Source organism: Streptomyces sp. LHD-70, from assembly GCF_031157275.1.
Taxonomy (GTDB): Bacteria; Actinomycetota; Actinomycetes; order Streptomycetales; family Streptomycetaceae; genus Streptomyces.
The window spans coordinates 624224-680654 of the sequence record NZ_JAVIFW010000002.1; the positions used below are offsets into that span (position 1 = coordinate 624224).

The window sequence follows — 56431 nt, forward strand, 5'->3', positions numbered from 1 at the left end:
GGCGCTGAGGACGGCACGTCGTACGGGCATCGCACGAGCCTTTGAAGACGTGCATGCCGCCTCCCCGGGTTCGCTGTCACCCCGGTATTTACTCGGCGGTAGGGCCGAGGGAATAGGCCGAACACGACAAGTGCTCAACTTTTAGAGCGACTTCGGAGGCGTACGGACATGACGAACGACCGCACGGATGAGACCGCGTACCGCGTCGAGCACGACTCCATGGGCGAGGTGCGCGTCCCGGCCCATGCCAAGTGGCGGGCCCAGACCCAGCGTGCCGTGGAGAACTTCCCCATCTCCGGACAGCGTCTGGAGCGCGCCCACATCGAGGCCCTGGCCCACATCAAGGGCGCGGCGGCCAAGGTCAACGCCGAGCTCGGCGTGCTCGACGCGGACCGCGCGCGGGCCGTCCAGGAGGCGGCGGCCGAGGTCGCCGAGGGGCGCTGGGACGAGCACTTCCCGGTGGACGTGTTCCAGACCGGCTCCGGCACCTCGTCCAACATGAACACCAACGAGGTCATCGCCACCCTTGCCACCGAGCGCCTGGGCCAGGACGTCCACCCCAACGACCATGTGAACGCCTCCCAGTCGTCCAACGACGTCTTCCCCTCCTCCATCCACATCGCCGCGACCGCCGCCGTCACGCGGGACCTGATCCCCGCCCTCGACCACCTCGCCGCATCCCTGGAGCGCAAGTCCGCCGAGTTCGCGGAGGTCGTCAAGTCGGGCCGGACCCACCTGATGGACGCGACTCCGGTCACCCTGGGCCAGGAGTTCGGCGGATACGCGGCGCAGGTGCGGTACGGCGTGGAGCGGCTGCGGTCCGCGCTGCCGCGCCTGGCCGAACTCCCGCTCGGCGGGACGGCCGTGGGCACCGGGATCAACACCCCCGCCGGTTTCTCGGCCGCCGTGATCGCCGAGGTGGCCCGCGCCACCGGCCTCCCGCTGACCGAGGCGCGCGACCACTTCGAGGCGCAGGGGGCGCGGGACGGCCTCGTGGAGGCCAGCGGCCAACTCCGGGTCATCGCGGTGGGGTTGACGAAAATCGCCAACGATCTGCGCTGGATGGCCTCGGGCCCGCGCACGGGTCTGGCCGAGATCAACCTGCCCGACCTGCAGCCCGGTTCTTCGATCATGCCCGGCAAGGTCAACCCGGTGATCCCGGAGGCCGTCCTGATGGTCGCGGCGCAGGTCGTGGGCAACGACGCGACGGTCGCCACGGCGGGCGCCGCGGGCAACTTCGAGCTGAACGTGATGCTGCCGGTGCTCGCCAAGAACGTACTGGAGTCGATCCGGCTCCTCGCCAACGCCTCACGCCTGCTCGCCGACCGCACGGTCGACGGCATCACCGCCAACGCCGAACGCGCCCGTGAGTACGCGGAGTCGTCGCCGTCGGTGGTCACGCCGCTGAACAAGTACATCGGGTACGAGGAGGCGGCGAAGGTCGCGAAGCGGGCGCTGGCCGAGCGGCGGACGATCCGGGAAGTGGTCCTGGACGGGGGGTACGTGGACCGCGGGGACCTCACGGTCGAGCAGTTGGACGAGGCGCTCGACGTCCTGCGGATGACCAGGCCGTAGCGGAACGGGCCCGCAACACCCCTACTAACATCACTTCATGACAGACAAGACGATCAGGAGATGGGCCCCTGGCACCCCCGTCCTGTGGCGGTACCGGGACAACGCGAGCCCCCGCTTCCACATCTGCCGTCCCGTCACCGTCGTGCAGGACACCGATGAACTGCTCGCCGTCTGGCTCGCGCCGGGCACCGAGTGCGTCAGACCCGTGCTCCGGGACGGCACTCCGGTCCACGAGGAGCCGCTGGCCACCCGGTACACAAGCCCGCGCACCGTGCACCGCGACCGCTGGTTCGGCACCGGTGTGCTCAAGCTGGCCCGGCCCGGCGAGCCCTGGTCCGTCTGGCTGTTCTGGGAGCCGGGCTGGCAGTTCCGCAGCTGGTACGTCAACCTCGAGGAGCCGCGCACCCGTTGGACGGGCGGGGTCGACTCGCAGGATCACTTTTTGGACATCTCCGTGAGCCCGGACCGCAGTTGGCGCTGGCACGACGAGGATGAGTTCGCGCAGGCCCAGCGCGACGGCCTGATGAGCTCCCGACAGGCCCGTGCGGTGCGCTCCGCGGGCCGTGCGGCGGTCGAGTCGATCGAGGCGTGGGGGGCGCCGTTCGACTCCGGCTGGGAGGAATGGCGTCCCGATCCGGAGTGGAATGTGCCGTTCCTGCCGGTGGACTGGGATCGTACGCCCGCGCATGTGTCCCCATGAGACCCTTGCTGCGCCCCCATGGTCCAAACGTAGGATCGTCGTCCACAAGGGCGCGTAGTACGGCGCGGAGCGAGGGCAACTGACCAGGCCTTCGAACTTTCTGACCGTACGTCATCGAGGGGCGGCAGAGACGTGAGCGAAGGGTACGAGGGGTACGGCGGCGCCGCGCCGGACCGTACCGGGCAGGCCGAGGCCTTCGACGCCATCGGCGCGCGGTACGACGAGGCCTTCCCGCACAAGGAGGGCCAGCTCGCCGCCGGTGAGTGGCTCGCCAAGACGCTGCCGCCCGGCTCCCGGGTCCTCGACGTGGGCTGCGGCACCGGCGTCCCCACGGCACGGCAGCTCGTGGACGCCGGGCACACCGTCGTCGGCGTGGACCTGTCGGCAACAATGCTGGACCTCGCCCGCCGGAACGTGCCCGAGGGCGAGTTCCACCAGCGGGACATCGCCGGGCTGCGGGCCGAAGGGCCGGGCGGGCTCGGCACGTTCGACGGCATCACCTGCTTCTTCACGCTGCTGATGCTGCCGCGCGCGGAGATCCCGCACGCGCTCGTGAGGCTGCGCTCGCTCCTTCGCCCCGGTGGCCTGCTCTCGCTGTCGATGGTCGAGGCCGACCTCGACGACACGGCGATCCCGTTCCTCGGCCGGACGATCCGGGTATCGGGATTCCGGCGGGACGCCCTGCGCGAGGTCGTGGGCGCCGCAGGCCTGGACATCGCCGGTGAGGACGCGTACGCGTACGAACCGGCCGGACCCGACGCCCACCCCGAACACCAGCTGTTCCTCAACTGCCGACGCGCGTGAGGCACTTCGCAGGCCCCCACTCTCGGCGCGCGCCGCGCGCAGCCCCGGACGGACGGATTCAGAACGCGTGACGGAGCACCCCACCTCCCACGAGGGCAGGCAGCCGCGAGCTGCCCGGCCGAACCCCGCGGACCCTCGCGGGGCGCTGCTGCGTTCCCCGGACTCCGCCGAAGGACCGGAAGGCCCGGGCCACGGTGACGGCGCGGAGGCCTCCGGCACCCGGCCCGCCGAGCACTCCGGCACGGCCGCACCTCGGACCGCCGCCGCCTTACCGTCCCAGAACCGGACCGGCGGCGACGACGGCGAGCACCGCAAGTCCGGCCCCGCCGACACCCCCGAACCGGACGCGCACCGCCCGCGCCCCGGGCCGCTGCCCGTGCCCCCGGCCCGGATGGGCGGTACGGGCGGCGAGAGCGGCCACCCCGGCCCGTCCGCGCACCCCGCGCCCTCCGCGCACCCCGGCGCCTCCGCCGCCGTACCCTCCGACGGCCGGGCGGACGGACTGCCGCCCGCCCCGCCCGTACCGCCCGCGCCCCCGTCCGGCGACGGCGACGCGGCCCGGCACGGTGGGGACCGGCTGCGGTTCGTGGGCGCCGCGACCCGGCGGATCGCGCGCGGCATAGACCTCGACGAGATCGTGATGGGCCTGTGCCGGGCCACCGTGCCCACGTTCTCCGACGCGATCCTCGTCTACCTCCGCGACCCGCTCCCGGTCGGCGACGAGCGGCCCGTCGGCCCCGTCGTGCTGCGCCTGCGCCGCACCGACCGCATACCCGACGAGATGGACGACACCGTCTCCGAGGGCGGCAGCCTGCTCGCCCCGCTGCCGGTGCCGCCCGATGCGACGCCGAGCCTGCAGCTCCGCTGGAGCCGGGGCGAGCCCAACGCCGCCGAGCTGTGCGAGGTGCGGACCGGCGGCGCGCTCGCCGAGGTGCTGCGCGGCGTCCGTCCGGTGTTCGGCGACACCCCCGCCGCGCGCGCCGCGCTGCCCGAACTCCTCGGCGAGGACCACACGCTGCCGGAGGGCCGGCGCGCGATCCTCGCCCCGCTGCGGGGCCGGCGGCGGGTGATCGGCGCGGCCGTGTTCCTGCGCCGCCCCGAGCGCGCCGCGTTCGAGCAGGACGACCTGCTGGTGGCCGCGCAGCTCGCCACGCACACCGCGCTCGGCATCGACAAGGCTGTGCTCTACGGCCGCGAGGCGTACATCGCGGACGAGCTGCAGCGCACGATGCTGCCCGAGACGCTGCCGCAGCCCACCGGCGTCCGCCTCGCCAGCCGCTATCTCCCGGCCGCCGAGACCGCCCGCGTCGGCGGCGACTGGTACGACGCGATCCCGCTGCCCGGCAGCCGCGTCGCCCTGGTCGTCGGGGACGTCATGGGCCACTCCATGACCTCGGCCGCGATCATGGGCCAGCTGCGCACCACCGCGCAGACCCTCGCCGGGCTCGACCTGCCGCCGCAGGAGGTCCTGCACCACCTCGACGAACAGGCCCAGCGTCTCGGCAGCGACCGCATGGCGACCTGCCTGTACGCGGTCTACGACCCGGTCGCGCACCGCATCACCATCGCCAACGCCGGGCACCCGCCGCCCGTACTCCTGCACATCGGCGGGCGGGCCGAGGTCCTGCGCGTACCGGCGGGCGCGCCCATCGGGGTCGGCGGGGTCGACTTCGAGGCCGTCGAGCTGGACGCACCGGCCGGGGCGACGCTGCTGCTCTACACCGACGGCCTGGTCGAGTCCCGGCTGCGCGACGTGTGGACCGGCATCGAGCAGCTCCGCGAACGGCTCGCCGCCACCGCCGAGTTGACCGGACCCGACCACGCCCCGCCGCTCGAAGCGCTCTGCGACGAGGTGCTCGACATGCTCGGCCCCGGCGACCGGGACGACGACATCGCGCTGCTCGCCGCCCGCTTCGACGGCATCGCGCCCAGCGACGTCGCGTACTGGCAGCTCGACCCGGAGGACTCCGCGCCCGGCCGGGCCCGGCGGCTCGCGCGGCGCGCCCTGGCCGCCTGGGACCTGGAGGACCTCACGGAGTCGGTGGAGCTCCTGGTCAGCGAGGTCGTGACGAACGCGGTGCGGTACGCGTCCCGGCCGATCACGCTGCGGCTGCTGCGGACGGACGTCCTGCGCTGCGAGGTCGGGGACGACGTTCCGCAGCTGCCCCGGCTGCGGCAGGCGCGGGCCACGGACGAGGGCGGGCGCGGCCTGTACCTGGTCAACCGGCTCGCCCGGCGCTGGGGTGCGACGCGGCTCTCCACCGGCAAGGTGGTGTGGTTCGAGCTGAACCGGGGCTGAGGGGCCCGTCCGAAGGTGCCTCGGCCAAATGTTGCCGACGCCGCGTCGGCGGCGTTGACTGGCGTGGTGAACGAAGCGGCCGCCGCCTCGCTCCGAGGCGGTGGCCCACCACCTCCGAGACCCTCTCGACGGGAGGACTCGTGACCGAGGCACCGCAGAAGGCCCCGTACACCACATCGAACACCGGGATCCCGGTGGAGAGCGACGAGCACTCGCTCACCGTCGGGCCCGACGGACCGATCCTGCTCCAGGACCACTACCTCATCGAGAAGATGGCCCAGTTCAACAGGGAGCGGGTCCCCGAGCGGGTGGTCCACGCGAAGGGTTCGGGGGCGTACGGCTTCTTCGAAGTCACCAACGACGTCAGCCAGTTCACCAAGGCCGACCTCTTCCAGCCGGGCCGCCGCACCGACATGCTGGCCCGCTTCTCCACGGTCGCCGGTGAGCAGGGCTCCCCCGACACCTGGCGCGACCCGCGCGGTTTCGCCCTCAAGTTCTATACGGACCAGGGCAATTACGACCTGGTCGGCAACAACACCCCGGTGTTCTTCGTCCGGGACACCATCAAGTTCCAGGACTTCATCCGCTCCCAGAAGCGCCGCCCCGACAACGGGCTGCGCGACCACGACATGCAGTGGGACTTCTGGACCCTGTCGCCCGAGTCCGCGCACCAGGTCACCTGGCTGATGGGCGACCGCGGCATCCCGAAGACGTACCGCCACATGAACGGCTACAGCTCGCACACCTACATGTGGATCAACGGCGGCGGCGAGCGGTTCTGGGTGAAGTACCACTTCAAGACCGACCAGGGCATCGACTTCCTCACCCAGTCCGAGGCCGACGAACTGGCCGGCTCGGACCCGGACCTGCACCGCCGCGACCTGTTCGACGCGATCGCGGCCGGCAACGCCCCGAGCTGGACGCTGAAGGTCCAGATCATGCCGTTCGAGGACGCGGCGGACTACCGCTTCAACCCCTTCGACCTGACGAAGGTGTGGCCGCACGGCGACTACCCGCTGATCGAGGTCGGCCGCATGACCCTCGACCAGAACCCCGAGGACTACTTCATCCACATCGAGCAGGCCGCGTTCGAGCCGTCCAACATGGTCCCGGGCGTCGGACCGTCCCCGGACAAGATGCTCCTCGGCCGGCTCTTCTCGTACCCCGACACCCACCGCTACCGCATCGGCCCCAACTACGCCCAGCTGCCGCCCAATCGGCCGCGCTCGCCCGTCAACTCGTACGCGAAGGACGGACCGATGCGGTACGCGCCCTCGGAGGCCGCGCGGCCGTACGCCCCGAACTCGTACGGCGGTCCCGAGGCCGGGTTCACCGGGCGGTTCGGTGATCCGGCGGGCTGGGAGACGGCGGGCGAGATGGTGCGCGAGGCGACCGAGCGGCACGCCGAGGACGACGACTGGGGCCAGCCCGGCACGATGGTCCGCCAGGTCCTGGACGACGCGGCGCGCGAGCGGTTGGTGTCCAACGTGTCCGGCCACCTGCGCGATGGCGTCTCGCGGCCGGTCCTGGACCGGGCTGTGCAGTACTGGCGCAACATCGACAAGGCGGTCGGGGACCGGATCGCGGCGAAGGTCAACGGGGGCTGAGTTCCTCAAACGCCGGAGGGGCTGCTGCATCAGCCCCTCCGGCGTCTGGACTAGTCCCGGCCCGGCTTGTCCGGTTTGCCGTTGCCGTTGTCGTCTTCCGGGTCCGTCGGGATGCCCCAGGAGCCGGAGGGGTCCGGGCTCGTGGGGAGGTCCGTCGGGCCGTCCGTCGGCGGCTCGGTCGTCGGGCCGTCCGTGGGCGGCTCCGTCGTCGGCGGCGTGGTCGTCGGGTCCTGTGAGGTCGGCGGCGCCGTCGGTGTATCCGAAGGATCGGTCGACGGGGCCTCGCTCGTCGGCTCCGCCGGAGGCGAAACGCCCGCGCCCATGTCCGTGTCGAGGTCGAACCGCGCGTCCGAGCCGCCGTTCAGGGCGCCCAGGGTGTACGCGGCCCAGATCCGGGACGGGAAGCCGCTGCCGTGGATCTTGCCGTCGCCACCGGCACCGGCGAGCGAGACGTGGTCATTGGTCTTCGCGGGCGACTTGTCCGGCCGCTTCAGATCGCCGCCGCCCTCGGGCGCCTCACCGAACATGCCCACCACGGTGACCATCTCGGGGGTGTAGCCCGCGAACCACGCCGAGACGTTGTTGTCCGACGTACCGGTCTTGCCCGCGGCCTCGTACTTGCCCGCGTACCGCCCCGAACCGACCACCGAGCCGGTGCCGTCGTTGACCACGCCCTGCAGGACGGAGGTCACGGAGTCGGCGGTGGTGCGCTGGACCACCTGTTCGCCGAGCGGCTCCGGCTGGATCTTCTCGCGGTCCTTGTGCGTGGCCGACTTGAGGATGGACGGGGTGACCTTCTTGCCGTGGTTGTCGAGCGTCGCGTAGACGCCCGCCATGTCCATCGGGCTCGCGCCCATCGAGCCGAGCGTCATCGCCGGGTCCGTGGTGATCTTCTGCATGCCCAGGTCGGAGGCGGTCTGCGCGACCCGGTCCATGCCGACGTCGGCGCCCATCTGCGCGAACACCGAGTTCACCGAGTTGTCCATGGCCTTCTGGACGGTGACGTCGCCGTAGTCCTTCTTGCCCTCGTTCGGCGGGGCGTACGGCTTCTCGCCGCCCTCGACCGGACGGCCGCTGGTGCCGTCGTAGACCGTGCCCGCGCGGATCGGGGTGCCGTCCTGCGTCTGGGCGTCGTTCTCCAGGGCCGATGCGAGGATCACGGGCTTGAAGGTCGAGCCGGGCTGGTAGTCACGGCGGGTCGCGTTGGACTGGTAGTGCTTGAGGTAGTCCTCGCCGCCGTAGAGCGCGACGACCTCGCCGGTCTTCGGGTCCACGGAGACCGCGCCGGCCTGCACGGCGGCGTCGACCTTCCGCTGGTCCGTGTCCAGCTTGTCGTTGAGCTCCGTGTCGACTGCCTTGAGCAGGGCCTTCTGCTTCTTCGGGTCGATGTTCAGGGTGACGGTCCAGCCGCCGGCCTCGACCTTGTTGAGGGCGTCCTCCCGGGTGTCGCCCCGGCGCACCAGCTCGTCCACGATCTGCCGGTTGGCGGCGTCCACCAGGTACCCGGCCTGCCCGGCCTTGCCCGCCTCCGGCTTGGGCTTTCCGGGCTTGTCGAAGGTCATCCCGGACCGCTCGCCCTGGTCCAGCCAGCCCTGCTCGACCATGTTGTCGAGTACGTAGTTCCAGCGCTGCTTGACGAGCTTCTTGCTGGCGGGCGACGCGGCCGTCCAGTCGTACTGGCTCGGGGCCTGCAGCAGCGCCGCGAGATAGGCGCCCTGCTCGACGGAGAGCTCCTCGGCGTCGACGCCGTAGTAGGCCTGGGCGGCGGCCTGGATTCCGTACGCGCCGCGGCCGTAGTAGCTGGTGTTGATGTAGCCCGCGAGGATCTCGTCCTTGGACTGCTTCTGGTCGACCTTGAGGGAGATCACCAGCTCCTTGAGCTTGCGGGTGACCGTCTGGTCCTGGTTCAGGTAGTAGTTCTTGACGTACTGCTGGGTGATCGTCGAACCACCCTGCTTGCCCTTGCCGGTGAGGGTGTTGACGACGCCGCGGGCGGTGCCCTTGAGGTCGACTCCCTGGTCCTTGTAGAAGGACTTGTTCTCCGCGGCCACGAAGGTCTTCTGCACCGGCTTCGGCACCCGGTCGAGACCGACGATCTCGCGGTTCACCTCTCCGGTACGGGTGATGACGCTGCCGTCCGCGTACTTGTAGACGTTGCTCTGCTGCTCGGCCTGGGCGTTGGCCTCCGGGACCGGCACCAGCAGGTACAGCGCGACGAAGCCGGCCATCGCGAGCAGGCAGAGCCCGAAGAGGGTGCCGAGGACGCGCTTGAAGGTGAAGAAACGGCGTATGCCGCCCTTGCCCTTGGCGGCCCGGCGGGCGCCACGGGGGCGTATGCCATCGGACTGCGACCGCGCCGCCGCCCGGCGTGCTCCGCCGCGCTGCCGCGCTCGTCTCGCTTCCGCTCGGCCCATTGCTCCGTCGCTCCAGTCAGTTCGGCTCCCCCGGGTCAGCTCATGAAGCTAACACCGGCCATGCGGACAAAGGACTGCTGATCCGGCCTTTTCCGGACGTGACAATCAGCACCTGCCCTAGGGGAACCGACTCATCGGGCGCACGAAGGGTTGCCCACGGGATGTGTGGAGGGTTGGCAACGGACTGCTGGCAGACGGTTGGCAGACAGGTTGGCAAGAGAGTGCAGAGAACGCTAAAGTGCTATCACTTTGCTTCTCCATTGAGAGCACACAGAATCGGGGACCGCCATGACCAGTCACGACCACATCCCAACCCAGGACCGCACCCCAACCCAGGACCGCACCCCCGCCGCCGACACCCCCGAGGTGCCCGAGCCCCGCGTCCGGGAGTTCGCCGCGCACTCCATCGGCGGCGGGCTCGCCCTCCTCCTCGGCCTGCTCGGACTGGCCGCCGGCATCGCTCTGGTGGTGTTCGGCACGATGGCCGGATCGGCTGGGGCGAAGGCGGTCGTGATCGTCGCGGGTGTGCTGATCGGCATCGCCGCGTTCCTCGCGATGTGCGGGCTGAACATGGTGGCGCCGGGCGAGGCGCGCGTCGTCCAGCTCTTCGGCCGGTACCGCGGCACGATCCGTACGGACGGCCTGCGCTGGGTCAACCCGCTGACGTCCCGGGTGAAGATCTCCACCCGGGTCCGCAACCACGAGACCGCCGTCCTCAAGGTCAACGACGCGTACGGCAACCCGATCGAGCTGGCCGCGGTCGTCGTATGGAAGGTCGAGGACACCGCACAGGCCTCGTTCGAGGTGGACGACTTCCTGGAGTTCGTCTCGACACAGACCGAGGCGGCCGTGCGGCACATCGCGATCGAGTACCCCTACGACGCGCACGACGAGGAGGGCCTGTCGCTGCGCGGCAACGCCGAGGAGATCACCGAGAAGCTGGCGGTCGAGCTGCACGCGCGCGTGGAGGCGGCCGGTGTGCAGATCATCGAGTCCCGCTTCACGCACCTCGCGTACGCACCGGAGATCGCCTCGGCGATGCTGCAGCGCCAGCAGGCCGGTGCGGTGGTCGCGGCGCGGCGGCAGATCGTGGACGGCGCGGTCGGCATGGTCGAGGCGGCGCTCAACCGGCTCACCGAGCAGGACATCGTGGAACTCGACTCGGAGCGCAAGGCGGCGATGGTGTCCAACCTGATGGTGGTGCTCTGCGGTGACCGCGCGGCGCAGCCGGTCCTCAACACGGGGTCGCTGTACCAGTGACTCCGCCCGAAGCCGGGGACCCCACCCCGAAGCGGAAGCCGCAACAGCAGCGCAAGCAGGTGCTGTTGCGGCTCGATCCGTCGGTGCACGATGCGTTGGCCCGGTGGGCCGGGGAAGAGTTGCGGTCCACGAACGCGCAGATCGAGTACCTGCTGCGCAGGGCACTGTCGGAGGCGGGCCGCCTCCCGGGCGAGGCGAAGCCGATCCCCAAGCGGGGCCGCCCACCGAAGCCCCGGTAGGGGCGCGGGGAGGTGCCCCTTCAGGGGCGCGGGGAACTGCGCGACCAGCCACGGCGGCGCTGCACCCGCCGACGGCGCGGACTCGGCAGACGCGTCTGCTCTGTGCTCGCCGTTGCCGCGTGCAGCGCCGTCGTGGTCGCTCGCGCAGTTCCCCGCGCCCCTGAAGGGGCACCACCTGAACCGGCGACTAAAGGGGCACCGGGCGCACCGGCAACGCCGACATGGCCCGCCTCAACTCCGCAGCCAGCGCAGCGTATTCCGCCCCGCGCGCCGCCCCCGTCCGCATCGCGAGAGCGATCCTGCGGGTGGGCGCGGGCTCCGCGAAGTAGCCGGTGAGCAACTGGCTGGAGCGGCTGGTCTCCACCTTGACCGCGGTACGCGGCAGCAGCGTCACCCCGAGCCCGCCCGCCACCAGCTGCACGAGAGTGGAGAGCCCGGCCGCGGTCGTCGTCACGGGGGCGTCCCCGCGGCCCGCCTCCCGGCAGATGTCGAGGGCCTGGTCGCGCAGGCAGTGGCCCTCGTCGAGGAGCAGCAGGTTCAGCTCGCGCAGCGCCTCGCGCGGGATGCCCTCGCGGCCGCCGAGCCAGTGGTCGAGCGGCGTGATGAGGACGAAGTCCTCGTCGAACAGCGGGAGTTCGGTCACCCCGGGCACGCCGAGCGGCACGGCGAGCAGCAGCAGGTCGAGGCGGCCTCCGAGCAGTCCGTCGACGAGGGACGCGGTCTGCTCCTCGTGCACCTGGAGGTCGAGCTCCGGGTACCGCTCGTGCACCAGGCGCAGCACGCTCGGCAGCAGATACGGCGCCACGGTCGGGATCGCGCCGAGCCGCAGCGCCCCGGTGAACGGCGCGCGCACCGCCTCGGCCTCCTCCATCAGCGCCCCGACCGCCTCCAGCACGTCCTTGGCGCGCGCGGCGAGCCGCTCCCCCGCGGGCGAGAGCAGCACCTTGCGCGTGGTGCGCTCCAGGAGCTGCACGCCGAGCGCCTCCTCCAGGGCGGAGACGGCCCCGGACAGCGCGGGCTGGCTCATTCCGATCGCCGCTGCGGCGTCCCGGAAGTGCAGATGTTCGGCTACGGCGTCGAACGCCCGCAGCTGCGCGAGGCTCGGCTGCTTGGCACCCCGTGCGGCAGTCCCCTTACTCACGGCCACTGATAGCCACCTCCGATCAACATGACCAAGTCTAGCTATTTCTGCGATCAATGCAGGTTGTGCCAGGATCAGCGCGAACGTCCAACCCTCAGGAAAACCCTAAAAGAGGGTTTTCCACACCTCGCAAGGAGAGCGCGTGCTCACTGTCGGTGACAAGTTCCCCACGTACGACCTGACCGCCTGCGTGTCGCTGGAGAGCGGCAAGGAGTTCGAGCAGATCAACCACAAGTCCTACGAGGGCAAGTGGCGCGTGGTGTTCTTCTGGCCGAAGGACTTCACCTTCGTCTGCCCCACCGAGATCGCCGCGTTCGGCAAGCTGAACGACGAGTTCGCCGACCGCGACACCCAGATCCTCGGCGTCTCCGGCGACTCGGAGTTCGTGCACCACGCCTGGCGCAAGGACCACGACGACCTGCGTGACCTGCCCTTCCCGATGCTGGCCGACTCGAAGCACGAGCTCATGCGCGACTGCGGCGTCGAGGGCGAGGACGGCTTCGCGCAGCGTGCCGTGTTCATCGTCGACCAGAACAACGAGATCCAGTTCTCGATGGTGACCGCCGGTTCCGTGGGCCGTAACCCGAAGGAGGTCCTGCGGGTCCTCGACGCCCTGCAGACCGACGAGCTCTGCCCCTGCAACTGGTCGAAGGGCGAGGACACCCTCGACCCGGTCGCCCTCCTGTCGGGCGAGTGATCTTCAGATGGCACTCGACGAGCTGAAGTCCGCGGTCCCGGACTACGCCAAGGACCTGAAGCTGAACCTCGGTTCGGTGATCGGCAACTCCGACCTGCCGCAGCAGCAGCTGTGGGGCACGGTGCTCGCCTGCGCGATCGCCTCGCGTTCGCCGCGCGTGCTGCGGGAGCTGGAGCCGGAGGCGAAGGCGAACCTGTCGCCGGAGGCGTTCACCGCGGCCAAGTCCGCGGCCGCCATCATGGCGATGAACAACGTCTTCTACCGGACGCGTCACCTGCTCTCCGACCCGGAGTACGGCACGATGCGCGCCGGCCTGCGGATGAACGTGATCGGCAACCCCGGCGTCGACAAGGTCGACTTCGAGCTGTGGTCGCTCGCGGTCTCGGCGATCAACGGCTGCGGGATGTGCCTGGACTCGCACGAGCAGGTGCTCCGCAAGGCGGGCGTGGACCGCGAGACGATCCAGGAAGCGATCAAGATCGCGGCCGTCCTTCAGGCGGTCGGCGCGACGCTGGACGCGGAAGCGGTTCTGGCGTAAACGGTTCAGGTTTGTGGCCCTCACCAGGTACGTCCAGGTGGGGGCCGCTTGCGTTCTCCCCTCCCCTCCCCTCAAGCGCCGGAGGGGCTGTTTTTCAGGGGCGCGGGGAACTGCCCGACCAGCCACGACGGCGCAGCAGCCGAACGACAAGCTGCTGCAAGCTTTCGGGAAGGGGCGGGGAGGGGATCAATCCGCCGGAGGCGGGGACGGCGGAGCGCCAGGGGCGACGTCCACCGCGGTGGACCCGTGCGGGCGGGGCGACATCCGTAGCGCCTGCTCCTGCGAGTACGCCCGCAAGTACCCCACCACCGTGTTCGCCACGGCGACGAGCGGGACCGCGACGACCGCGCCGCCGATTCCGCCGACCATCCCCCCGGCCGCCACGGACAGCACGACCGCCAGCGGATGCACCCGTACCGCGCGGCCGAGGATGAACGGCTGCAGCACATGGCCCTCGATCTGCTGCACCGCGAGCACCACGATCAGCGCCATGAGCGCCGTGAACACGCCCTGCGTCACCAGCGCGACGACCACCGCGAGCGCACCCGAGATCACCGCACCCACGAGCGGGATGAACGCGAACAGGAAGATGAACACGGCGAGCGGCACGGCCATCGGGACGTCGAGGAAGTAGATGCCGATGCCGATGAAGATCGCGTCGATGAGGGCGACGATCACCGTGCCGCGGACGTACGCGGTGAGGGTGCGCCACGCCTTGGGGCCGGCCCCGGCGACTCCCGGACGGGCCTGCGCCGGAACGGCCTTGAGGGTCCAGTTCCAGATGCGCTTGCCGTCGTAGAGCAGGAACAGCGTGCAGAACATCGCGAGCAGGATGCCGGTGAGGAACTCCACGACCACCGTGACGCCTTCGAGGCCCGCGGTGGTGATCTCCTCGGTGTTGGTGCCGACGGCGTCGCGCAGGTTCTTCGCGATGTCCTTGATCTGGTCCTCGGTGACATGGAAGGGGCTCTCCAGGAGCCACTTCTGGAGTTCGTCGATGCCCTCCTGGACGCGTTCGGAGAGGGTGTCGATGTTCTCCATGACCTGCCAGACCACGAACCAGCCGACCAGGCCCATGATGACGAAGCCGGTGATGAACGTGACGGCGGTGGCGAGTCCGCGCGGCAGGCCGAGGGAGCGCAGCCGTCCGACGGCGGGATGCAGCAGTGCGGTGATGAGGAGCGCGGCCAGGAAGGCCATGACGACGAGCTGGATCGAGGTGATGGCGCGCGCCAACACCCAGACCGCGGCGGCGAGTACGAGCAGCCGCCACCCCGCCTCGGCCGCGACCCGCAGCCCCCAGGGCACGGCGGCCACGGGTTCGAGCCGGGCGGCGACCGCGGGCGCGTAGGCGGGCGGCAGGGGCACCTGGTCGGGAGCGGAGTCGGGAGCGGGCTCGGGCCCCGCGTCGGGCGGGTAGTCCGGCGGCGCGGGCACCTCGCTGCGGTGCGGTTCGTCCTCCGCGGCGGCGCGGCGCTCCTCCAACCGCTCTCCCATACGGGTCAGTCGGCCCCCGAGCCGGCCCAGCCACCCTGGCACTCTCGTCATCGGCTTTCCCTTGTCCCCCGGATTTTTCCTCTGTGACCGTACATGCGTGGAGCCCCCCACCGTAGGACGGTGAAGGGCTCCACGAAGTTGAGCGTCAGGCGTAACGCCTTTGTCTCAGTACCAGTTGTTGGCCTGCCAGAAGTCCCAGGCACCGCAGGGGCTGCCGTACCGGTCGTTCATGTAGCCCAGGCCCCACTTGATCTGCGTGGCCGGGTTGGTCTGCCAGTCGGAACCGGCGGAGGCCATCTTGGAGCCGGGCAGCGCCTGCACGAGACCGTAGGCACCGGAGGACGGGTTGGAGGCCCGGTAGTTCCAGGTGGACTCGTGGTCCACGATGTTGCTGAAGCACTGGAACTGGTCCGCGGGAACCATCTGGCGAGCGATCGCCTGGGTCTCCGCGACGGTGTACGAGCTCTGCTTCGCGATGTCGGAGATGTCCGCACGCGCTTCGGAGCGGCTGGCCTTGAGCTCCGCCTCGCGCTTCGCGGCGGCCTTCTCGTCGGCGAGCTTCTGCTCCGCGGCTTCCTTCTTGGCGACCGCGTCCTCGGCGGCCTTCTTGCGCGCCGACTCCTCCGCGGACTTCTGCGCGGCGGCATCGGCGGCAACAGCCTGTGCGTCGGCCTGCTGAGCCAGAGATGCGGTCTGCACCTCGGCCTGCTGGCCCGCGGGGATGTCGGCGAGCAGCGTCCCTTCGCCCGACGCTGCCGTCGCCTCCATGTCGTTGGAGGGCTGGGTGCTGCCCGAGGCAACGCCCACGACGGCGCCGACAGTGGTGACCGCTGTGGCCGAAGCCACCGCGAATCCCCGGACCGAAATCCGGCTCACATGCATTCCTTCCAGCATCGCCCGGTCGGTGACCTTTCGGGCGCAATCGTGCCCCTGGCGCTGGCCACCCACTGCACATGGTCACGGGCGGCACGGACCCCAGGGGCAACTCCCTTGCGGGAGTGGGCTCCTGTGAAGCGGGTGGCATGCGGCGGTCTCTATGAAGTTCTGGTGTTCCACACCGCTGGGGGTGCGCAAGTGCCGCATGCGGGGCCTGACAGGACCACGACTCTGCCGGAACGGGATGCCGCGAGGCAATTCTGCGTTGCGTGTGAAAGCTCACACCCCGTTTGCCCCAGGAGTTTTGAGGAAATGCGCGTACGCCGAGACGCCGCCCGGCTAAGCTCTTCGGCTTCGCCGGACGGCGCCAACTCCCGCGTAGATAGGCGGAGGTACTGCTTTTCGGGCATCGCACACATGGTGCCCATGACCCGTCAGATGTGACCGTCCTCCAGCATTTCGGTCACGAGCGCCGCGATCTGCGAGCGCTCGGAGCGGTTCAGGGTCACGTGCGCGAAGAGCGGATGGCCCTTCAGCTTCTCGACCACGGCGACGACTCCGTCGTACCGCCCCACCCTGAGGTTGTCGCGCTGGGCGACATCGTGGGTGAGGACGACCCGGGAGTTCGCCCCAATACGGGACAGAACGGTCAACAGGACGTTCCGCTCCAGGGATTGCGCCTCGTCCACGATGACGAAGGCGTCATGGAGGGAGCGGCCGCGGATGTGGGTGAGCGGCAGGACCTCCAGCATGCCGCGCGCCGTGACCTCCTCGATGACCTCGCGGCTCGTGACCGCCGAGAGCGTGTCGAAGACCGCTTGCGCCCACGGGCCCATCTTCTCGGCCTCGCTGCCGGGCAGATAGCCGAGCTCCTGACCGCCGACCGCGTACAGCGGCCGGAAGACCATCACCTTCTGGTGCTGCCTGCGTTCGAGCACCGCGTCCAGACCCGCGCAGAGCGCGAGCGCCGATTTGCCGGTGCCCGCCCGGCCGCCCATCGACAGGATGCCGATGTCCGGATCGAGCAGCATGTCGAGGGCGATGCGCTGTTCGGCGCTGCGGCCCTTGATGCCGAAGGCCTCACGATCGCCGCGTACGAGACGGACGTTGCCCTCGGGCGTGACCCGGCCGAGCGCCTTGCCCTTCTCCGAGATCAGCGTGAGCCCCGTGTGCACGGGCAGGTCCGCCGCCTCCGGTACGTACAGGGTGTCCTGCTCGAAGAGGAGGTCCACCTGCTCACCGGACAGGGCGAGTTCGGACATTCCGGTCCAGCCGGAGTCCGTGATGGCGAGTTCCGCGCGGTACTCCTCGGCGAGGAGCCCGACGGAGGACGCCTTGATCCGCAGCGGCAGGTCCTTGGATACGACCGTGACGTCGTACCCCTCCGCCTGCAGGTTGCGGGCGACCGCGAGGATGCGGGAGTCGTTGTCCCCCATTCGATAGCCGGCCGGAAGCACTCCGGGATCCGAGTGGTTGAGCTCGACCCGCAGCGTCCCGCCCAGTTCGCCGATCGGGATGGGGGCGTCGAGCCGCCCGTGCCTGATCCGGCAGTCGTCCAGCATGCGCAGGGCCTGCCGGGCGAAGTAACCGAGTTCGGGATGGTGCCGCTTGGCCTCTAGTTCCGTGACCACCACGATCGGAAGCACTACTTCGTGTTCGTCGAAGCGGTTCATGGCGTTCGGGTCAGCCAGCAGCACGCTGGTGTCGAGAACGTAGGTGCGCCTGTCGGGAGTGCGGCGCTTTGTGCTGGTCACCACGGAAGGACGTACCCCCTCGGATGAGGTAGGGGAGCGACGGCGTCGCGGGGGGATGGACCGGGCTCGTGCCCCTGCGCGCGGGCCGAGCGCCGGCCCTCCACGAGTCCGTACGACGTACGGTCCTTGAGGTGCAAAGGGCCTCCCGGGCGGGCAGCCCCGTGCCACCCGCTGAGATGCGACTCCCCTGGCCGGGGAGTCACTTGACATGGGTATGCCCTCGAACGGGGCAAGGCATGCGGGGGCGTACGACGACGCGTTGATGAACGTCCGGTGACCTGCGGTCTCGACGGGGTGTCAGGAGCCGTAACGCCGGTGCCGTGCGGCGTAGTCGCGCAGGGCGCGCAGGAAGTCGACCTTGCGGAAGGCGGGCCAGAAGACTTCGCAGAAGTAGTACTCGGAGTGCGCGGTCTGCCAGAGCATGAAGCCGGACAGGCGCTGCTCGCCGCTGGTGCGGATGACGAGGTCCGGGTCGGGCTGGTCGCTGGTGTAGAGGTGGCGGCCGATCATGTCGGTGTCGACGACCTCGGCGAGCGCCTCGATGGGGGTGCCCTTCTCGGCGTGCTCGATGAGCATCGAGCGGACCGCGTCGGCGATCTCCTGGCGGCCGCCGTAGCCGACCGCGACGTTGACCGTTATGCCGTCGACGTGCGCCGTGGACTCCTCGGCCTCCTTGACCGCGCCCCGCAGCTGGGTGGGCAGGATGTCCGGGGTGCCGACGTGGTGCACGCGCCAGCGGCCGTCGGAGGCGAGGGTGCGGACGACGTTCTCGATGATGCCGAGCAGCGGGCCCAGCTCGTCCGCCGGGCGGTCGAAGTTGTCGGTGGAGAGCAGCCAGAGAGTGACGACTTCCACATCGGTCTCGGAGCACCAGCCGAGGAACTCGGAGATCTTCTCGGCCCCGGCCTGGTGGCCGTGCACGGTCGTGCTGCCGGACGCCTTCGCCCAGCGTCGGTTTCCGTCCATGATGACGCCGATGTGCTTCGGCACCGCGGAGTGGTCGAGGCGGCCTTCCACCCGGCGTGCGTAAAGCCCGTACACCAGGTCGCGCAGGTTCACTCTCTTCAGCCCCTCGGTGCAGATGGCAGATGCGGCCCCCGAAGGCGCCACCTTACCGCCGGTGGCGGCGCTCTCCGTCCAAGGGTGCGTCCCGCCTGGCGGGTAGCTTCGTACCCATGAACGACAACCGTGTGTACCGCGCCGCCGGTGACCGTTACGACGCGATGGAGTACCGGCGCACCGGCCGCTCCGGCCTGAAGCTGCCCGCGATCTCGCTCGGCCTGTGGCACAACTTCGGCGACGACAAGGGCCTCGACAACCAGCGCGCGATCCTGCGCCGCGCCTTCGACCTCGGCGTGACGCACTTCGACCTGGCGAACAACTACGGACCGCCGCCCGGCTCGGCGGAGCTGAACTTCGGCAAGCTCCTGAAGCAGGACTTCGCGCCGTACCGGGACGAGCTGGTCCTGTCCACGAAGGCCGGCTATCTGATGCACCCCGGCCCGTACGGCGAGTGGGGCTCGCGCAAGTACCTGATGTCGTCCCTGGACGCCTCGCTCAAGCGGATGGGCGTGGACTACGTCGACATCTTCTACTCGCACCGCTTCGACCCGAACACCCCGCTGGAGGAGACCATGGGCGCCCTGGCGTCCGCGGTGCAGCAGGGCAAGGCGCTGTACGTGGGCGTCTCCTCGTACACGAGTGAGCAGACGCGGGAGGCCGTGCGGATTCTTGACGACATGGGAGTGCGGCCGCTGATCCACCAGCCGTCGTACTCGATGATCAACCGCTGGACCGAGGACGACGCGCTGCTCGACGTCCTGGAGGAGGCGGGCATGGGCTGTATCTCGTTCGTGCCGCTGGCGCAGGGGCTGCTCACCGGGAAGTACCTGAAGGGCATCCCGGAGGGGTCGCGGGCGACGCAGGGCAAGTCGCTGGACCCGGACCTGCTGAGCGACGAGGTGCTGCGCCGCCTGAACGGCCTGAACGACATCGCGGCCCGGCGCGGCCAGTCGCTCGCGCAGCTGGCGCTGACCTGGGTGCTGCGGGACGAGCGGATGACGTCGGCGCTGATCGGCGCGTCCAGCGTGAAGCAGCTGGAGGAGAACGTCGCGGCGCTCAGCGGTGCGAAGCTCGACGACGAGGAGCTGGCCGAGATCGACAAGTTCGCGGTGTCCACGCCGGGGACGAACATCTGGGCCGGGCGTCAGTAGCACCGGAGCCAGGGCAGAAAAAATCGGGCCGGTCCATGGGGGGGGGGAGATGGACCGGCCCGAGGGGGGGTTTCCACCATAACCCTTCGTGAGCGGCATGGCGTGCAGCGGCGTGGCGGGCTATCCGGCGAGCGCGCCACAGAGGAGCCCGGTGGCGGCTCCGGCGAGCATGCAGGGCCCGAGCGGCATCGCTGTCCTGCGGCCCGCTCGCCCGCGCAGCACCAGGGAGAGCGCGTATCCGCCGCCGTATCCGATGCCCGCGACGAAGCCGAGGACGAGCACGCCCCAGCCGTACCACCCAAGGGTTACCCCCAGGACGACCGCCAGCTTGACGTCGCCGAAGCCCATGCCGGTGGGGTGGGCGAGGAAGAGCAGGAGGTACGTGCCGCCGAGGGCGAGGCCGCCGAGGAGCGAACCGGTCCAGGAGCCGGCCGCGCCGTCGAGGGCCGCGGCGGCGCCGAGCAGGACGAGGGCGGCGGCGGCGAGCGGCAGGGTGAGGACGTCGGGTAGCCGGTGCACGGCGTGGTCGACGGCGGCGAGCAGGACGCCGAAGGGGACGAGGGCCAGCCAGACGGCGAGTTCGGGGCGCGGCCCCGAGGCCGCGGCGAGCGCGGCGCACAGGAGTGCGGTGAGCGTGGCGAGCAGCGGGGTGCTGGGCCCGTACCAACGGGGCGCGGGCGGCGGGCAGTCGGAGCAGCGGGCGGTGCCGAGCCAGCCGTTCGCGGGGCCGCTGAGGGGGTGGCCCTGGGGGCAGTCGGCGCGCCAGGGCTCGTCGTAGGTGACCGCGAGGCGGTGGGCGGCGCGCGGCAGGAGCACTCCGGCGAGCGCGCCGTAGACGGCGGCGAGGGTGGCGAGCAGCGCGGGCACGAGGTGACTTTAGGGTGCCGCGGGTCACGGCGGTAGGGAGGTGTGCGGGGTGTACGACCCCCGGAGAGAGGCTCGCGGCACCGCCCGGCCCCCTCCACCGTGCGGTGCCGCACCGCGTGGCTTTGCCGACGCGAATTAGCCTTGGTCTGAACTTACGTGATGCCTACAGGGTGATCGACCGGTTCAGATAACAATGCGGAATCGAAGAGGGGGACTTGTCCGAGTTGTTCCCAATGTGACCGCCTTCTTGCGTGGGGTCCTCCGCGTTGTTCCGTTTTGAACTACCGCTGTCCGGTGCCGAATCGCGTGACTCCGGCTGATAGTCCCCCTACGCGGACGTATCCGTACCGATGAAGCCCCGCTCGGACAGGAACGCCAGGGCCGCCTCGTCGGGCGTGTGGCCCTCCAGGTCGACCATGCCGTTCAGCTCGATCATCCGCTCCTCCGTCAGGGCGTCGCCCAACTTCTCTGCCAGGGCCTTGAGTTGAGGGTGATCGGCCGCTGTCTCGTCGCGTACGGTCACGGCTGCCAGCTCGGTGGTGAAGTGGCCGCGGTCGTCGTCCAGGACCTCCAGGTCGAGCGAGGTGATGCGGGCGTCGCTCGTGAACACCTCGGCGAAGCGGCAGGGGCTGGCCTTGGCGACGTTGACGTAGTTCAGGGCCAGGGCGTTCTGGTAGGTCAGCTCGGGCGGGAAGCGGGCGTCGTACGTCTTCTGGAAGGAGCGCAGTTCACGGTCGAGGAACTCCGACGCCCCGCACAGGGTGGCCTGCTCCGGATGGTTCCGGGTGAACTCCGCCAGGTCCGACAGGGTGTGCACCTCGCCCGCCGCTCCGCTCGCGTCCTTGGCGCGGGCCAGCGCGTACTGGTTGCCGAAGCGTGCCGGTGCCAGCCAGGTGACGCCGTTCTTCGCGTGGTCCTCGCGGGCCGTGGCGCGGAACTGCCGCTGCGCCCCGCGGATCGGCTTGTCGTGCTGGAGGAACTGGGTCCAGCCGGTGCCGGAGTACTCCCAGTAGATGTCGACCTGGCCCTGCTTCAGGGCCTGGCGCACCACGTTGGTGCCGTTCAGGCCCGTCTGGTCCGTGGTCCTGGCGCCCGCTGCGCGCAGCGCGTACAGGAGGATCTTGCCGAGGATCTGCTGCTCGGTGAACTCCTTGGAACCGACGGTGAGCCGGACGCCGTTCAGGTCGAAGTCCCGGGCCAGGGAGCCCTGTTGGAGCTGCGTCGCCGAGGGCCCGGTGGCGGACGGGCCGCAGGCCGTCGTGAGGGTCGCGAGGACGAGGGCCGTCGCGGCCAGGGCCCTGCGCCGGGCTGCGCGTGGGGTGCTTCGGGGCACGGCGGTGTGCCTCCCTCTTCCGGTAGGGGCTTGTCCGTACGTGCGGGCTCAGAGCCCGCGGGGGCGCAGGGTGTCCTCGGCGATCCCGGCGAGCCAGTCGACGAGCAGCGCGAGCACGGCGACCAGGACGGACCCGGTGACGAGGACCAGGTTGCGGCCGGAGTTGATGCCGTTGGAGATGACGTCGCCCAGGCCGCCGGCGCCGATGAACGTCGCGAGCGCGACCGTGCCGACCGTGATGACCAGGGCGGTACGGATCCCGGCCAGCATCACCGGTACGGCCAGCGGCAGTTCGATGCGCCACAGCACGGTCGAGCGCCTCATGCCCATGCCCAGCGCCGACTCGATCACGGCCGGATCGACCTGCTGCAGCCCGGCGATGGTGTTCCGCAGCACCGGCAGGACGCCGTACGCGACGAAGGCGATCAGCGCGATCTGATGCACGCCGAGGCTCACGAACACCACGGCGAGCAGCACGATCAGGCCGATCGACGGCACGGCCTGCGCGATGTTGGCCACCGCGAGGATCGGGCCCGACAGGGCGCGCGCCCAGCTCCGGGTGAGGAGCACGCCGAGCGGCACGGCGATCGCGAGGATCAGGGCCGTAACGGCGGCCGTCAGCTCCAGGTGGGTGAGCGTACGGCTGATCAGGTAGGCCGAGTTGAGGCTGCGCTGCTCGATCAGGTCGTGCGGCCGCCCCGCCACGTACCAGAGCAGCAGGGCCAGGGCCGTGCCGAGGCAGAGCGGGGTGATCGCGTACGCGGCGGCGCGCGGCAGGCGCGAGGTCGCGGTGGTCGGTGTGGTGGCGGTGGTGGCCGAGGCGGTGGTGGTGGCCGACATTCTCAGGCCTCCTGGAGCCGGGCGTGGGTGGTACGGGTCTGCTCGCTGTTGATGAGCTCCCGCACCGTGTCCATCTCCAGGACGCCCCGGTAGCGGCCCTCGCCGTCGACCACGACGACCGTCGACGTGTCCGCGGACAGCATCAGGTCGAGCGCGTCGAACAGGGTGCTGTGCGGGCCGAGGGTGGAGAACACCGGGAAGTGCGACGGGGGTTCGGTGTCGGCCTCCGCGGTGGGCAGCCAGCCTGCGGGGCGCCGGTCGGCGTCGAGCAGCAGGCAGTACTCCCGGTCCTGCGCACGCGCGACGGCGAGGCGCCGCTCGGCGTCGGCGTCCGCGTCGACCGTGGGCCACTCGGGCACGTCGAGGGTGCCGAGCCGGGTCAGGGAGAGGCGGCGGACGGCCGCGCCCGAGCCGATGAACGCGGCGACGAACTCGTCGGCGGGCTCGGCGAGGATGCGCTCCGGGGTGTCGTACTGGCGCACCTTGCCGTTCTCGCCGAAGACCGCGATCAGGTCGCCCATCTTGCAGGCCTCGTCGATGTCGTGGGTGACGAACACGATGGTCTTGCGGACCGTGCGCTGGATGCGCAGGAACTCGTCCTGCAGCGCCTCCCGGTTCTGCGGGTCGATCGCCCCGAACGGCTCGTCCATCAGCATCACCTGCGGGTCGCCGCCCAACGCCCGGGCCACGCCCACGCGTTGCTGCTGCCCGCCGGAGAGCTGCTTCGGGTAGCGGTCGCGGTACGTAGCCGGGTCCAGGCCCACCATGGTGAGGAGCTCGTCCACCCGCTCCGTCACCCGCTGCCGGGACCAGCCGAGCAGCCGGGGCACGGTGGCGATGTTGTCGGCGACGGTGCGGTGCGGGAAGAGCCCGGAGGACTGGATGGCGTAGCCGATGCGGCGGCGCAGTTCGTGCACGGGCAGTTCGGTGACGTCCTGCCCGTCGAGGTGGATGCGGCCCGAGGTCGGCTCGATGAGGCGGTTGATCAGCTTCATCGTCGTCGTCTTGCCGCAGCCGGACGGCCCGACGAACGCGACGATGCGGCCCGCGGGTATGTCGAGGGTCAACTCCTCGACCGCCGCCTGCTCCTGGCCCGGGTAGCGCTTGACCAGCCGGTCGAGGCGGATCATGGGATGCTCTGCCGCTTCCGTACCGGGGTGCTCGGCCGCTTCCGTACCGGTGCGCTCGGCCGTTTCCGTACCGGGGTTCTCGTCCGTCATGTCAGGCACCCAGTCCCTTCGCAGTGGTGAGCCGGTTCAGTCCGGCGAAGAGCAGATCGAAGACGACGGCGAGCAGCACGATGCCGAGGCAGCCTTCCACGGTGAGGTACGCGGCGTACGGCGTACCGGCGCTGGCCAGGCCGTCGAGGATGAGGTTGCCGAGTCCCGGCCCGTTCACGGCCGCGGCGATCGCGGCGATGCCCAGGAGCAGCTGGGTCGCCACCCGCAGGCCGGTGAGCAACACCGGCCAGGCGAGCGGCAGTTCGACGGTGACGAGGACCCGTAGCCGCGTCATGCCCATCGCCCTGGCCGACTCCACGACCGCCGGGTCGAGTCCGCGCAGGCCGACCACCGCGTTGCGGAGCACCGGCAGCAGCGCGTACATCGTCAGGGCCACGACCGAGGGCCCGGTGCCGAGCCCCAGTGGGGTGATGAGCAGCCCGAACAGCGCGTACGACGGGATCGTGAGCAGCAGTCCGGCGAAGCCGAGGACCGCGGTGCGCGGGGCGCCGGTGCGGTAGGTGGCCACCGCGACCGGCACCCCGATGAGCACCGCCAGACCGAGTCCCTGGAGCACCAGGACGGCGTGCGCCAGCGTGGCGTCGGCGACGTCCGTCCAGTTGGACGCGAAGTAGTCGAGGAAGGTCATGACGGGCCGACGGGATCAGTGCGCGTCGGCGGCGGCGGTCACGGGCTGCGGCTGCTGTTCCTGCGCGAACGCCGAGCCGAAGAACGCGTCGAGGTCCTCCACCACCGACTTGAAGGTCGGGTCGTCGTCGAACATCCACTCCGTGTGGCCGCGCCCTTCGAGGAACTTGAGCTGCTTGGGCTCCTTGGCGGCCGCGTACAGCGCCTCGGCCTCCTCGGGCTTGTGCAGCTCGTTCTCGGCGCCGTGGATGATGAGCAGCGGGCGCGGCGAGATCCGGTCGGCGACCGCCTCGGCGGAGAAGCGGAGCAGCAGGTCGGCGGATTCCAGGGAGACGCCGGAGCCGAAGCCGGGCGCCTTGTACAGCTCCTCGCCGACGTATCCGTCCGTACGGCCGTCCAGGTCGAGGCGGATGATGTCCCAGGGGCTGGTGATCTCCGAGCGGCCGTGCTCGGCGCGGTGGCCGCGGTCGGCGGCGACCCGCTCGACGAGGCTGTTCCAGGACTCCTCGTCGTGCATGCTGCGGGTCGAACGGCGGCCGTCCGAGATGCCGTTGAGGGAGGCCACGGCGCGCACGCGCGGGTCGTCCGCCGCCTCCGCGACGACGACTCCGCCGCCCATGCCCCAGCCGATCAGTCCGATCCGCTCGGCGTCCAGCTGCTCGGCGGCGGCGGCCCGGTCCACGGCGGCGCGCAGGTCGTCGGCCCACTCCTGCGGGGCGAGCCGGCCGCGCTCGCCCTCGGAGAGGCCGAAGCCGCGGTAGTCGAAGGCGAGGACGGCGTAGCCCCGCTGGGTGAGGGCGCGGGCGAAGCGCTCGGGGTGGATGACCTTCAGGCCCTGGTAGCCGGAGGACGGGATGAGCACGGGGTACGGGGCGCCGGCGCCGTTGTCGTCGGGCAGGTGGAGGTCGGCGTCGAGGCGGATGCCTTCGCTGAAGAAGGGGAAGGGGCGCGTGATCACGGGGGCTCCTCGGTGAGCGGGGTGTGAGCTGGATGTGAGCGGGATGTGAGCTGGATGCGAGCTGGATCTGGGCAGGGGTGGGTAGGGCGGTGGCGTACGAAGGGGGTGCGGGCGGTCGGGCCAGGTCAGGCCGGGCCAGGTCAGGTCAGGTCAGGTCAGGTCACGTGCGTACGGGGGACAGCCCCGCGAGGGTCGGCGGCCTGGCCCCGCCGGTTCCGCCGATGCCCGCCATGGCGCGGGAGAGCTGCTCGGCGGCGGCCTGGGTGAGCCGGCCCGCGCGGTCGAGGTCCCGGCTCATGCGGTGGGCGGGCGCCGAGACGTTCACCGCCGCGACGACCCGGCCCCGGAAGTCGCGCACCGGGGCGGCGGCCGCGACGAGTCCGGCCTCGAACTCCTCGTCCACCAGGGCGTATCCGGCCTTCCTCGCCTGGTCGACGCGGGCGATCAGGTCGTCGGCGTCACGGGGTGCCCGCGACGCTCCCGGTGCGTCCGCGCCGTACGAGCCGGGTCCGAAGGACAGGTCCGCGCACAGCAGCCGGATCTCGTCGGGCGAGTGGTCGAAGAGCAGGGCGCGGCCGGACGAGGTGGAGTGCAGGGGGGTGACCCGGCCCACCCAGCCGGTCGCCTGGATGGCGCGCATGGGGCTCTCGGAGAGGACGGTCAGGACTCCGTCGCCGCAGAGCACGGTCACGTGGACGCGCTCCTTGAGCACGGAGACGAGCCGCTTCAGGACGGCCGGTCCCTCGGCGAGGAGCCGGGGCCGGCCCGCGTTGGCGGCGAGGGTGAACATCCGCCAGCCGAGCCGGTAGACGAGGGAGTGCGGGTCGCGCTCCACCAGTCCGGTCTGCTCCATCGACTTGAGGGCCCGGGACACCTGGCTCTTCTCCTTGCCCACCCGGCGGGCGATCTCGACGACCCCGAGTCCGCCCTGCTCGGCCGCCTCGTCGGACCCCAGCACCGTCAGGATGGCGACGGTGCGGTGGAGCCCGGACGATCCCTCAACTGTCATGGCTGGATCATGTCCGTGGCGCTTCATCGAGGACAACCCTTGTTGTCGTGTGAGCAACTTCATCCCGCGGCTGCCGTGGGCCCGCATCAGGGCGTCACCAGTGCCTCGGGGATCTCTCCCGCGCAGGCGGTCAGGGCGCCGCGGTCGAGGCCCTCGGCGGCAAGCGTGCCGATCAGCAGCCGCAGGGCCTCCGGCGGCGGGGGCGAGTCCGGCTGGCCCGCGTCGGAGGACAGCGCGATGCGGTCGAGTCCGACGGTGCGCGCGAAGTGGGCGAGGCGGGCGGGCGTCATGCCGGGCTGGTGCAGGAGCTGGTAGGTGGTGATCTCGGCGACGGCACCCTGGGCCGTCAGTGCGGCGGCGAGCTCCGCGTCCATGCCGGGCACGGTGTACGAGGGGTGGGTGAGGAGGATCCGGCGGACCCCGGCGGCCCGCGCCTCGGCCACCAGCCACCGGCACTCCTCGGCGGACAGGTGCCCGGTGGCGAGGACCGCGTCGGCCTCGGCGACCATGCGGCACACGGCGCGCGCGGCCTCGCCGGTGGCCGGGTCGACCGGCGGTACGGCGTAGGTGTGCGGGGAGAGTCCGGTGCGCAGTCCGCAGAGCCGGGGCAGTCCGGCGGTCTGCTGGGTGTGGGCGTCCGCCGTCGGCATCCACACGACGCGCGCCCCGGCGTCGAGGGCGGCGGCCACGGCGGCCGGGTTGACGCCCCCGGCGTGCTGGTTGAGGGCGATGCCGCCGTAGACCTTCAGGGGTGCGGCGCGGGCGGCGGCGGCCGCCCGGCCGACGGTCGACTCGTAGTGGGCCTTGAGCACGCAGCCGGTGAACCCGGCTGCGGCGTACGCGGAGACCACGTCGTGGTCGTCGGCGAGGCGGGGGGTGACATCGGGTGCGGCGTGCACATGGAGGTCGAACACGGCGCAAGCCTGCGCCGCGGCCGACGCTCAGGACAACGGCAGTTGCTGCGTCGACAACCGCCAGTGGGCGGGGCTCAGTCCACGCCCTCGCTCATCAGCCGAGGCGGCGCTGGGAGTCCAGTCGGCTGCGCAGGCTCAGTCCACGCCCTCGCTCATCAGCCGTTGCACCTCGCGCGAGACGAGGCCGAAGCGCGGCTCCTCGATCAGCGGCATCTCCCGGCGCCGGCGGCGGACCGCGGAGATGTCGAGGTCGACCACGGTCAGCGACTCCCGGTCGCGCGGCGCCTCGGCGACGACCTCGCCCCACGGGTCGAGCACCCGCGAGCCGCCCCAGAACGTGGCCTTGCCCTCCTCGCCGACGCGGTTCACGAAGACCACCCAACACTGCTGCAGGCGGGCGATGTTGAGCAGCAGGCTCTGCCAGTACTCCGCGGTGTCGATGGCGCCGGGCGCGAGTCCGACCCCGCTGTTCGTCGGCACGAACAGCACTTCCGCGCCGTCCTGCGCGGCGAGCCAGGGCAGTACGGGCTGCCAGGCGTCGTTGCAGATCAGGGTGGCCGCGCGGGCGTGCGGGGTGTCGAAGGCGCGCAGCGCGTGGCCGGGGCTGAAGTGCTTGCGCTCCTCCCAGTCGAGGTAGTTGGGCAGGTACAGCTTGCGGTGCGTGTGCAGCGGCGTACCGGCCGACAGGTACACCGCCGAGTTGTAGCGCCGCAGCCTGCCGTCCTCGTGCAGGCCGACCAGGACGTCCGGCCCGTACCGGGACAGCTCCGCGAGCCGCGGGTCGTCGTGCGGCAGGGAGATGTCGCCGGGTACGGAGCCGAGGGCGTACCCGTGCAGGCTCAACTCGGGGAAGACCACCAGGTCCGCCTGCTGCTCGGCGGCCTCCTGGGCCATCCGCGCCGCGGTCTTCAGATTGGCGTCCAGGTCGCCAAGGACGCAGTCCGTCTGCGCCAGTGCGATGCGCACGGCCACCCACCTCGTTCTCGTCGTCGGGCTTTTTTGTCGGGGGTTCGCCCTTCTACGCGAGGACGGCCTACGTCGACAATCCCGGTTGCTGTGACGACAACGAGCCGGTCTACCAGGCCTTTTCGCGCAGCAGCCGCAGCCCGTTCAGCGCGACGAGCACCGTCGAGCCCTCGTGGCCCGCCACACCCAGGGGCAGCGGCAGATGGCCGACCAGGTCCCAGACGGTGAGGATCGCGATGCCCACCCCGGCGATCACCAGGTTCTGGGTGACCAGGCGGCGGGCGCGGCGGGACAGGCGCACCGCCCTGGGTACGGCGGCGAGTTCGTCGCGTACGACCACGGCGTCGGCCGTCTCCAGGGCGAGGTCGGAGCCCGCGCGACCCATGGCGACGCCGGTGTGGGCGGCGGCGAGGGCGGGGGCGTCGTTGACTCCGTCGCCGACGACGAGCACGCTCCTGCCCGCCTCCGCCAACTCCCGTACAGCTGAGGCCTTTTCGTGCGGCAGCAGGCCCGCGCGCACATCCGCGATGCCGACCGCGGACGCCACGCCCGCCGCGGCCGCCGGGCCGTCGCCGGTGAGCAGGACCGGGGGCGTGCCGGTGAGCTCGGCCAGGTCGGCGACGGCCGCGGCGGCGTCGGGCCGCGGCCGGTCGGCGAGGGCGAGGCGGCCGGCCGGGGCGCCGTCGACCAGGACGAGGACGGTGGTGTTGCCGTCGTCGGGTTCCGCGTGCGCCGGTTCCGCGTGCGCCGGTTCCGCGTGCGCCGGGAGCAGTCGGGCGGGGGCGCCCACCTCGACCTCGCGGCCCGCGACGGTGGCGGTCACGCCGCGGCCCGGCGTCGAGGTGAAGTCGTACGCCTCCGGGAGCCGCAGGTCGCGCTCGCGGGCGGCTTCGGTGACGGCGCGGGCGATGGGGTGTTCGCTGCGGTGCTCGACGGCGGCGGCGAGGGTGAGCAACTCCCGCTCGCCGAAGCCGGGTTCGGGGCGGACGGCGACGACGCGCGGGGTGCCTTCGGTGAGGGTGCCGGTCTTGTCGTACGCGACCGTGTCGATCTCGCCGAGGCGCTCCATCGCGACGGCGGATTTCACGAGGACGCCGTGCCGGCCCGCGTTGGCGATCGCGGAGAGCAGCGGCGGCATCGTGGCGAGGACCACCGCGCACGGCGAGGCCACGATCATGAAGGTCATCGCGCGCAGGAGTGCGCTCGTGAGGTCCGCGCCGAAGGCGAGCGGGATCCCGAACACGGCGAGCGTGGCGACGACGACGGCCACGGCGTACCGCTGCTCCACCTTCTCGATGAACAGCTGCGTCGGCGCCTTCGTACGGGAGGCCTCCTCAACGAGCGTGACGATCCGGGCGAGCACGGTGTCGGACGGGTCGCGCAGCACCCGCACCCGCAGGGCGCCCGCCGGGCCGTTGACCGTACCGGCGAACACCTCGTCCCCCGGCCCCTTCGGCACGGGCAGCGACTCTCCGGTGATGGTGGCCTGGTCGACCTCGCCCGCGCCGTCGACGACCTCGCCGTCGGCGCCGATCCGCTCGCCGGGGCGGACCAGGATCTCGTCGCCGACCCTCAGCCGCCCGGCCGGGACGGTCTCCTCTGTCTCCTCCATCCCCTCCGCCTCTCCGGTGACCCGGGTGGCGGTCTCGGGTGCGAGGTCGAGGAGCCCGCGTACGGAGTCCTCGGTACGGGCGGTGGCCAGGGCCTCCAGGGCGCCGGACGTGGCGAAGATGACGATGAGCAGCGCACCGTCCATGACCTGCCCGATCGCGGCGGCACCGAGGGCCGCGACGATCATCAGGAGGTCCACGTCGAGGGTGCGCTCGCGCAGCGCGCGCAGCCCTTCGAGCGCGGGCTCCCAGCCGCCCGCGGCATAGGCGACGGCGTACAGCGGCGCCCACCACCAGGCGCTCAGGCCCGCGAGGTGCAGCGGCAGGGCGAGCAGGAACGCGACCAGGGCGGCCCCGGCCCAGCGCACCTCGGGCAGGGCGAGCAGACGGGTGCGGCGGGTGGGGGTGACGGGGTGGGCGGCGGATACGGCCGGTACGTCGACCGTCGATTCCCGTACGGACGCGGGCATGACGAAGGAGCCCCTCAGCTTGGCGGCGAGCAGGATGCTTCCACCATACCCGCATACATGAACAGCTCTTCATTCATTTGGGGGTGGTGGGTGGCGGCTCGCTACGATGTGCGTATGGGCCACGGAGTCGACAAGGAGCGCGCCGGCATGCGCGCACGTCTGGACACCGTCGGCGCGGCCGATGTCGCCGCGACCCTGCAGGCCCTGGCCACCCCTTCCCGGCTGCGGATCCTGGCGCGGCTGCAGGAAGGGCCGTGCGCGGTGAGCGAGTTGGCCGAGGCGGCGGAGCTGGAGCAGTCGGCGTGCTCGCACCAGCTGCGGCTGCTGCGCAACCTGGGCCTGGTCACGGGCGAACGCCGCGGCCGCTCGATCGTGTACGCGCTGCACGACCACCACGTCGCGGAACTCCTGGAACAGGCGCTGTTCCATGTCGAGCACCTGCGACTGGGGCTGCGGGACACGACGTAGCCCCCGGGGCTGCGCGATTCCGCGTGGCCTGCGGATGGCCACGGGGGCAGCCCCCGAACGCCCGGGCTTGGCCTGGAGTGGGCTCCAAGGCCTAGCGTCCGTAGGGGTCAGCGGGTCATCACGGACGAGAGGAACCACGGTGCGTTACACCCTGTTCGGCAGGACCGGTCTGCGGGTCAGTGAACTCAGCCTGGGTGCCATGACGTTCGGCGGTGATCCCGGCTTCGGTGCCGACAAGGGCACCAGCGCGGAGATCTTCCGCGCGTACACCGACGCGGGCGGCAACTTCATCGACACACCTCGACGCGTCCGCGGTAAGCCGCCCAGACGAGGCGAGCGAGATCCCCCTCGGCTTCCCGCACGCGTTCCTGAGCGAGCCGCAGGTCGTGGGGACGGTGTACGGGGACCAGGGGGCGCGGATCGAGGACCGGAGGTCGACTTATCGGCGGACGCGGACGGAGGTGCTGTAGGACCGGCAGTCGGGGGCTGCGGGGCTCAGGGTGTGAGGCTCCCCAGGTCGATGTCCATCACGAACGGCACTGTCGTCTTGAGTCGGCCTCGGTGGATGCCCGTCGGGACGTAGGAGTGCGTGACCTGGTCGAGCTCGTAGACGTGCACGGCCGGCTCGCCGTCCTCGTCCTCCACGCGCCAGAAGTGCGGGATCCCGGCCTGGGCGTACTTGAACGGCTTGGTGTTGCGGTCGCGGTCGGCGGACTCCTCGGAGACGACCTCCACCACGAGTGCGACCTCCTCCGGGAGGTAGCTCGTCCGGTCCGGTTCGTAAGCCGCGGCGGCGACCAGGACGTCGGGTTCGGGTCGGCTCTTCTTGTCCAGGCGGATGGTCATCTCCCGCGCCGTATCGAAGCCGTCGGGAGCGGCCTGGCGCAGGGCGAAGGTCAGGTTCTCCACGAGGCGGGCGTGCCAGGACCGCTGCGGGGACATCATGAAGATCAACGCTCCGTCGATGAGTTCAGTGTGCCGGGGCGCCTGGGGAAGGTGGTCGAGGTCGTCCGCTTCCCATCCGCTCGGGCGGGGGGGATACATCCAGTCGGGCAATTCTGCGGTCATGGTCTCCTCCTCCGACTACTCTAGGCGGCCGACGTCCGCCCCGTCCCGCCTCGAAGGACGAAGCCGACCCGCACCGCCGCGCCGTAGCCGAGTCATGCCGTCACCGGGTCACGTCGTCACCGCTCACGCCGTGAGGCCCTGAAGGATCCCCGTGAGCGCGCCGCCGCCCAGGACGCAGACGAACGCCAGGGCCATCAGCTTCCGGCTGCGCGCACGGTGCGCCCGTACCGCCGCGAGGATCGCGAGAGCGCCGACGACCACGGGCGCCAGTCCGGCGAGGCGCGACCCGGTCGAACCGCCCGGCGAAAAGAGCATCGCAATTCCGGCAAAAGCCAGCAATCCCCCGATGCCGCCCGCAAGCATCGCCATTCGATTCCAAATGCGATCCCAAACTTGTGCCCGCGAGTTGTCGCCCATATCGTTCATCAGCATGCTCGGCAGGCTACGTGATTTCACGTGATCAACAAAGGCCGGGGAAATGCATTCAAGATCAAGAATGCACGCAGTAATCACGCGCGGGGCAGTAATCACTTGCGAGAAGGGCGAGCGAGGCGACGTGACGGATTTCAAGGTCAAGCCTGACGACATCGGCAGCTACTCGACCCAGATCGGCCGCGCCGCGGACGACGTGCAGGCCGCGAAGAAGTACGTCAACTCCCACACCGAGGTCGGCTGGTACGACAACGGCCTGATCAGCAACCTCGCCAACTCCCACGACAGCCTGGTCACCCAGCTGGGCGAGGCGCTCACCAAGACCGAGTCGATCCTGCGCGCCTGCCAGACCGAACTCACCGCGGTCTCCCGTTACTACGACGAGACCGACCGGGGAAACGCGTCCGACCTCGACGCCAAGTACCCAGAAAGCAAGCGGTAGTTCGAGGCGCCGCCCCGCACTGCACCATAATTTCCCAGGAGTTCGACTCGCATGTCCGGATTCAGCGATGTCTCAGAGCCTTCGAGCCATCTGACCGCCCCGAACGAGAGCCCCGAAGAGTTCTCCCAAGGCGTTCTGGTCGACATCTTCAATGATCTCGGCGACCTGATGAGCCCCACGTGGTACGTCACCGAGGCCATCAACCTCGTCTTCGGATTCAACCCGCTCGAAGAGGTCATCGACTGGTACAGCGGCGACTGGGAGACCTTCCTCAGGTGCGGCGAGGTGTGGACGAACGTCGGCAAGGCCTGCGACGCCGTCAGCGCCAACGTGAAGTCCGGCAACACCGCGCTCGACGGCACCTGGAACGGCAACGCCGCCGACGCCGCGTACGTCTACTTCGAGGAGCTCGCGAAGAAGCTCGGCGAGCAGAAGGCCACCCTGGACCAGCTCCAGGAGGCCTACCAGCACATGGCGCACTCCGCGTACCTCAGCGCCGAGGGCGTGAAGGGCATCCTGTCCGGGATCATCGACGGTCTCCTTATCGTCGGCCTGGAGATCGCGGCCGGCACGGCCCTGTCCTGGACGGGCGTCGGCGCCGTCGTCGGCTGCGGCCTCGCCGCCCTGGAGATCGCCAACATCCTGCGCCAGTGGAGCACCGCCACCGAGGCCATCACGCAGGCCCAGCAGCTCGCCCAGCTCACCGCGAGCGCGGTCGAGAACCTCGCCAACGACCTCGGCAACTCCTTCAAGAACTTCCCCACGCCCGGCTCGGCGTACGACCACCCGAACAAGGCGATCGCCTGAACTCGCGCACCAGCGCGGACAGTTGGAGCTGAACACCATGGCCGAAGACCGCCAGGACCGCCAGATCGGCGACGCCGACCTCACCTCGATGACCGGCGGCGACGAGGCCCGCGCCCGCGCCCTGCGCAAGACGCTGCAGCGCCTCGCCGACAGCGACAAGGCCGGCCCCGCCCTCCAGGAGATGGCCCGCGAGGTCCTCTCCGGCCGGGTCGGGCTGCGCGAGGCGATGCGTGTGGGCGCGTACGCCGACGCGCTCGGCGAGAAGCTGGCCGAGGGCCGCCGCGCGTACGAGGCGATCCCCCGCGAGGAGCGCGAGCGCCAGATGGAGGCGGCCCGCGGCTACCTCGCCCAGCAGCGCGCGGAGATCGACCGCGAGCGGTCGGAGGCGGCGGTGCGGCGGGGGCAGAAGCACAACCGGTGACGGCCGTCGCAGCCGTGCCGGGGCCTGGTCGGAGCCCGAACGGCGACCGTGGCACCTCGCCCTCAGCCGAGGACCAGCGACTCGTCCCCGAAGTCGGCGACGATCGTGAGGCGTCCGCCGAGGGCGGCCACATAGGCGGCGAGGGTCTCGACCTCGGTCCGAGTGACCGCCCCCTTCTCGATCTGCGAGACCCGCCCCTGGGTGACACCGAGCACCTCGGCCAAGGCGGCCTGGGTCATGTGCTGCCGCTTGCGGACTTCGGCCAGCCGGTGGGCGCGTACCTCGGCGAGCATGTCCGCCGCCTGCTTCTCAACGCTCACCTGCTCGTCCGGAGTGAAGTCGAGCTCGCCCCTGAGTTCGCTCCAGTCCGCCGATTCAGCCTTCTTCGGCTTGAGAGTGCTCACGATTCCTCCTCCAGATACGCCTGATAGGCAGCTTCGGCTTCCTTGATGGCCGTCCGGTACCAGCCGCTCCAATTCCCGGATTTGTCACCTCCGACGAGCACCACGGCGTTGCGTGCGGGATCGAAGGCGAAGAGCAGGCGCACCTCGGTGCTGCCCTTGGAGCCCGGACGTAACTCCTTCAGGTTGGGGAGGTTCGATCCAGCAACCCGATCGACCAGCGGACGCCCCAGGGCCGGACCCTCGACCTGGAGCACGTCGAGCGTACTTCTGCCGTGTCGCTCACGTCGGCCTCCCGCACTCGGCCCACAGCAACTTCCCCGCCCCGCCGCCCATACCGTCCCCGAGCTCGTACGCGCCCCACCGCTCGGCGCACGTCCCGACGAGGAAGAGGCCCCTGCCGGTCTCGTCCGTGTCGGGGACGGCTACGGGGATGCGCTGGTCGCGGAAGGGGGCGGGGATCTCGGGGTTGGTGTCCCAGACGCTGACCCGCAGCCGACCGGGGGTCATCTCGCGCAGGCGCAGGGTGTACGTGCCCAGGGAGTGCAGGTAGGCGTTGGTGACCATCTCGCTGGCCAACAGCTCGGCGCTGTCGGCCAGTTCGGCCATACCGTGTGAGTCGAGGACGGCACGGAGGGTCGTACGGGCTACGCCTGGGGCGCGGGGATCACGTGGGAGTTGGAGGGTGTAGGCCCAGGGTGGGGTTACGGTTTCCATCGGAAGTCTCCGCTCAGGTAAGGGAGTTGGATGTGCCACTGGTGGCCTGCCCCGCCGTCGCGGGGTGCACTTCCAGGTCGGCAACCACCTACGAAGGTAGCGGGACCGCTTAAGCTATGACCCGGAGTTCGACAAATCCCTAACCCTTCCACTCGTGTGGGTGACAAGGAGCACGATGCCGCTGCGGAGCAACCCGACGGGCCGACAGCTACGGCTGGGCAGCGAACTGCGCAGAATGCGTGAGCGCGCCGGACTGACCTCCACAGAAGCCGCTCAGATCCTCGGCATCAAGCAGAACCAGGTCAGCAACATCGAGGCAGGCCGACTCGGAGTCAGCGCCGAACGCATTCGGAAACTGGCCTGTCAGTACGAGTGCGACGACAAGGCGCTGGTCAACGCGCTCACCAACATGACGAGCGACCGCCTACGCGGCTGGTGGGAGGAGTACCGGGACATCCTCCCCGCCGGACTCCTCAACCTGTCGGAGCTGGAGCACCACGGGCAGTCGCTGCGTACGGCGCACACCTCAGGCATCCCGGGTCTCCTCCAGACGCGGGATCACGCCCGCGAGGTGTTCCTCCAGGTGGTCCCGGAACTCTCGCCTCCTGAGGTGGAGCACCGCACGTCGTTCCGCATCAAGCGGCAGGCCGTCCTCTTCCAGCAGGACTGTCCCCCGTACCAGGCGGTCATCCACGAGGCGGCCCTGCACATGCGCTTCGGCGGTCGGGATGTGGCACGCGGGCAGCTCAAGCACCTGCTCAAGATGGGCGAGTACCCCAACATCTCGATCCTGGTGATCCCGTTCGATGCAGGTGGCTACCCAGGCTCTGGTCAACCCATCTACTACGTGGGCGGCCCCGTACCCCAGCTGGACACCGTCCAGCTCGACCAGTCACATGGGATCGCACTTCTCGACGCCGAGGCCCAACTCGCCAAGTACCGCACGATCCTTGACCGCCTGGCCTCGATCTCGCTGACCGAGATGGAGTCCCGGGGGCTCATCCATCACTTGATCCAGACGCGCTGAGAGGTAGTGAGTCAGCTATGACCGTCACGAACTGGCAGAAGTCGTCCTACTGCGGCGAGGGCGAATCCTGCGTACACGTCGCTTCGACAACGGCAGGATCGGTTCTCCTGACCGAGAGCGACGATCCCACCGGAGCCGTACTCACCACCACGCCCAGAGCCTTCGCCTCCCTCCTCACCCACCTGAAGGGCGACGGCCAAAGCCCCGGCATCGGCATCGCTCACGGCCCCGCCGACCAGATACGGCTGCACACCCCGGACACCGTCGTCACGACCACCCGGGACAAGTGGCACACCTTCACCCTCGGCGTACGGGCGGGCGAGTTCGACCACTTCGCCGCCTAACCGCCCTCCCCGCGCGGGAAGGACACCTCCACCCGGCGGTTCTTCTTGCGGCCCTCCTCCGAGGAGTTGGACGCGATCGGGTAGTCCTCGCTGTAGCCGCGGACCTCGAAGGTGATCTCCGGGCCCAGGTCCTTGGCGAGCTGGTCGTGCACGGCGTCCGCGCGCTCCTTGGAGAGCTTCTTGCCGTGCGCGTACGAACCCAGGTCGTCCGTGAAGCCGAAGACGCGGACCTTCGTCGAGTCCTGCGTCTTGATCTCCTCGGCGATCGCCCGGATCCGCGCGTCCGCCTCGGGGTTGAGCTTCGCGCTGTCCTTCGGGAACAGCACCTCCGCCTGCAGCGCGAACTTCACGTCCGAGTTCGTGTCCTCGCGGCGCTCGGTGCCGCCCATGTCCTCGACGACGGACTTGATGTCAAGCACCTTGGCGGGCGCGAGCTTCGCCCCGTCGGCGAGCTTCAGCCCCGGCGCGGCCGGGTCCACCTCCGGCGGCGGCTCACTGGTCACGGAGCCCGGCGGGACGCTGGGTTCCTCGTCGGCGTACGCGGGGCCGGCCAGGGCTACGACGGCCAGCGTGGTCAGGGTCGCGAGGGTGCGGCGATGGGAGGACATGGGCGGTCACTCGCCCTCGGTGATCTGGATGTCGGCGGGGGGCATGTCCGCGATCTGGAATGTGATGTCGGTGGTGGATTCGGGTGGGGCGGGGAATTGGGCGTACCAGCTCTTCTCCTCACCGGACTTGAAGGGGGTGAAGGCTGTGCAGAGACAGCGGCCTTCGGTGTCGCGGAGGATCAGGTAGCGCTTCTTGCCAGCCTTGTCGACCAGAGTGGCGCCTGCCATGGAGGCCGCGTTGCGCTGCAGCTCTTGCTCCTCACCGCGCCAGGCGTTGGCGATCCATCGCCCCGAGCTGCCGTTCTTCACCTTGCCGCTCACGGTCAGGAACCCGCCCTGGTCCCGTACTGCGGAGTTGAACGTGAGGGTGATGCCCTCGCCACCGGTGACTTCGGCGAGGACTTCGTCCTGCACCGGCTCACTCGGTTCGTCCGTCTCCTCGTTCCCCTGGCCCTTGGACGACGACGTCGACTCGCTGCTCGACCTCTTCTTGCCGTCAGCCTCGTCATCGCCGCAACCAGCCATGGTGAGGACCAGGCCGGTCGTGAGTGCTGCTGCGGTCAGAGCCCTTCGGGCCTTCATCGAGACTCCTTCGTAGACATCAGTCGGCCAGGTGGACAGCGAACAGGTCCTTGGCCTCGGGGAGTTCGACATCCCCCGGGTCCTTCGGGTCAATCTCCCAGTCCCCGCTGCCGTCACAACGGAACTTCACTTCCTTCGACGGCTCGACATCCACGTCGATGGTGCAGCGGGGTTCGATCACCGCTGTCGCTCCGGCCTTGGCGCGGATGTTTTCCGTACCGGGAATCAGAGAGTCGCCGACGGTGTAATTGGTCTCCACTCGGGCCTCGAAGGAGGGGAATCCGTTCAGAGATCCGGTGTTGAGGCTCGTGACTGTCGCGTTGTTCGCCGCCGCCAGGTCGATGGCCGCCGCCCGGCCATCACCGAGGAACTCCTCGCCGCTCAGCCAATCCTCCCAGTCTCCGGATTCGAGACCGTCCAGAAACCGGTCCGTCAGCTCGTCCCGCACTTCCTGGGCAGCAGCGAGTGCCGCCGCATCAGCAGCGGATTGTGCTCCGTTGCGTGCCACCGCCCCTTTGGCGAAGACGAAGAACAGGAACGCAACGAAAAGCAGCATCCCGACCAGCCATACGTACAGCGGAATGGCCGAGCCGCGATCATCGCCGAGGTGGGCGTGTGTCAGTCGCCGGTGATGGAGGCGACGGCGTCGTCGATCGCCGAAGAGATCGTCTCGTCCAACCCCAACCCCATAACCGCAGTAACAATCGCCGCGATCAGAATCAACAGCCCCGCATACTCGACGAACCCCGCCCCCGCGTCGGACGTCCTGCCGCGCATCCGCGCGATGACCGCGCTCTTCCAGGTGCGGATCCTCGACATGGCTTTCCCCTCCGGCCCCTCGGGCCCACTTCGCCCGTACAGGAGAAACGTACGCCGAAAACCGGCGTTTTCCAGAGGGGCCCTTGGGCCAACTCCGGTCACGGGTGTGTGCCGTTGGCTTCATCGCGGCCCCCTCCCCCGGATCCGCCTCGCAGAGACGACGCTCGGCAAGACTGTCGCACAACACGTTGCAACCGCGAAGTGGGTCCCCGGAGTTGATGCCGATTCGAGACACGCTCAGCCTCCCAGGATCGTGCCGAAGTCGGTGTCCGAGCCGAGGAACATTCCGCAAACAATCAGGATCAGCGTCGCCGGGACCATGAAGATCAGGGTGACCAACGTCGTCTTGGGTACGGTTTTGGCCGCGCGGCGGCGGGCGTTCTGGGCGTCGGTGCGGCGCATGTCGGCCGCGATCTGGATCAGCGTCTCGGCGATCGGGGCGCCGAGTTCCTCGCCCTGCTGGAGGGCCGTGACGAACTGGCTGACCTGTTCGCTGGTGTTGCGTCTGCGCAGTTCCTCGAAGGCCTGGCGGCGGGAGACGCCCATGTCCATCTGGCGGAGCGTGATGGAGAGTTCGTCCGCCCAGGGCCCTTCGTACCGGTCCGCGACCCGTTCCAGGGCCTGGCGGAAGCCGAGGCCTGCGGAGACGACGACGGCGAGTACGTCGAGAAAGTCCGGAAGTATGCGTTCGATCTGGTCCTTGCGGTCACGGACCGCCTGCCAGATCAGGGCGTCCGCGGCGAACAGGCCGAAGGCGAGCGCGCAGAAGCCGAGGAGCGGCACCCCGTTCACGAAGAGCGAGAACGCGCAGACCGCGCCGAAGATCCCGTAGACGGCGCGGCGGGCCGCGTACCGGTCGACCGTCAGGCCGTTCGGGTTGCCCGCCTGGTCGATCTTGCGGCGCTTGGTGTCGACCCGCTTGGGGCCCATGAGGCGGAGCACGGCGGGCGCGAACCGCATGCCCAGGCGGTCCACCGCCGAGTCCGCGACCGAGACCCGGGACGAGCCGACCTCGAGGGCGAGCGCCAGGTCGTCGGGGAGTTTCGTCTCCGAGCGGTACATGCGTACGCCGAGGAAGACGCCCAGGACGGACAGGGCGAACAGGCCGGCCAACAGGAGTGCCCACACGTCTACTCAGCCCTCACACTTCGATCTTGCCGAGGCGGCGGATGACGACGAACCCGGCCGCGTACAGGCCCAGGGAGACCAGGATCAGGATCTGCCCGAGCGGCGATCCGGTCACCTTGGCGAGGGCGCCGTCGTTCATGGCGTTCAGCATCAGCATGGCGCCGATGCCGAGGCACGGGATGGTGAACGCGGTGGCGTTGACCTCGGAGAGCATCGTGCGGACCTCGCGCCGGGTCTCCTTGCGCTCCTCCAGGGTCTGGGTGAGGTTGCGCAGGCTGTCGACGATGGTGCCGCCCGCCTTGTTGGAGAGGATCAGGGTGGTCACGAGGACGCTGAGTTCGCGGGAGGGCAGCCGCTCCGCCAGCTCGCCGAGCGCGTCGTCGATGGAGCGGCCCACCGCCAGCTGGTTGGAGACGACCGTCAGCTCCTCGCCCGCCGGGGCCTCCAGCTCCTCCGCGGCCATGGCGAGCGAGGTGCGCAGGGCCAGGCCCGCCGAGGTGCCGTTGGCGAGCAGCCGGGCCAGGTCGGGAAGCTGGTTGATGAAGGCCTCGATGCGCTTCTGGTGCTGCCAGTTGAGGAACGCGTTGGCCCCGGCCACGGCCGCCACCGCGGCGATCGGGCCGAAGAACGGGGCCAGGAGCGCGCCCGCGATCAGCCAGAGCGCGATCGCTCCGGCCAGGAGGTAGACGAAGAACTCGCCGGGCGTGACGTCGAGTCCGGTGGCCGACAGTCTCTGTTGGATGCGGCGGCCCACTCGGGTGCCGCGCAGCCGCCGGTCGACGGTGGTGAAGCGCCGCTGCCGGCCGAGCGGCAGCGGCCCGTCGTCGGTGAGCCGGTCGACGAGCGCCTGCCGCTGCGCCTTTCCGGAGGCGTACGCGTGGACTCCCGCGACGGCGAGCACTCCGCACAGCAGGGTGGCGCCGAGGACGAGGAGCGTGAGGCTGCTCATATGCCGCTTCCCTCCCCGGAGTTGAGTACGTCGACGCCGTCGATCACCCCGTACGAGGGCGGGATCGGCTCGGCCGCGAGGTAGAGGCGGTCGGCGACGCGGCGGGGCAGGGGCAGGTGCTCGAAGGCGCCGCGGACGATCCGGTCGGAGCCGATCGGGGCCGGGGAGAAGCGGGCCACCGGCACGGTCCTGAAGGGCTCGCGACCGTACGAGACGAGCAGCGAGATCTCGGTGATCTTGCGGGAGCCGTCGGCGAAGCGGGTCAGCTGGGCGACCACGTCGACCGCCGAGTTGATCTGGTCGCGCAGCGCATCGAACGGCACGTCCACGTTGGACATCGAGCCGAGGGTCTGCAGCCGCATCAGGGCGTCCGCGGCGGAGTTGGCGTGCACGGTGGCGAGGGAGCCGTCGTGTCCGGTGGACATGGCCTGGAGCATGTCGAGGGTCTCGCCGCCGCGGACCTCGCCGACGATGATCCGGTCGGGCCGCATGCGCAGGCTGTTGCGGACCAGGTCGCGGATGGTGATCTGGCCCTTGCCCTCGACGTTCGGCGGGCGGGATTCGAGGCTGATGACGTGGGCCTGCTGGAGCCTGAGTTCCGCCGAGTCCTCGATGGTGATGATGCGTTCGTGCTCGGGGATCAGCGCCGAGAGGGCGTTGAGGAGCGTGGTCTTGCCGGTGCCCGTGCCGCCCGCGACGATCACGTTGAAGCGGGCCCGTACGAAACTGCTCAGCAGCATCAGCATCTGCTGGTCGAGGGTGCCGAGGTCGATCAGCTCGCTGAGCTTGTACGCGCGGGGGAAGCGGCGGATCGTCAGGGTGGGGCCGGTCAGGCTGAGCGGCGGGATGATCACGTTGACGCGCTCGCCGGAGGGCAGGCGGGCGTCGACCATCGGCGTGGACTCGTCCACGCGGCGGTTCACGGTGGAGACGATCCGCTCGATGGTCTGCATCAGCTGCTCCTGCGAGGCGAAGCGGAGCGGGAGTTGCTCGACCCGGCCGGAGCGCTCGACGAAGATCGCGTCGGGGCCGTTGACCATGATCTCGGTGATCGAGGCGTCCTCCAGGAGCGGTTCGAGCACGCCGAGCCCGAGCGCCTCGTCGACGACCCGGCGGATCAGCTGGGAGCGCTGCACGGTCGACAGGACCGGGCCCTCGCGGCTGATGATGTGGCCGAGTACGCGCTCCAGGCGGGCGCGGCGCTCGGCGGCGGCGAGGCCCGACATCTCGGCGAGGTCGATCTCCTCCAGGAGCTTCGACCGGTACGCGGCGACGATGTGGTCGTCCTCGTGGCCGGGCCCGACCTCCTCGGGCGGGGCCATACGGGACCTCAGGCTCATCGCGTACTCACTCCTCTCGCTCCTCGCTCACTGCTGCTCAGTCCTCGCTCACTGTTCAGTCCTCGCTCACTGCTGCTCAGTCCTCGCTCACGGCGGCTCAGTCCTCGTTCAGTCCTCGTCGGCGGGCATGGTCACGGTGCGGGTCGCGGTCCAGCCCAGGTCGACGAACGGGATCAGGGTCGGGATGTCCACGGTCACCTCGGCGGTCACGAGCTCGGCTCCGCCCACGGCGACCTGCGGCTCGTACCAGGCGCTCATCGCGGCATCCGCGGCGCTCTGCCCGGCGCCGGGCTCCAGGGACTCGGCGCGCGCGGCGGCCCGTGCGCCGGATCCGGCCTGCTGGAACGAGTAGCCGACCAGGCCGAGTTGGATCACCGCGAGGCCGACGAGCAGCAGGGTGGGCAGGAAGCCGGTGAATTCGAGGAGGATCGAGCCGCGGTCGTCGCGGGCCCGTTCCCGTACGGCCGACGGGAGCCGCCCTCGTATCGCTGGGAGGGTTCTCACTCCGCTCCCTCCTGCGCCGCCCCCGCGTCCCCGCTCACGTGCCAGCCGGCGTCGAAGCCGGGGAGGAACAGCGGGACGTCGACCTCGACATGGGCCTGGTAGACGCCGCCCGCCGAGCCGCAGGACGGGGTGAAGCCGCCCTCCCAGGCGCTCGGCAGGTGGGCTCGGGCGGCCTCGGCGCAGGCGCTCGCCGGGTCGTCCCCGCGTACGGCCGCGACGGCTCCGGCGCGGGCGCCCTCGTCCGCGGCGTTCCCGGCGAGGGACCAGGTGTAGCCGAAGAGGACGCACTGCCAGAGGATCGCGACGACGGCGAGGATCAGCGGGGCGAGGCCCGCGAACTCCAGGGTGGCGGCGCCCTTGTCGTCGAAGCACCGGCTGCCGTCGGAGGACCGGCTGCCGTCGGAGGACCGGCTGCCGTCGGAGGACCGGCTGCCGTCGGAGGTCCGGCTGCCGTCGGAGGAGCGGGTGCCGTTGGAGGAGCGGCTGTCGTCGGCGGTCCGGCGGCGGAACGGGCCGAGCGCGCCGCGGTCGCCCTGGAAGCGGGTCAGCGCCTTGCGGCCGGAGGACGGGCCGGGCTCGGACGCGCCCGCGAGCAGGCCGAGTTCGGCGGCGAGGCCCCACAGGGCCTGTCGTACGGTGCTGCGGCCGTCGAGGTCCTGCATCCGGCCCGCGTCGACGGCGGCCTGGAGTTCCTTGTACTGGGACGGGATGACGGTCCGGGCGACGCGGGTGCCGGTGATGCGCTCGACGAGGGGCGGCTGAATCTCAGTGAGGCGCGCGTTCCGGTTGACCACGGTGAGGGTCTCCTCGGCCTTGCGGATCTGCAGCCGGTCCCACATCCGCACCATGCGCTTCGCGGCCCGTACGGCGACGACGTCGGGGGTGACGACGAGCAGGGCGCGGTCGGCCATCTCGACGGCGGCGGCGTTGGCGCCGTTCATCTGGGTGCCGCAGTCGACGATCACGACCTCGTACCTGCCCCGCAGGGCGCCGATCACCTGGCGGGCGACCCGGTCGGTGACCTCCTCGCCGCGTTCGCCCTCGGCGGGCGCGAGCAGCAGGCCGAGTCCGGTGGGGTGGCTGAACACGGCGTCCTGGAGCACGCGGGTGCCGATCTCCCCGATCCCGGCGAGGTCGACCACGGACCGCCGGAACTGCACATCCAGGTACGAGGCGACGTCCCCGGACTGCAGGTCCAGGTCGAGCAGGGCGACGCTGCGGCCGGACGCGCGGGCGGCGAGGGCGAGTTGGACGGCGGTGAGGGTGGCGCCGACGCCGCCCTTGGCTCCGGTGACCGTGACGACGGTGCCGCCGGGGCCGCCGCTCGCCTCCTGCCCCCCGGCGAGGTGCCGCCGTACGCCGTGCGACCAGGACGCGGCGCTCTGCACGCGGGCCGCCAACTCCTCGTATCCGAGGGGTAGTCCGACGAGGCCGCGGGCGCCCGCGTCCATGGCGGCGGAGAACAGCCCGGCGCTGGCGTCGCTGGTGATGAGGACGACGCCCACGGCGGGGAAGCGGAGGGCGACCTCCCGGATGAGGTCGAGGGCGGGTACGGGGCCGATGCGCTCGTGGACCAGGACGACCTCCGGCAGCTCGTCGAGCGACTCGGCGGCGAGCTGCGCGAGGGTGTCGAGCAGCGCGGTCGAGTCGGTGACGGGCAGCGCGGGCTCCGCGTCGGGGAGCTGGCCGATCAGGGACGTCAGGGAGCGCGCGGCGTCCGCGTCCCCGATGGCCGGGAGGATTCTGGTGGTCACGGGTGCCCTCACTTGTCCTCGTCGAGGGTGTAGCTCCGGTCGTCGGCCGACACGGGGGTCTCGGCTCCGCCGCCGACCAGGGCGAGACGTACGTGGGTGGCGAACGACTCGGCGTAGGCGACGCGTTGGGCGTCGGCGGTGTTCAGGGCGAAGGTGATCGGCACGGCCTCGGTCTCGGAGCTGCGCGTGCGGGCGCTGTTCTCGGAGTCCCGCGGCTCCAGGGCGGTGAGCTTGCCGACGTCGACGACCTTGGCGTTCTCGACGATGACCTTCGACTGGTCCTTCTGGCCCTGCTGTTCGCCCTGGAACGTGGCGAAGATGTTGACGGTCGAGCCGGGGGTGATCTTCCCGGCGACGCCGGTGGCCGCGTCGATCATGATGGCGATCTCCTGCTCGCCCTCCCCGACGGCGGGCCGGTCCACGATCATGTCGCTCTGCAGCAGCGAGCCCTTGCGGAGCTGGGTGACGGCGATCTTCCCGCGGAGCTCGTCGAGGTCGGTGACGGCGTTCTCGGACAGCCACCGCTCGGGCATCTCGATCTTCTCGAACTGGCCCGCGCTGAGCGGCTTGTAGGGCGCTATGTCGCTCTTCAGCCGGTACGCGGAGACCTCGGGCCCCACCTTGGAGTTCACGTCGCGGATCACCGTGAACACGCCGGCGAAGGCGCCGAGGGCGCACAGGACCGACAGGAGCAGGAGTATGACGCCGCGGCGCTGGCGAGAGTTCATGGGGCGAACTACCTCGATCGAGAACGGGTACGGACGGGGCGGACGAGGGCGGGGCGGACGAGGGCGGGGCGGGCGGCTCAGGGAACGGCGGCTGGACTCAAGGGCCTATGGCCCTTCTCGCCCGGGCGGGCCCGGGGGCGAGCACCCGCGTGTCCCCGGCGGCCAGTTCACGGCCTTCGGCCGCCGGGTGCGGACGACCGCGCTGCTCGCGGGGCAGCAGCGGTGCGGTGCAGAAACCGCAGCGGTCGCCGATCAGGTCGAGCCCGCACCAGTGGCAGTCCTCGCGCTTCACGGACGACACCAGCTGGTAGAGCATTGTGATGTCGGGGATGGCGGCGGCGAACTCGACGAGCTTGCCGGTGGCCCACCAGCGCCCCGACTCGGCGGGCAGCGGCGCCTCGGCCACGCCCTGCACCTTCCAGGCGGGCGCGAGCCGGGCGGTGACCCAGTCGGAGTTCAGCTGGCCGCGGGCGATGAGGAGCTGCGTACCGAATCCGGGGCCCTGGAGCAGGGTCGGCCCCTGGACGGCGGCGTTGCCTCCGCTGACCTTGACCAGCTGGGGCGCGGGGGTGGCGAGCACCGCGAACTGGGAGCCGGGGACCCAGGACTTGGCGTGCGAGGTGAGGCTGACGGGGACCCGGTCGAGCTTGGCGACGGAGCCGAGGAGGGCGCCCGCGTAGATGTAGTGCGACAGGAGCCGGGCGGCGGAGGCGAGCACGCCGGGGCTGAAGTCGCAGAGCGCGAGCTGGCGCAGCTGCAGGGCGAGCGTGGCGAGGCCGAGCGGCGGCAGGTCCAGGCGGAGCAGCGCGATCCGGTCGGACTCCAGGAGGGCGCGCGCGGAGTACAGCCGGTGCACGGTGCGGTCGGGGAGCGACGCGGGGTACAGGACGATCACATACCCGTGCTGGTCGAGCAGGGTCTGCAGTTCGGCGAGCGTGTGCTCAACGGTGTGGTCGCGGCCGGGTGGTTGGAGCACGGCGGCGGGCGGCGTCTGCCGGTCGGGCGGCGGCAGCACGAGGTCCGCACTGGTGACGGCTATCGCGGTCGGCACTTCCCCACACCCCCACACCCCGTTCACTTCGGCAGATGCGGCCATCGTCCGCGTCTGCACCATATCCAGCAAGCAGCGCCTTCAACACTGGATCGCCCCTCGATCGTGAGGGCTCGGTCAGGTGCGGGGCGCGCGAGGGGGCGAGGTTCACCAGCGGCGGGAGTTACCGCGAGTCAGACCCGAAATTCCCCGCGCGGCAGCCGAATTGGCCCGTGTGCGCGTGATGGACGTCTCATCCTCGGCGCCGACCGCGGCGACCTGGGCGCATACGGAAACTGCATCAGAGATGCGGAGGAGCGGCTTGCGGGGCGGGTGGGGGGTCTATGTAATTCCCGGTGTCTGTTTGCACGCTACGCGCACTGACCAGCGCGTATGAGCCATAAGGCGGGGGAATGCCGGAAAAACGTCTGACGGAAAAACTCGACCAGTTGACACCCACCACCACCCCCGAGGCACAGGGCGGCCGCAGCAGGTTCATTCCGCTTCTCGCCCTCGGCACGTTCGCCCTCGGCGTGGACGCCTACGTGATGGCCGGGCTGCTGCCGCTCGTCTCGGACGACCTGCACATCTCGGCGTCGTCCGCCGGGCAGATGGTCACCGTGTTCACGGTCTGCTACGCGCTGGGCGGGCCGGTCTTCGCCACGCTCCTCGCCAAACGGTCCGCGAAGGCCGTGCTCGCCGTGGCCCTGACGGTGTTCACGGTCGGCAACGCACTGACCGCCCTCGCGCCCTCGCTTGCCGTCCTGCTGATCTCGCGGGCGATCGCGGGCGTCGGCGCGGGCGTGTACTCCCCCATCGCCGCCGCCACGGCGGCGGGCCTCACCGCCCCGGAGCGGCGCGGCCGCGCCCTGGCCACCGTCATGGGCGGACTGAGCATCGGCACCGTCATCGGCGTCCCCGCCGGGATGCTCCTCGCCTCGCACATCGGGTGGCGCGGCACGCTGTGGCTGATCACCGCCCTCGGCGTGGTCGCCCTGCTCGGCATCACCCGCCTGCCGAAGATCGAGGTCAGCCCGCCGCCTCCGCTCGGCCAACGGGTACGTGCCCTGGCGAGCGGCCGGATCGCCGGGATCGTCGTCGTCTCGCTGCTCGGCGGCATCGCCAGCCTCGGCCTGTACACGTACCTCGCCGAGTTCCTCTCCGACGCCGCCGACACCTCCCAGACGGTCTGGGCCATGTGGGCCTGGGGCGCGGGCGGCATCATCGGCAGCCTGCTGATCGGCCCCGTCGTCGACCGCACCCGTCGGCCGTTCGCCGCCGTCACCTGGATCCTCGTCCTGATCGTGGCCGCCCAGTTCGCGCTGCCCGCCGCCGCTCGGACCTCCGCGGTCCTGGCGATCGTGCCGCTCGTGGTCTGGGGCGCGGCCGGCTGGGCCGTACAGGTGCCGCAGCAGCACCAGTTGATCGCCGCCCAGCCGCAACAGGCGCCGGTCGCCGTGTCGTTGAACAGCTCCGCCGTCTATCTCGGCAGCGGCATCGGGTCCGCGCTCGGCGGTCTCGTCCTGGGCCTAGGCGTCGGCCCGTCCGCCCTGCCGTACTACACAGGCGCGCTCACCCTGCTCGCGCTCGTCCTGCACCTGACCGTCGTGCGGAGCACCACCCGGCGGGCGGGGCGGACCGCCGCTTCAACTCCCTGACCTGGGAAGACAGTCGCGGATGTGGTGGCCCTGCCGTCAACTCCCCCCGTCGGGGTTTTGAGGGCAGGGCATAGCATTACCGCCCATGGATATCGGTCTGCGTCATCTGCGTTGCTTTCTCACCCTTGCCGAGGAACAGCACTTCACCTGGGCCGCTGACCGCCTCGGCATCTCCCAGCCCACGCTCAGCCGGCACGTTCAGCGCCTGGAGGGAGTGCTCGGCCGGGACCTGGTGGACCGCAGCACCCGCCACCCCCGCCTGACCGCCGAGGGCCGCCGCCTCCAAGCCGAACTCCAGGTCCTGCTGCCCCAGTTGGAGACCGCGCTGCGGCCCACCGAGCCGCGGGCCTCGCTGCGCCTCGGGTACGCCTGGGGCTTCCCCGTGCAGCGCGGCCGCCAGGCCCTCGCCACGCTGGAGGAGCGACACCTCGTCCTCGTCCAGACGGTGCGCCGCGACGACCGCACCGCCGGGCTGCGCGGGGGCGAGGTCGACGCCGCCCTGCTCTGGGACGCCGCCCCCGATCCGCGCCTCGTCACCACCGAGATCCTGCGCGAGCCGCGGATCGCCGCGGTCTCCCGGAGCTCCACCCTGGCCGTGCGCGAGCGCGTCAGCTGGCGCGACCTCGGGCGCCGCTGCCTCGTCGTCAACACCGTCAGCGGCACGCTCACGCCGCAGGACTGGCCGGCCGACGCCGCTCCCGAGATCGGCGCGGAGACCTCGAACATCGAGGAGTACCTGCACGCCGTCGCGGCCCGGCGCGGAGTCGGCGTCCTGCCGGTCTCGGTGGCCGCGCAGCACCCCGACCCGGACATCCTCTACCTGCCGCTCGACGGCGCCCCGCCCGCGGTCCTCACGTACGCCTATCCCCGCTCCGATCCGCACGCGTACGCGGCGACGTTGGGCGAAGTCCTGCGACAGGACCGGCCCGGAGCACGAGCCGCCCTCGCGATGGACCCGAAGCCCACGCAAGACCCGGACCCCGCGAAGGCCTCAGCCCGTTCGAAGGTGCTCCAGAGGTCTTGACAAGACCATTGGCCTAGACCAGTTTGTACGGCGCAGCACCAGCGGTGGCCACCGTCCCAGCACCACTCCTGCTTTCCCCGACTCCCCCCACAGGAGGCAGCAGTGCACCGCTCCACGCACAAAGTCAGGAACAGAGTGCTCGGCGCGAGCGTCGCGGCGGTCGCCGCGGGCGCGCTCGCGTTCGCCGGTACGGCCACGGCCACGCAGGTCGGCGGCGGTTCGGCCGAGGAGGCCGGGTTCCAGGTCTCGGTCGGCGCCGAGGCGGTCCCGAAGCACGCGGTGACCGGCTACTGGCAGAACTTCAACAACGGCGCCACCGTGCAGAAACTCGCCGATGTCCAGGACGAGTACGACATCATCGCCGTCGCCTTCGCGGACGCCACCGGCACCCCGGGCCAGGTGAAGTTCAACCTCGACTCGGCCGGGCTCGGCGGGTACACGGTGGACGCCTTCAAGGCCGACATCAAGGCGAAGCAGGCCGCGGGCAAGTCCGTGATCCTGTCCGTCGGCGGCGAGAAGGGCACGGTCGCGGTCAACGACGCGGCGTCGGCGACGGCGTTCGCGGACTCGGTCTACGCGGAGATGCAGGAGTACGGCTTCGACGGCATCGACATCGACCTGGAGAACGGGCTCAACTCCACATACATGTCGCAGGCCCTGAAGTCGCTCGCGCAGAAGGCGCCGGGGCTCGTCATCACGATGGCGCCGCAGACGATCGACATGCAGTCGCCGCAGAACGAGTACTTCAAGACGGCGCTGAACATCAAGGACATCCTGACCGTCGTCAACATGCAGTACTACAACAGCGGTTCGATGCTGGGCTGCGACGGCAAGGTCTACTCGCAGGGCACCGTCGACTTCCTGACGGGCCTCGCCTGCATCCAGCTGGAGAACGGCCTCGACCCGTCGCAGGTGGGCATCGGCACCCCCGCCTCGCCGAAGGCCGCGGGCGGCGGGTACGTCGAGCCCTCCGTGGTGAACGCCGCCCTCGACTGCCTCGCCAAGGGCACGAACTGCGGTTCGTTCAAGCCGTCGAAGACGTACCCGGGGATCCGGGGTGCGATGACGTGGTCGACCAACTGGGATGCGGCGGCGGGCAGTTCGTGGTCGGGCACGGTCGGGCCGCACGTGCACGCGTTGCCGTAGGGCGCCGAGCCTCGCCGGAGGGGCTCGAATGTGAGCCCCTCCGGAGATCGAGGAGGCCCTCCGGCAGGACTACCAGGGCAGCTCCCGCATCTGCTGCACGCACAGGACGATGAACAGCAACCCCGCCGCAGCCAGCATCACATTGCTGAGCCAGCCGTTCCGCCACTCCCCCGGCGTCCGCGAGGAGTTGAGCAGCCAGAGCAGCGTCGCCGCCAGGAACGGCATGAAGAACGCCCCGAGCACGCCGTACACGATCACCAGGCCGAACGGCTGGTCCAGCCAGAGCAGGGCCATCGGCGGGAACGTCAGCCACAGCACATATCCGCGGAACGCCCAGGACCGCTCCCGCTCGCCCGTCGCCACCTCGGCCACCCCGGCCTCGCCGGCCCCCTCGCCCCGCAAGCGGCCCACGAAGTCGGCGAACATCAGGCTCACGCCGTGCCACACGCCGATCAGGGACGAGAACGACGTGGCGAAGAAGCCGACCAGGAACAGCTTGGCCGTGGCGGCCCCGTACCGCTCCTCCAGGATCGTGCCCAGGTCGATCAGGCCCTTGTCGCCCTGGGTGAGCGCGAGACCGGTCGTGTGCAGCAGCTCCGCGCCGACGATCAGCATCGCGACGACGAAGACACCGGTCGTGACGTACGCGACCCGGTTGTCGAGCCGCATCACCTTCATCCAGCCGGGGTTGGTCCAGCCCTTGGCGTTCACCCAGTACCCGTACGCCGCCATCGTGATCGTGCCGCCGACGCCGCCGACCAGGCCGAGGGTGTAGAGCAGCGAGCCGTCCGGCAGGACCGGGACCAGGCCCGCGAAGGCCTCGGCGAGGTTCGGCGTGACGCGGATCGCGACGTAGACGACGACCACGAACATGACGCCGATCAGGACCGTCATGGCCTTCTCGAAGACCGCGTACTTGTTGAACCAGACGAAGACGAGGCCGACCAGGCCCATCCCGATGGCCCACACCTTGAGGTCGGGCCCGTCCGGGAAGAGCGCGACGAGCGGCAGCGCGGAGGACGACATCGCCGTGGCGCCGTAGACGAAGCCCCAGATGACCACGTAGATCGCGAAGTAGACCGTGGTCCACTTGCCCAGGCTCTGCCAGCCGTCGAAGAGGGTGCGGCCGGTGGCGAGATGCCAGCGGCCCGCCGCCTCCGCCAGGGAGATCTTCACGAGGCAGCCGATCACGGCGGCCCACATCAGCGTGTATCCGAACTTGCTGCCCGCGATCAGCGTGGCCACCAGGTCACCCGCGCCGACACCGGTCGCGGCGACCACGATGCCCGGGCCGATATAGCGCCAACTGGACTTGCGCGGCTGCGCACCGTCTTCCACTGCCCCGCCTCTGATGTTGCCGTTCGTGTCCGCCATGCCGCCTCCCCGTCGTCCGGGGCTCGTCCCCGAGTACGAGTACGTCAGTGATCGTGGTCACCAAAGCGTGAACCCGCAGATCGCACAAGGGGTTTGACCGACGGCCGTCTTGACTGCCCCTTTACTCCCACCCCTTGCTCTTGACCCGTCCATGCCAGGGGCCCACGATGAGCGGCTGAGCACCACCCCCCAAATGGTTCCAACAGACGCTCCACCCCCCACATTTCAGGAGAGCTCATGCGTATACGCGTACGCAGCAAACGCGGTGCCGCCCTGGCGGCGCTCGTGGCGGTGGCGATAGCCGCACCGCTGACCGCCAACGCCACACCGTCCGGCGACGATCCGAAGCCGCGGGCCGAGGCCGCCGCGAAGGCCGACGACCAGCGGATCAGGCAGTACGAGATCCACGGCCCGTCGACGGCCGCCGACCGTACGAAGATCGCCTCGTCCGGGGTCTCGGTCGACGAGGCGCGGGACCACTCCGTGGTCGTCTCCGCCACCGCCGAACAGGCCGAACTCCTGCGCGGCCAGGGCCACAAGCTGAAGGCGCTGGCCGGACCGCCCTCCCGCCTCGGCGGCAAGGCGGCCGAGCCGAAGGACTTCCCGGCCGAGGACGCGAAGTACCACACGTACGCCGAGATGAACGAGGCGATAGACAAGCAGATCGCCGCGCACCCGGACCTGATCAGCAAGAAGGTCATCGGCAAGTCCCACGAGGGCCGGGACATCATCGCGGTCAAGCTGAGCGACAAGGTCGCCGAGGACGAGGCCGAGCCCGAGGTCCTGTTCACCCACCACCAGCACGCGCGCGAGCACCTGACCGTCGAGATGGCGCTGTATCTGCTGAAGACCTTCGGCGACGGCTACGGCTCCGACGAGCGCGTGACGAAGATGCTCGACGAGCGCGAGGTCTGGATCGTCCCGGACGTGAACCCGGACGGCGGCGAGTACGACATCAAGACCGGCGAGTACCAGAGCTGGCGCCTCAACCGGCAGCCCAACGAGGGCGGCGACACCGGCACCGACCTCAACCGCAACTGGGCCTACAAGTGGGGCTGCTGCGGCGGCTCTTCGGACGTGCCGGGCTCGGAGACGTACCGCGGCAGCGAGGCCGAGTCGGCGCCGGAGACCAAGGTCGTCGCGGACTTCGTGCGCGGCCGTGTGGTGGACGGCAAGCAGCAGATCAAGGCGGCCATCGACTTCCACACGTACAGCGAGCTGGTGCTCTGGCCGTACGGCTACACCACCGACGACACCGCTGAGGGCCTCACGCAGGACGACCGGGACGCGCACGCCGCGGTCGGCGAGGCGATGGCCGAGTCCAACGGGTACACGCCGCAGCAGTCCAGCGACCTGTACGTCACGGACGGGTCGATCGACGACTGGCTGTGGGGGGACCAGAAGATCTTCTCGTACACCTTCGAGATGTACCCGTCGTCGGCCGGCGGGGGCGGCTTCTACCCGCCCGACGAGGTGATCGAGAAGGAGACCAGCCGCAACAAGGACGCGGTGCTGCAACTCCTGGAGAACGCCGACTGCATGTACCGCTCCATCGGCAAGGAGGAGCAGTACTGCAAGGGGTGAACTCCCCTATTGGGAACGGCCGTTGAGGTAGAAGCCGAGGACCGGGGCGAGCTCCGCGAACCACTGCTGGAGCTGTTCCGGTCGCTTGGCGTCGACCATGCACTCGACGAACGCCCCGCTCGCGTGCGTCACGCCCACGCGCAGGCAGGTGCCCTGGCCGGTGAAGTGGACGTTGCCGACCTCGTGCCAGCCGAACTCGGCGGTCTGGCCGAAGTTCTCGAAGCACACCCCGACCGCGTCGACGACGACGGCCCGGCCCTTGTCGGTGGCCAGGAATTCCGGGCCCTGCGGGGGCGGAGGCTGCTGCGGAGGGTACGCGGGCGGGGGCGGGCCGAATGACATGCGGAAATCCTAAGCAATCGCCGGACGGGCTCCACATGGAGCCCGTCCGGCGATTGAGGACAGTGGGTAAGCCCCGCTAGACCAGCAGAGCTAGACCAGCAGACTCAAGAGCGCGGCCACCGCGAAGCCCGCCACGGACAGCACCGTCTCCAGCACGGTCCACGACTTCAAGGTGTCCCGCTCGGAGATGCCGAAGTACTTGGAGACGATCCAGAACCCGCCGTCGTTGACGTGCGAGGCGAAGATCGAACCGGCCGAGATGGCCATGATGACCAGGGCGAGGAAGGGCTGCGAGTGGCCGCCGCCCTCCACCAGCGGGACGACGATGCCGGCGGTGGCGACGATCGCGACGGTCGCCGAACCCTGCGCGACGCGCAGCACCACGGAGATCAGGTACGCGAGCACGATGACCGGCAGGCCCATGCCGTTGAAGGCGTCGGCGAGCGCGTCCGCGATGCCCGAGCCCTTGAGGACGGCGCCGAAGACCCCGCCCGCGCCGACGACGAGCAGGATGTTGCCGACCGGCTTCAGGGACGCGGTGGAGACCTGCTCCAGGGACTTGCGGTGCCAGCCGCGGCGGATGCCGAGCAGCCAGTACGCGAGCAGCAGCGCGATCGTCAGGGCGACGAAGGGGTGGCCGAAGAACTCGATGACGGAGCGCAGCGTGGACTCGTCGAGGGCGATCGAGGAGAACGTCGCGGCGAGGATCAGGAACAGCGGCGTACCGATGATGGTGAAGACCGTGGAGAGCGCGACCGGCTTCTCCGGGGCCTTGGCGCCGGACTCTGCGCGCTCGGCGGCGACGGCGGCCTTGGCCTCCTCGGTGGCCTCCAGCATGTCGTGCGGCACGGGCACGAAGAGGCGGTTGCCGATCCAGGCCGAGTAGGCCCAGGCGGCGAGCACGGCGGGGATGCCGCAGACGATGCCCATGATGATGATCCAGCCGAGCGAGACGTTGAACAGTCCGGCGGCGGCGACGGGGCCGGGGTGCGGCGGCAGGAACGCGTGGGTCATGGACAGGCCCGCGAGCAGCGGCATGCAGTACAGGAGCATCGACTTGCCGGAGCGCTTGGCGGCGGCGTACACGATCGGCGCGAGGACGAAGATGCCGACGTCGAAGAAGACCGGGATACCGAAGATCAGGCCGGTCATACCCATGGCGAGCGGGGCGCGCTTCTCACCGAAGAGCCCGAGCAGCCGGGAGCTCAACACCTCGGCGCCGCCGGAGACTTCGAGTATGGCGCCGAGCATGGTGCCGAGGCCGATGATGATCGCGACGTGGCCGAGGATGCCGCCCATGCCGGACTCGATCATCGAGACGGCGTCGGACTTCTGGACGGTGCCGAAGAGTTCCGTGACGGAGAGGCCGGCCGCGAGTCCCACGGCGATGGAGACGGCGAGCAGGGCGACGAACGGCTGCAGCCTGACCTTGATGATCAGGAAGAGCAGCAGGGCGATACCGAGAACGGCGACGGTGAGCAGTCCCGCGGTGCCGTCGATGAAGTGGAGCAGTCCACCGGTGTGGGGTGGCGCCTCGGCGGGGGGCGCGGCGGCGGCAAGCAGCATGTGAGTAACTCCATTGTCCAAAAGGGGGATTGAGGGTGTGGGGGGTCACGGCACGGCGCGCCCGGGGGGAGCGACGCCGTGCCGTGGGCCTGGTGGAGCGGAGGGTCTAAAGCCACGTCAGCCGAGGACGGCCAGGGCGTCGATCTCGATGAGGAGGCCCTTGGGGAGACCGACGTACACGGTCGTACGGGCGGAGGCGGGGGCCTTGAGGCCCTGCTCCTCGAAGTACTCGTTGTAGATCTGGTTCATCTCGGCGAAGTGGTCCACGTCCGTGAGGTAGACGCGCATCATCATCACGTCGTCCCAGGTGGCGCCGCCCTCTTCGAGGATCGCCTTGACGTTCGCGAAGGTCTGCAGGGTCTGCTCGCGCAGGGTCGGGCCTGCCGGGGTGGGGGCCTTGCCCTCCTCGGCGGGCAGGAAGCCGACCTGGCCGGCGACCTGGAGGATGTTGCCCTTCTTCACGCCGTGCGAGAACTTCGCGGGCGGGGCGGTGTGGGTGGCCGGGGTGAGGGCGGTCTTCTCGGTCATGAACCTTCTTCTTTCTGAGGGGTGTGGGTACGGCAGGTGCCGACGGGCTTCGACGGGCCTACGCGGGGGTGTGGCCCGAGTACTCGCGGCTGATGGCGTCCGCGGTGCGGCGCACCTGCGGCAGCAGGGTGAGGAGTTCCTCGGCGGTGACGACGACGTTCGGCGCGGAGACCGACATGGCGGCGACGACCCTTCCGTCCGCACCGCGGATGGGGGCCCCGATGCAGTTGATGGACTCCTCGTGGCCACCGAGGTCGGTGGCCCAGCCCTGTTCCCGTACGGTCGCGAGTTCCTTGAGGAAGGCCGCGGCGTTGGGTATCGAACGGGCCGTGTACATGGGGTAGTCGAGCTTCTCGGCGACGGCGCGCCGCTCCGGCTCGGACAGGTCGGCGAGCAGCAGCTTGGCCACGGCGGCGACGGTGATCGCGACGGGCTTGCCGATGCGGGAGTACATCCGCACCGGGTAGCGGCTCTCCACCTTGTCGATGTAGAGGACCTCGTTCTCCTCGTACACGGCGAGGTGGACGGTGTGGCCGATCTGCTCGTTCAGCTCGACCAGGTGCGGGTGGGCGATCTCGCGCACGTCGAGGTTCTCCACCGCCTCCTGCGCGAGGGCGAAGAGCCGGGCGCCCAGGCGGTAGCGCTGGTCGGACTGGCGGTACACGAGGCCGTGCTCGTGCAGCGTGCGCAGGAGTCGCAGCGCGGTCGACTTGTGTACGTCGAGCCGCTCGGCGACCTGCCCCAGGTCCGCGGGTCCCTCCGCGAGCAGCGGCAGGATGCTCAGCGCCCGGTCGACGGTCTGGCTCATGTGGTCACTACCTCCCCGGCCCAGGTCTTGATCGTGTCCGGGCCAAGGCGCAGTGTCCCCCACGCCTCGGCCGGCAGAGCGGCAAGCCGGTCGGCCTCGGCGCGGGCGGGCGGTGCGCCCAGGTCGCCGGGGACGAGCAGGGCGGCGGCGGCCATCAGGTGGCCGTGGCGCAGCCGCTCGGAGTCGGTGAGTCCGCGCAGGGTGGCGGAGAGGAACCCGGCGGCGAAGGCGTCACCCGCGCCGACGGAGGCGACGACGTCGACCTTCAGGGAGGGCTCGTACGTGGCCTCCGTACCGCTGAAGACCGTCGCGCCCTGGGCGCCCTGCTTGACGACGAGGGTGCGGGGCTCGGGCAGCGCGGCGCGGATCGCGGCGGGCCCGCC

59 protein-coding genes and 1 pseudogene (2 of these 60 cut by a window edge) are annotated in these 56431 nt (G+C 70.4%); 22 read left to right on the forward strand and 38 right to left on the reverse strand.

Going from position 1 to position 56431, the window contains the following annotated elements:
• The 6 genes from RCO28_RS07790 to RCO28_RS07815 form a co-directional block, all read left to right on the forward strand.
• A protein-coding gene (locus RCO28_RS07790; protein WP_308940221.1) for a TetR/AcrR family transcriptional regulator crosses the window boundary here: on the forward strand, positions 1-8 show its final stretch. Its footprint begins 595 nt before the window's first position; 8 of the gene's 603 nt are visible here — the last part of the coding sequence; its start codon lies off the left edge, out of view; it ends in the stop codon at positions 6-8.
• Between the two features lie 160 nt (positions 9-168).
• A complete protein-coding gene (locus RCO28_RS07795; protein ID WP_308940222.1) occupies positions 169-1575 on the forward strand; it encodes a class II fumarate hydratase in 1407 nt (468 codons plus the stop codon).
• Between the two features lie 37 nt (positions 1576-1612).
• Positions 1613-2275, forward strand: coding sequence for a DUF402 domain-containing protein (locus RCO28_RS07800; RefSeq protein ID WP_308940223.1), 663 nt, complete (start codon positions 1613-1615; stop codon positions 2273-2275).
• Between the two features lie 132 nt (positions 2276-2407).
• On the forward strand, positions 2408-3079 hold the full coding sequence (locus tag RCO28_RS07805) for a class I SAM-dependent methyltransferase (RefSeq protein WP_308940224.1): 672 nt from the start codon (positions 2408-2410) through the stop codon (positions 3077-3079).
• A gap of 67 nt (positions 3080-3146) precedes the next feature.
• Entirely contained in the window at positions 3147-5378 is a 2232-nt protein-coding gene (locus RCO28_RS07810; protein ID WP_308940225.1) for a SpoIIE family protein phosphatase, read from the forward strand.
• Between the two features lie 140 nt (positions 5379-5518).
• Complete coding sequence (locus RCO28_RS07815) at positions 5519-6985, forward strand: catalase (protein WP_308940226.1); 1467 nt, start codon at positions 5519-5521, stop codon at positions 6983-6985.
• 50 nt (positions 6986-7035) lie between these two features.
• On the opposite strand, the gene RCO28_RS07820 is transcribed toward RCO28_RS07815, so the two are convergent.
• A complete protein-coding gene (locus RCO28_RS07820; RefSeq protein WP_308940227.1) occupies positions 7036-9399 on the reverse strand; it encodes a transglycosylase domain-containing protein in 2364 nt (787 codons plus the stop codon).
• A 288-nt stretch (positions 9400-9687) separates the two neighbouring features.
• Between RCO28_RS07820 and RCO28_RS07825 the strand changes: the two genes are divergently transcribed.
• Positions 9688-10659 carry an SPFH domain-containing protein gene (locus RCO28_RS07825; RefSeq protein ID WP_308940228.1) on the forward strand — a complete coding sequence of 324 codons (972 nt, stop codon included), beginning with the start codon at positions 9688-9690 and terminating at the stop codon, positions 10657-10659.
• Positions 10656-10898, forward strand: coding sequence for a hypothetical protein (locus RCO28_RS07830; RefSeq protein WP_308940229.1), 243 nt, complete (start codon positions 10656-10658; stop codon positions 10896-10898). Before RCO28_RS07825 ends, RCO28_RS07830 begins: the two co-directional genes overlap by 4 nt.
• Before the next feature lie 187 nt (positions 10899-11085).
• On the opposite strand, the gene RCO28_RS07835 is transcribed toward RCO28_RS07830, so the two are convergent.
• Complete coding sequence (locus tag RCO28_RS07835) at positions 11086-12039, reverse strand: LysR substrate-binding domain-containing protein (protein ID WP_308940230.1); 954 nt, start codon at positions 12037-12039, stop codon at positions 11086-11088.
• A 142-nt stretch (positions 12040-12181) separates the two neighbouring features.
• On the opposite strand from RCO28_RS07835, the gene RCO28_RS07840 reads away from it, so the two are divergent.
• Positions 12182-12736 (forward strand): peroxiredoxin, encoded by a 555-nt coding sequence (locus RCO28_RS07840; protein WP_308940231.1) that lies wholly within the window; start codon positions 12182-12184, stop codon positions 12734-12736.
• A gap of 7 nt (positions 12737-12743) precedes the next feature.
• The gene (locus tag RCO28_RS07845; protein WP_308940232.1) at positions 12744-13274 is read left to right on the forward strand and encodes an alkyl hydroperoxide reductase; all 531 of its coding nucleotides are present in this window, start codon (positions 12744-12746) and stop codon (positions 13272-13274) included.
• A gap of 186 nt (positions 13275-13460) precedes the next feature.
• On the opposite strand, the gene RCO28_RS07850 is transcribed toward RCO28_RS07845, so the two are convergent.
• The 4 genes from RCO28_RS07850 to RCO28_RS07865 all read right to left on the reverse strand — a co-directional run bounded on the left by RCO28_RS07850 (position 13461) and on the right by RCO28_RS07865 (position 18460).
• On the reverse strand, positions 13461-14822 hold the full coding sequence (locus tag RCO28_RS07850) for an AI-2E family transporter (protein WP_308940233.1): 1362 nt from the start codon (positions 14820-14822) through the stop codon (positions 13461-13463).
• A 114-nt stretch (positions 14823-14936) separates the two neighbouring features.
• Complete coding sequence (locus RCO28_RS07855; protein WP_308940234.1) at positions 14937-15665, reverse strand: transglycosylase SLT domain-containing protein; 729 nt, start codon at positions 15663-15665, stop codon at positions 14937-14939.
• 416 nt (positions 15666-16081) lie between these two features.
• On the reverse strand, positions 16082-17404 hold the full coding sequence (locus RCO28_RS07860) for a PhoH family protein (RefSeq protein ID WP_308940235.1): 1323 nt from the start codon (positions 17402-17404) through the stop codon (positions 16082-16084).
• Positions 17405-17698: 294 nt separating this feature from the next.
• Positions 17699-18460: an isoprenyl transferase gene (locus tag RCO28_RS07865; RefSeq protein ID WP_308940236.1), complete on the reverse strand. Its 762-nt coding sequence runs from the start codon at positions 18458-18460 to the stop codon at positions 17699-17701.
• A 116-nt stretch (positions 18461-18576) separates the two neighbouring features.
• Between RCO28_RS07865 and mgrA the strand changes: the two genes are divergently transcribed.
• Positions 18577-19614, forward strand: a complete 1038-nt coding sequence (gene mgrA / locus RCO28_RS07870) for an L-glyceraldehyde 3-phosphate reductase (protein ID WP_308940237.1) — start codon at positions 18577-18579, stop codon at positions 19612-19614.
• A gap of 120 nt (positions 19615-19734) precedes the next feature.
• Here the strand turns inward: mgrA and RCO28_RS07875 are convergent, their stop codons facing one another.
• The 10 genes from RCO28_RS07875 to RCO28_RS07920 form a co-directional block, all read right to left on the reverse strand.
• Positions 19735-20481 (reverse strand): prepilin peptidase, encoded by a 747-nt coding sequence (locus RCO28_RS07875; RefSeq protein WP_308940238.1) that lies wholly within the window; start codon positions 20479-20481, stop codon positions 19735-19737.
• Between the two features lie 328 nt (positions 20482-20809).
• A complete protein-coding gene (locus RCO28_RS07880; RefSeq protein ID WP_308940239.1) occupies positions 20810-21814 on the reverse strand; it encodes a glycine betaine ABC transporter substrate-binding protein in 1005 nt (334 codons plus the stop codon).
• Between the two features lie 48 nt (positions 21815-21862).
• Positions 21863-22654, reverse strand: coding sequence for an ABC transporter permease (locus RCO28_RS07885; protein WP_308940240.1), 792 nt, complete (start codon positions 22652-22654; stop codon positions 21863-21865).
• A gap of 2 nt (positions 22655-22656) precedes the next feature.
• Entirely contained in the window at positions 22657-23874 is a 1218-nt protein-coding gene (locus RCO28_RS07890) for an ATP-binding cassette domain-containing protein (RefSeq protein WP_308940241.1), read from the reverse strand.
• 1 nt (position 23875) lies between these two features.
• Positions 23876-24523 (reverse strand): ABC transporter permease, encoded by a 648-nt coding sequence (locus RCO28_RS07895; protein WP_308940242.1) that lies wholly within the window; start codon positions 24521-24523, stop codon positions 23876-23878.
• A gap of 15 nt (positions 24524-24538) precedes the next feature.
• Positions 24539-25480: an alpha/beta fold hydrolase gene (locus RCO28_RS07900; protein WP_308940243.1), complete on the reverse strand. Its 942-nt coding sequence runs from the start codon at positions 25478-25480 to the stop codon at positions 24539-24541.
• A 160-nt stretch (positions 25481-25640) separates the two neighbouring features.
• Positions 25641-26489 carry an IclR family transcriptional regulator gene (locus RCO28_RS07905; RefSeq protein ID WP_308940244.1) on the reverse strand — a complete coding sequence of 283 codons (849 nt, stop codon included), beginning with the start codon at positions 26487-26489 and terminating at the stop codon, positions 25641-25643.
• A gap of 86 nt (positions 26490-26575) precedes the next feature.
• A complete protein-coding gene (locus RCO28_RS07910) occupies positions 26576-27403 on the reverse strand; it encodes a DUF6282 family protein (RefSeq protein ID WP_308940245.1) in 828 nt (275 codons plus the stop codon).
• A gap of 135 nt (positions 27404-27538) precedes the next feature.
• Positions 27539-28369, reverse strand: coding sequence for a nitrilase-related carbon-nitrogen hydrolase (locus RCO28_RS07915; RefSeq protein WP_308940246.1), 831 nt, complete (start codon positions 28367-28369; stop codon positions 27539-27541).
• A 109-nt stretch (positions 28370-28478) separates the two neighbouring features.
• Complete coding sequence (locus RCO28_RS07920) at positions 28479-30449, reverse strand: heavy metal translocating P-type ATPase (RefSeq protein WP_308940247.1); 1971 nt, start codon at positions 30447-30449, stop codon at positions 28479-28481.
• Positions 30450-30563: 114 nt separating this feature from the next.
• On the opposite strand from RCO28_RS07920, the gene RCO28_RS07925 reads away from it, so the two are divergent.
• Positions 30564-30917 carry a metalloregulator ArsR/SmtB family transcription factor gene (locus RCO28_RS07925; protein WP_308940248.1) on the forward strand — a complete coding sequence of 118 codons (354 nt, stop codon included), beginning with the start codon at positions 30564-30566 and terminating at the stop codon, positions 30915-30917.
• A gap of 139 nt (positions 30918-31056) precedes the next feature.
• Positions 31057-31215 (forward strand): annotated as a pseudogene (locus RCO28_RS07930) (aldo/keto reductase); the annotation flags it as partial.
• A gap of 197 nt (positions 31216-31412) precedes the next feature.
• Here the strand turns inward: RCO28_RS07930 and RCO28_RS07935 are convergent.
• Positions 31413-31985 carry a Uma2 family endonuclease gene (locus RCO28_RS07935; protein ID WP_308940249.1) on the reverse strand — a complete coding sequence of 191 codons (573 nt, stop codon included), beginning with the start codon at positions 31983-31985 and terminating at the stop codon, positions 31413-31415.
• A 123-nt stretch (positions 31986-32108) separates the two neighbouring features.
• Positions 32109-32417, reverse strand: a complete 309-nt coding sequence (locus RCO28_RS07940) for a hypothetical protein (protein ID WP_308940250.1) — start codon at positions 32415-32417, stop codon at positions 32109-32111.
• Between the two features lie 124 nt (positions 32418-32541).
• Here RCO28_RS07940 and RCO28_RS07945 point away from each other — a divergent pair, with 124 nt between their 5' ends.
• Genes RCO28_RS07945 through RCO28_RS07955 form a run of 3 tightly spaced genes read left to right on the forward strand, consistent with a single transcriptional unit; the run spans position 32542 to position 34087 of the window.
• A complete protein-coding gene (locus RCO28_RS07945) occupies positions 32542-32859 on the forward strand; it encodes a type VII secretion target (protein ID WP_308940251.1) in 318 nt (105 codons plus the stop codon).
• A gap of 51 nt (positions 32860-32910) precedes the next feature.
• Positions 32911-33666 carry a hypothetical protein gene (locus tag RCO28_RS07950; protein ID WP_308940252.1) on the forward strand — a complete coding sequence of 252 codons (756 nt, stop codon included), beginning with the start codon at positions 32911-32913 and terminating at the stop codon, positions 33664-33666.
• A 37-nt stretch (positions 33667-33703) separates the two neighbouring features.
• A complete protein-coding gene (locus RCO28_RS07955) occupies positions 33704-34087 on the forward strand; it encodes a hypothetical protein (RefSeq protein WP_308940253.1) in 384 nt (127 codons plus the stop codon).
• A 62-nt stretch (positions 34088-34149) separates the two neighbouring features.
• Here the strand turns inward: RCO28_RS07955 and RCO28_RS07960 are convergent, their stop codons facing one another.
• From RCO28_RS07960 to RCO28_RS07970, 3 genes are read right to left on the reverse strand one after another with little or no spacing between them, the layout of a single operon-like run.
• Positions 34150-34491, reverse strand: coding sequence for a helix-turn-helix domain-containing protein (locus RCO28_RS07960; RefSeq protein WP_308940254.1), 342 nt, complete (start codon positions 34489-34491; stop codon positions 34150-34152).
• Positions 34488-34745, reverse strand: a complete 258-nt coding sequence (locus RCO28_RS07965) for a type II toxin-antitoxin system RelE/ParE family toxin (RefSeq protein ID WP_374991111.1) — start codon at positions 34743-34745, stop codon at positions 34488-34490. Before RCO28_RS07965 ends, RCO28_RS07960 begins: the two co-directional genes overlap by 4 nt.
• A gap of 25 nt (positions 34746-34770) precedes the next feature.
• Entirely contained in the window at positions 34771-35205 is a 435-nt protein-coding gene (locus RCO28_RS07970; RefSeq protein WP_308940255.1) for an ATP-binding protein, read from the reverse strand.
• Between the two features lie 175 nt (positions 35206-35380).
• Between RCO28_RS07970 and RCO28_RS07975 the strand changes: the two genes are divergently transcribed.
• Together RCO28_RS07975 and RCO28_RS07980 are read left to right on the forward strand one after the other, a co-directional pair.
• Positions 35381-36232 carry a helix-turn-helix transcriptional regulator gene (locus RCO28_RS07975; RefSeq protein ID WP_308940256.1) on the forward strand — a complete coding sequence of 284 codons (852 nt, stop codon included), beginning with the start codon at positions 35381-35383 and terminating at the stop codon, positions 36230-36232.
• A gap of 17 nt (positions 36233-36249) precedes the next feature.
• Positions 36250-36576, forward strand: a complete 327-nt coding sequence (locus RCO28_RS07980) for a DUF397 domain-containing protein (protein ID WP_308940257.1) — start codon at positions 36250-36252, stop codon at positions 36574-36576.
• Here the strand turns inward: RCO28_RS07980 and RCO28_RS07985 are convergent.
• The 11 genes from RCO28_RS07985 to RCO28_RS08035 all read right to left on the reverse strand — a co-directional run bounded on the left by RCO28_RS07985 (position 36573) and on the right by RCO28_RS08035 (position 46039).
• A complete protein-coding gene (locus RCO28_RS07985; protein ID WP_308940258.1) occupies positions 36573-37184 on the reverse strand; it encodes an OmpA family protein in 612 nt (203 codons plus the stop codon). The two genes, RCO28_RS07980 and RCO28_RS07985, sit on opposite strands and share 4 nt — an antisense overlap.
• Positions 37185-37190: 6 nt before the next feature.
• A complete protein-coding gene (locus RCO28_RS07990) occupies positions 37191-37766 on the reverse strand; it encodes a hypothetical protein (RefSeq protein ID WP_308940259.1) in 576 nt (191 codons plus the stop codon).
• A 19-nt stretch (positions 37767-37785) separates the two neighbouring features.
• The gene (locus RCO28_RS07995; RefSeq protein ID WP_308940315.1) at positions 37786-38388 is read right to left on the reverse strand and encodes a pilus assembly protein TadG-related protein; all 603 of its coding nucleotides are present in this window, start codon (positions 38386-38388) and stop codon (positions 37786-37788) included.
• On the reverse strand, positions 38385-38585 hold the full coding sequence (locus RCO28_RS08000) for a hypothetical protein (protein ID WP_308940316.1): 201 nt from the start codon (positions 38583-38585) through the stop codon (positions 38385-38387). The genes RCO28_RS07995 and RCO28_RS08000 overlap by 4 nt, the downstream gene beginning before the upstream one ends.
• 237 nt (positions 38586-38822) lie before the next feature.
• Positions 38823-39713 carry a DUF5936 domain-containing protein gene (locus RCO28_RS08005; protein WP_308940260.1) on the reverse strand — a complete coding sequence of 297 codons (891 nt, stop codon included), beginning with the start codon at positions 39711-39713 and terminating at the stop codon, positions 38823-38825.
• A gap of 13 nt (positions 39714-39726) precedes the next feature.
• Positions 39727-40662 carry a type II secretion system F family protein gene (locus RCO28_RS08010; RefSeq protein ID WP_308940261.1) on the reverse strand — a complete coding sequence of 312 codons (936 nt, stop codon included), beginning with the start codon at positions 40660-40662 and terminating at the stop codon, positions 39727-39729.
• A complete protein-coding gene (locus RCO28_RS08015; RefSeq protein WP_308940262.1) occupies positions 40659-42002 on the reverse strand; it encodes a CpaF family protein in 1344 nt (447 codons plus the stop codon). Before RCO28_RS08015 ends, RCO28_RS08010 begins: the two co-directional genes overlap by 4 nt.
• A gap of 108 nt (positions 42003-42110) precedes the next feature.
• The gene (locus RCO28_RS08020; protein ID WP_308940263.1) at positions 42111-42506 is read right to left on the reverse strand and encodes a TadE/TadG family type IV pilus assembly protein; all 396 of its coding nucleotides are present in this window, start codon (positions 42504-42506) and stop codon (positions 42111-42113) included.
• The gene (locus RCO28_RS08025) at positions 42503-44260 is read right to left on the reverse strand and encodes an AAA family ATPase (protein WP_308940264.1); all 1758 of its coding nucleotides are present in this window, start codon (positions 44258-44260) and stop codon (positions 42503-42505) included. Before RCO28_RS08025 ends, RCO28_RS08020 begins: the two co-directional genes overlap by 4 nt.
• Positions 44261-44268: 8 nt before the next feature.
• Positions 44269-44988: a Flp pilus assembly protein CpaB gene (cpaB, locus tag RCO28_RS08030; protein ID WP_308940265.1), complete on the reverse strand. Its 720-nt coding sequence runs from the start codon at positions 44986-44988 to the stop codon at positions 44269-44271.
• 97 nt (positions 44989-45085) lie between these two features.
• Positions 45086-46039, reverse strand: coding sequence for a hypothetical protein (locus tag RCO28_RS08035; RefSeq protein ID WP_308940266.1), 954 nt, complete (start codon positions 46037-46039; stop codon positions 45086-45088).
• A 392-nt stretch (positions 46040-46431) separates the two neighbouring features.
• On the opposite strand from RCO28_RS08035, the gene RCO28_RS08040 reads away from it, so the two are divergent.
• The 3 genes from RCO28_RS08040 (at position 46432) to RCO28_RS08050 (ending at position 49846) form a co-directional block, all read left to right on the forward strand.
• Positions 46432-47676 (forward strand): MFS transporter, encoded by a 1245-nt coding sequence (locus RCO28_RS08040; protein ID WP_308940267.1) that lies wholly within the window; start codon positions 46432-46434, stop codon positions 47674-47676.
• Positions 47677-47761: 85 nt separating this feature from the next.
• A complete protein-coding gene (locus RCO28_RS08045; RefSeq protein WP_308940268.1) occupies positions 47762-48700 on the forward strand; it encodes a LysR family transcriptional regulator in 939 nt (312 codons plus the stop codon).
• A gap of 135 nt (positions 48701-48835) precedes the next feature.
• Entirely contained in the window at positions 48836-49846 is a 1011-nt protein-coding gene (locus RCO28_RS08050; protein WP_374991117.1) for a chitinase, read from the forward strand.
• Between the two features lie 69 nt (positions 49847-49915).
• Here the strand turns inward: RCO28_RS08050 and RCO28_RS08055 are convergent, their stop codons facing one another.
• The gene (locus RCO28_RS08055) at positions 49916-51220 is read right to left on the reverse strand and encodes an Nramp family divalent metal transporter (RefSeq protein ID WP_308940270.1); all 1305 of its coding nucleotides are present in this window, start codon (positions 51218-51220) and stop codon (positions 49916-49918) included.
• Between the two features lie 237 nt (positions 51221-51457).
• On the opposite strand from RCO28_RS08055, the gene RCO28_RS08060 reads away from it, so the two are divergent.
• Positions 51458-52804 carry a M14 family metallopeptidase gene (locus tag RCO28_RS08060; RefSeq protein WP_308940271.1) on the forward strand — a complete coding sequence of 449 codons (1347 nt, stop codon included), beginning with the start codon at positions 51458-51460 and terminating at the stop codon, positions 52802-52804.
• 6 nt (positions 52805-52810) lie between these two features.
• Here RCO28_RS08060 and RCO28_RS08065 read toward each other — a convergent pair whose 3' ends face one another.
• The 5 genes from RCO28_RS08065 to RCO28_RS08085 all read right to left on the reverse strand — a co-directional run.
• Complete coding sequence (locus RCO28_RS08065; RefSeq protein ID WP_308940272.1) at positions 52811-53146, reverse strand: hypothetical protein; 336 nt, start codon at positions 53144-53146, stop codon at positions 52811-52813.
• Positions 53147-53236: 90 nt separating this feature from the next.
• Positions 53237-54712: a gluconate:H+ symporter gene (locus RCO28_RS08070; protein ID WP_308940273.1), complete on the reverse strand. Its 1476-nt coding sequence runs from the start codon at positions 54710-54712 to the stop codon at positions 53237-53239.
• A 117-nt stretch (positions 54713-54829) separates the two neighbouring features.
• Entirely contained in the window at positions 54830-55240 is a 411-nt protein-coding gene (locus RCO28_RS08075; protein ID WP_308940274.1) for a RidA family protein, read from the reverse strand.
• Between the two features lie 58 nt (positions 55241-55298).
• The gene (locus tag RCO28_RS08080) at positions 55299-56048 is read right to left on the reverse strand and encodes an IclR family transcriptional regulator (protein WP_308940275.1); all 750 of its coding nucleotides are present in this window, start codon (positions 56046-56048) and stop codon (positions 55299-55301) included.
• Positions 56045-56431: the 3' portion of a sugar kinase gene (locus RCO28_RS08085; RefSeq protein WP_374991118.1), read on the reverse strand. Its footprint extends 660 nt past the window's final position; only the last 387 of its 1047 coding nucleotides appear in the window; the start codon falls outside the window, past its right edge — the gene reads right to left on this strand; the stop codon is at positions 56045-56047. Before RCO28_RS08085 ends, RCO28_RS08080 begins: the two co-directional genes overlap by 4 nt.

Coding starts and splice junctions, on each gene's coding strand:
- RCO28_RS07850 (WP_308940233.1), bottom strand. CDS start 14,822: ATGACGAGAGTGCCAGGGTGGCTGGGCCGGCTCGGGGGCCGACTGACC.
- RCO28_RS07905 (WP_308940244.1), bottom strand. CDS start 26,489: ATGACAGTTGAGGGATCGTCCGGGCTCCACCGCACCGTCGCCATCCTG.
- RCO28_RS07955 (WP_308940253.1), top strand. CDS start 33,704: ATGGCCGAAGACCGCCAGGACCGCCAGATCGGCGACGCCGACCTCACC.
- RCO28_RS07845 (WP_308940232.1), top strand. CDS start 12,744: ATGGCACTCGACGAGCTGAAGTCCGCGGTCCCGGACTACGCCAAGGAC.
- RCO28_RS08060 (WP_308940271.1), top strand. CDS start 51,458: ATGCGTATACGCGTACGCAGCAAACGCGGTGCCGCCCTGGCGGCGCTC.
- RCO28_RS07895 (WP_308940242.1), bottom strand. CDS start 24,523: ATGACCTTCCTCGACTACTTCGCGTCCAACTGGACGGACGTCGCCGAC.
- RCO28_RS07970 (WP_308940255.1), bottom strand. CDS start 35,205: ATGGAAACCGTAACCCCACCCTGGGCCTACACCCTCCAACTCCCACGT.
- RCO28_RS07820 (WP_308940227.1), bottom strand. CDS start 9,399: ATGGGCCGAGCGGAAGCGAGACGAGCGCGGCAGCGCGGCGGAGCACGC.
- RCO28_RS08000 (WP_308940316.1), bottom strand. CDS start 38,585: ATGTCGAGGATCCGCACCTGGAAGAGCGCGGTCATCGCGCGGATGCGC.
- RCO28_RS07940 (WP_308940250.1), bottom strand. CDS start 32,417: ATGCTGATGAACGATATGGGCGACAACTCGCGGGCACAAGTTTGGGAT.
- cpaB (WP_308940265.1), bottom strand. CDS start 44,988: ATGAACTCTCGCCAGCGCCGCGGCGTCATACTCCTGCTCCTGTCGGTC.
- RCO28_RS08065 (WP_308940272.1), bottom strand. CDS start 53,146: ATGTCATTCGGCCCGCCCCCGCCCGCGTACCCTCCGCAGCAGCCTCCG.
- RCO28_RS07950 (WP_308940252.1), top strand. CDS start 32,911: ATGTCCGGATTCAGCGATGTCTCAGAGCCTTCGAGCCATCTGACCGCC.
- RCO28_RS08040 (WP_308940267.1), top strand. CDS start 46,432: ATGCCGGAAAAACGTCTGACGGAAAAACTCGACCAGTTGACACCCACC.
- RCO28_RS07935 (WP_308940249.1), bottom strand. CDS start 31,985: ATGACCGCAGAATTGCCCGACTGGATGTATCCCCCCCGCCCGAGCGGA.
- RCO28_RS07985 (WP_308940258.1), bottom strand. CDS start 37,184: ATGTCCTCCCATCGCCGCACCCTCGCGACCCTGACCACGCTGGCCGTC.
- RCO28_RS08015 (WP_308940262.1), bottom strand. CDS start 42,002: ATGAGCCTGAGGTCCCGTATGGCCCCGCCCGAGGAGGTCGGGCCCGGC.
- RCO28_RS08070 (WP_308940273.1), bottom strand. CDS start 54,712: ATGCTGCTTGCCGCCGCCGCGCCCCCCGCCGAGGCGCCACCCCACACC.
- RCO28_RS07885 (WP_308940240.1), bottom strand. CDS start 22,654: ATGTCGGCCACCACCACCGCCTCGGCCACCACCGCCACCACACCGACC.
- RCO28_RS07980 (WP_308940257.1), top strand. CDS start 36,250: ATGACCGTCACGAACTGGCAGAAGTCGTCCTACTGCGGCGAGGGCGAA.
- RCO28_RS08010 (WP_308940261.1), bottom strand. CDS start 40,662: ATGAGCAGCCTCACGCTCCTCGTCCTCGGCGCCACCCTGCTGTGCGGA.
- RCO28_RS08075 (WP_308940274.1), bottom strand. CDS start 55,240: ATGACCGAGAAGACCGCCCTCACCCCGGCCACCCACACCGCCCCGCCC.
- RCO28_RS07925 (WP_308940248.1), top strand. CDS start 30,564: ATGGGCCACGGAGTCGACAAGGAGCGCGCCGGCATGCGCGCACGTCTG.
- RCO28_RS07890 (WP_308940241.1), bottom strand. CDS start 23,874: ATGACGGACGAGAACCCCGGTACGGAAACGGCCGAGCGCACCGGTACG.
- RCO28_RS07855 (WP_308940234.1), bottom strand. CDS start 15,665: ATGCTGGAAGGAATGCATGTGAGCCGGATTTCGGTCCGGGGATTCGCG.
- RCO28_RS07990 (WP_308940259.1), bottom strand. CDS start 37,766: ATGAAGGCCCGAAGGGCTCTGACCGCAGCAGCACTCACGACCGGCCTG.
- RCO28_RS08055 (WP_308940270.1), bottom strand. CDS start 51,220: ATGGCGGACACGAACGGCAACATCAGAGGCGGGGCAGTGGAAGACGGT.
- RCO28_RS07975 (WP_308940256.1), top strand. CDS start 35,381: ATGCCGCTGCGGAGCAACCCGACGGGCCGACAGCTACGGCTGGGCAGC.
- RCO28_RS08080 (WP_308940275.1), bottom strand. CDS start 56,048: ATGAGCCAGACCGTCGACCGGGCGCTGAGCATCCTGCCGCTGCTCGCG.
- RCO28_RS08045 (WP_308940268.1), top strand. CDS start 47,762: ATGGATATCGGTCTGCGTCATCTGCGTTGCTTTCTCACCCTTGCCGAG.
- RCO28_RS07800 (WP_308940223.1), top strand. CDS start 1,613: ATGACAGACAAGACGATCAGGAGATGGGCCCCTGGCACCCCCGTCCTG.
- mgrA (WP_308940237.1), top strand. CDS start 18,577: ATGAACGACAACCGTGTGTACCGCGCCGCCGGTGACCGTTACGACGCG.
- RCO28_RS07920 (WP_308940247.1), bottom strand. CDS start 30,449: ATGCCCGCGTCCGTACGGGAATCGACGGTCGACGTACCGGCCGTATCC.
- RCO28_RS07825 (WP_308940228.1), top strand. CDS start 9,688: ATGACCAGTCACGACCACATCCCAACCCAGGACCGCACCCCAACCCAG.
- RCO28_RS07795 (WP_308940222.1), top strand. CDS start 169: ATGACGAACGACCGCACGGATGAGACCGCGTACCGCGTCGAGCACGAC.